At 29.6% G+C, this 57,671-nt stretch carries 61 protein-coding genes, 1 tRNA gene and 2 pseudogenes (2 of these 64 running past the window's edge); 20 read left to right on the top strand and 44 right to left on the bottom strand.

What is annotated here, in order from left to right; translation table 11 throughout:
- The 3 genes in view from yidD to rpmH are tightly spaced (each overlapping or abutting the next) and all read right to left on the bottom strand, a layout consistent with a single transcriptional unit that may run on beyond the window.
- Window positions 1-23, bottom strand: partial view of a membrane protein insertion efficiency factor YidD gene (gene yidD / locus AJN70_RS02645; protein ID WP_002861708.1) — the beginning only. It extends 319 nt beyond the left edge of the window; 23 of the gene's 342 nt are visible here — the first part of the coding sequence; the start codon lies at window positions 21-23; the stop codon falls past the left edge of the window.
- The gene (gene rnpA / locus AJN70_RS02640) at window positions 20-346 is read right to left on the bottom strand and encodes a ribonuclease P protein component (protein WP_002853349.1); all 327 of its coding nucleotides are present in this window, start codon (window positions 344-346) and stop codon (window positions 20-22) included. The genes yidD and rnpA overlap by 4 nt, the downstream gene beginning before the upstream one ends.
- Entirely contained in the window at window positions 343-477 is a 135-nt protein-coding gene (rpmH, locus tag AJN70_RS02635) for a 50S ribosomal protein L34 (protein WP_002776864.1), read from the bottom strand. Before rpmH ends, rnpA begins: the two co-directional genes overlap by 4 nt.
- Window positions 478-607: 130 nt before the next feature.
- Here rpmH and AJN70_RS02630 point away from each other — a divergent pair, with 130 nt between their 5' ends.
- Genes AJN70_RS02630 through AJN70_RS02620 form a run of 3 tightly spaced genes read left to right on the top strand, consistent with a single transcriptional unit; the run spans window position 608 to window position 2,879 of the window.
- Window positions 608-1,087: a GNAT family N-acetyltransferase gene (locus AJN70_RS02630; protein ID WP_002853404.1), complete on the top strand. Its 480-nt coding sequence runs from the start codon at window positions 608-610 to the stop codon at window positions 1,085-1,087.
- Window positions 1,084-1,692, top strand: coding sequence for a uracil-DNA glycosylase family protein (locus AJN70_RS09585; RefSeq protein WP_002881669.1), 609 nt, complete (start codon window positions 1,084-1,086; stop codon window positions 1,690-1,692). The genes AJN70_RS02630 and AJN70_RS09585 overlap by 4 nt, the downstream gene beginning before the upstream one ends.
- On the top strand, window positions 1,689-2,879 hold the full coding sequence (locus AJN70_RS02620; RefSeq protein WP_002871462.1) for a hypothetical protein: 1,191 nt from the start codon (window positions 1,689-1,691) through the stop codon (window positions 2,877-2,879). The genes AJN70_RS09585 and AJN70_RS02620 overlap by 4 nt, the downstream gene beginning before the upstream one ends.
- Here the strand turns inward: AJN70_RS02620 and AJN70_RS02615 are convergent.
- Complete coding sequence (locus tag AJN70_RS02615) at window positions 2,871-3,245, bottom strand: YbgC/FadM family acyl-CoA thioesterase (protein WP_002871461.1); 375 nt, start codon at window positions 3,243-3,245, stop codon at window positions 2,871-2,873. The two genes, AJN70_RS02620 and AJN70_RS02615, sit on opposite strands and share 9 nt — an antisense overlap.
- 305 nt (window positions 3,246-3,550) lie before the next feature.
- Here AJN70_RS02615 and AJN70_RS09825 point away from each other — a divergent pair.
- From AJN70_RS09825 to AJN70_RS02595, 4 genes and pseudogenes are all read left to right on the top strand, one after another.
- Window positions 3,551-4,120, top strand: a pseudogene (locus tag AJN70_RS09825) (hypothetical protein); the annotation flags it as partial.
- 39 nt (window positions 4,121-4,159) lie between these two features.
- A pseudogene (locus tag AJN70_RS02605) lies at window positions 4,160-4,629 on the top strand (ShlB/FhaC/HecB family hemolysin secretion/activation protein); the annotation flags it as partial.
- A gap of 73 nt (window positions 4,630-4,702) precedes the next feature.
- Window positions 4,703-5,593 carry a tRNA 5-methoxyuridine(34)/uridine 5-oxyacetic acid(34) synthase CmoB gene (gene cmoB, locus AJN70_RS02600; protein WP_074470040.1) on the top strand — a complete coding sequence of 297 codons (891 nt, stop codon included), beginning with the start codon at window positions 4,703-4,705 and terminating at the stop codon, window positions 5,591-5,593.
- A gap of 72 nt (window positions 5,594-5,665) precedes the next feature.
- A complete protein-coding gene (locus AJN70_RS02595) occupies window positions 5,666-6,244 on the top strand; it encodes a hypothetical protein (RefSeq protein ID WP_002873190.1) in 579 nt (192 codons plus the stop codon).
- Here the strand turns inward: AJN70_RS02595 and AJN70_RS02590 are convergent, their stop codons facing one another.
- Entirely contained in the window at window positions 6,245-6,418 is a 174-nt protein-coding gene (locus tag AJN70_RS02590) for a hypothetical protein (protein WP_044779503.1), read from the bottom strand.
- A gap of 8 nt (window positions 6,419-6,426) precedes the next feature.
- The gene (locus AJN70_RS02585; protein ID WP_070233110.1) at window positions 6,427-6,954 is read right to left on the bottom strand and encodes a thermonuclease family protein; all 528 of its coding nucleotides are present in this window, start codon (window positions 6,952-6,954) and stop codon (window positions 6,427-6,429) included.
- A 67-nt stretch (window positions 6,955-7,021) separates the two neighbouring features.
- On the opposite strand from AJN70_RS02585, the gene AJN70_RS02580 reads away from it, so the two are divergent.
- The gene (locus AJN70_RS02580) at window positions 7,022-8,290 is read left to right on the top strand and encodes a M20/M25/M40 family metallo-hydrolase (protein ID WP_044779504.1); all 1,269 of its coding nucleotides are present in this window, start codon (window positions 7,022-7,024) and stop codon (window positions 8,288-8,290) included.
- On the opposite strand, the gene AJN70_RS02575 is transcribed toward AJN70_RS02580, so the two are convergent.
- Together AJN70_RS02575 and AJN70_RS02570 are read right to left on the bottom strand one after the other, a co-directional pair.
- The gene (locus AJN70_RS02575; protein ID WP_044779505.1) at window positions 8,273-9,520 is read right to left on the bottom strand and encodes an MFS transporter; all 1,248 of its coding nucleotides are present in this window, start codon (window positions 9,518-9,520) and stop codon (window positions 8,273-8,275) included. The two genes, AJN70_RS02580 and AJN70_RS02575, sit on opposite strands and share 18 nt — an antisense overlap.
- A gap of 39 nt (window positions 9,521-9,559) precedes the next feature.
- Window positions 9,560-10,399, bottom strand: a complete 840-nt coding sequence (locus tag AJN70_RS02570; RefSeq protein WP_070295462.1) for a cysteine ABC transporter substrate-binding protein — start codon at window positions 10,397-10,399, stop codon at window positions 9,560-9,562.
- A gap of 220 nt (window positions 10,400-10,619) precedes the next feature.
- Between AJN70_RS02570 and jlpA the strand changes: the two genes are divergently transcribed.
- Together jlpA and AJN70_RS02560 are read left to right on the top strand one after the other, a co-directional pair.
- On the top strand, window positions 10,620-11,738 hold the full coding sequence (gene jlpA / locus AJN70_RS02565) for a lipoprotein adhesin JlpA (RefSeq protein WP_070276548.1): 1,119 nt from the start codon (window positions 10,620-10,622) through the stop codon (window positions 11,736-11,738).
- Between the two features lie 91 nt (window positions 11,739-11,829).
- Window positions 11,830-12,570 carry a YaaA family protein gene (locus AJN70_RS02560; RefSeq protein WP_070233103.1) on the top strand — a complete coding sequence of 247 codons (741 nt, stop codon included), beginning with the start codon at window positions 11,830-11,832 and terminating at the stop codon, window positions 12,568-12,570.
- A gap of 3 nt (window positions 12,571-12,573) precedes the next feature.
- Here AJN70_RS02560 and AJN70_RS02555 read toward each other — a convergent pair whose 3' ends face one another.
- Both AJN70_RS02555 and AJN70_RS02550 read right to left on the bottom strand, forming a co-directional pair.
- On the bottom strand, window positions 12,574-13,725 hold the full coding sequence (locus tag AJN70_RS02555) for a M20 aminoacylase family protein (RefSeq protein ID WP_044779510.1): 1,152 nt from the start codon (window positions 13,723-13,725) through the stop codon (window positions 12,574-12,576).
- Between the two features lie 13 nt (window positions 13,726-13,738).
- Window positions 13,739-14,947: a CynX/NimT family MFS transporter gene (locus AJN70_RS02550; RefSeq protein ID WP_070233101.1), complete on the bottom strand. Its 1,209-nt coding sequence runs from the start codon at window positions 14,945-14,947 to the stop codon at window positions 13,739-13,741.
- 232 nt (window positions 14,948-15,179) lie between these two features.
- Here AJN70_RS02550 and AJN70_RS02540 point away from each other — a divergent pair, with 232 nt between their 5' ends.
- Window positions 15,180-15,386, top strand: coding sequence for a membrane protein (locus tag AJN70_RS02540; protein WP_002853356.1), 207 nt, complete (start codon window positions 15,180-15,182; stop codon window positions 15,384-15,386).
- Window positions 15,387-15,388: 2 nt separating this feature from the next.
- Here the strand turns inward: AJN70_RS02540 and AJN70_RS02535 are convergent, their stop codons facing one another.
- The 6 genes from AJN70_RS02535 to hemB are packed head-to-tail and all read right to left on the bottom strand — an operon-like array spanning window position 15,389 to window position 21,144.
- Complete coding sequence (locus AJN70_RS02535; protein ID WP_074470038.1) at window positions 15,389-16,150, bottom strand: DUF5416 family protein; 762 nt, start codon at window positions 16,148-16,150, stop codon at window positions 15,389-15,391.
- Window positions 16,147-17,412, bottom strand: coding sequence for a (Fe-S)-binding protein (locus AJN70_RS02530; protein WP_070233096.1), 1,266 nt, complete (start codon window positions 17,410-17,412; stop codon window positions 16,147-16,149). Before AJN70_RS02530 ends, AJN70_RS02535 begins: the two co-directional genes overlap by 4 nt.
- A 1-nt stretch (window position 17,413) precedes the next feature.
- Window positions 17,414-18,769, bottom strand: a complete 1,356-nt coding sequence (gene hemN, locus AJN70_RS02525; protein WP_002861729.1) for an oxygen-independent coproporphyrinogen III oxidase — start codon at window positions 18,767-18,769, stop codon at window positions 17,414-17,416.
- Window positions 18,756-19,247, bottom strand: a complete 492-nt coding sequence (locus AJN70_RS02520) for a DUF2603 domain-containing protein (protein WP_044779214.1) — start codon at window positions 19,245-19,247, stop codon at window positions 18,756-18,758. Before AJN70_RS02520 ends, hemN begins: the two co-directional genes overlap by 14 nt.
- On the bottom strand, window positions 19,244-20,164 hold the full coding sequence (argF, locus tag AJN70_RS02515; RefSeq protein WP_004305704.1) for an ornithine carbamoyltransferase: 921 nt from the start codon (window positions 20,162-20,164) through the stop codon (window positions 19,244-19,246). Before argF ends, AJN70_RS02520 begins: the two co-directional genes overlap by 4 nt.
- Window positions 20,161-21,144: a porphobilinogen synthase gene (gene hemB / locus AJN70_RS02510; protein ID WP_044779212.1), complete on the bottom strand. Its 984-nt coding sequence runs from the start codon at window positions 21,142-21,144 to the stop codon at window positions 20,161-20,163. Before hemB ends, argF begins: the two co-directional genes overlap by 4 nt.
- 57 nt (window positions 21,145-21,201) lie before the next feature.
- On the opposite strand from hemB, the gene ribA reads away from it, so the two are divergent.
- The gene (ribA, locus tag AJN70_RS02505) at window positions 21,202-21,762 is read left to right on the top strand and encodes a GTP cyclohydrolase II (RefSeq protein ID WP_053872889.1); all 561 of its coding nucleotides are present in this window, start codon (window positions 21,202-21,204) and stop codon (window positions 21,760-21,762) included.
- On the top strand, window positions 21,763-22,329 hold the full coding sequence (gene rsmG, locus AJN70_RS02500; protein ID WP_004305702.1) for a 16S rRNA (guanine(527)-N(7))-methyltransferase RsmG: 567 nt from the start codon (window positions 21,763-21,765) through the stop codon (window positions 22,327-22,329).
- A 15-nt stretch (window positions 22,330-22,344) separates the two neighbouring features.
- Here rsmG and AJN70_RS02495 read toward each other — a convergent pair whose 3' ends face one another.
- Window positions 22,345-22,917, bottom strand: a complete 573-nt coding sequence (locus tag AJN70_RS02495) for a hypothetical protein (RefSeq protein WP_002861734.1) — start codon at window positions 22,915-22,917, stop codon at window positions 22,345-22,347.
- A gap of 92 nt (window positions 22,918-23,009) precedes the next feature.
- Entirely contained in the window at window positions 23,010-24,107 is a 1,098-nt protein-coding gene (locus AJN70_RS02490) for a YeiH family protein (RefSeq protein ID WP_044779211.1), read from the bottom strand.
- A 112-nt stretch (window positions 24,108-24,219) separates the two neighbouring features.
- Here AJN70_RS02490 and AJN70_RS02485 point away from each other — a divergent pair, with 112 nt between their 5' ends.
- Complete coding sequence (locus tag AJN70_RS02485) at window positions 24,220-25,101, top strand: LysR family transcriptional regulator (protein ID WP_002932884.1); 882 nt, start codon at window positions 24,220-24,222, stop codon at window positions 25,099-25,101.
- Between the two features lie 79 nt (window positions 25,102-25,180).
- Window positions 25,181-27,049 (top strand): RNA polymerase sigma factor RpoD, encoded by a 1,869-nt coding sequence (gene rpoD / locus AJN70_RS02480; protein ID WP_004305698.1) that lies wholly within the window; start codon window positions 25,181-25,183, stop codon window positions 27,047-27,049.
- Between the two features lie 14 nt (window positions 27,050-27,063).
- Here the strand turns inward: rpoD and AJN70_RS02475 are convergent, their stop codons facing one another.
- Both AJN70_RS02475 and AJN70_RS02470 read right to left on the bottom strand, forming a co-directional pair.
- Window positions 27,064-27,576 (bottom strand): SixA phosphatase family protein, encoded by a 513-nt coding sequence (locus AJN70_RS02475; protein WP_002861738.1) that lies wholly within the window; start codon window positions 27,574-27,576, stop codon window positions 27,064-27,066.
- Window positions 27,573-28,091 carry a rhomboid family intramembrane serine protease gene (locus tag AJN70_RS02470; RefSeq protein ID WP_044779210.1) on the bottom strand — a complete coding sequence of 173 codons (519 nt, stop codon included), beginning with the start codon at window positions 28,089-28,091 and terminating at the stop codon, window positions 27,573-27,575. Before AJN70_RS02470 ends, AJN70_RS02475 begins: the two co-directional genes overlap by 4 nt.
- A 97-nt stretch (window positions 28,092-28,188) precedes the next feature.
- On the opposite strand from AJN70_RS02470, the gene AJN70_RS02465 reads away from it, so the two are divergent.
- Window positions 28,189-28,605, top strand: a complete 417-nt coding sequence (locus tag AJN70_RS02465) for a PepSY-like domain-containing protein (protein WP_004305692.1) — start codon at window positions 28,189-28,191, stop codon at window positions 28,603-28,605.
- A gap of 7 nt (window positions 28,606-28,612) precedes the next feature.
- Here the strand turns inward: AJN70_RS02465 and AJN70_RS02460 are convergent, their stop codons facing one another.
- From AJN70_RS02460 to AJN70_RS02440, 5 genes are read right to left on the bottom strand one after another with little or no spacing between them, the layout of a single operon-like run.
- The gene (locus AJN70_RS02460; protein WP_053872295.1) at window positions 28,613-30,223 is read right to left on the bottom strand and encodes an AAA family ATPase; all 1,611 of its coding nucleotides are present in this window, start codon (window positions 30,221-30,223) and stop codon (window positions 28,613-28,615) included.
- A 3-nt stretch (window positions 30,224-30,226) separates the two neighbouring features.
- Window positions 30,227-31,477 carry a tRNA (N(6)-L-threonylcarbamoyladenosine(37)-C(2))-methylthiotransferase MtaB gene (mtaB, locus tag AJN70_RS02455; protein ID WP_002861742.1) on the bottom strand — a complete coding sequence of 417 codons (1,251 nt, stop codon included), beginning with the start codon at window positions 31,475-31,477 and terminating at the stop codon, window positions 30,227-30,229.
- Window positions 31,474-33,045, bottom strand: coding sequence for a mechanosensitive ion channel family protein (locus AJN70_RS02450; protein WP_044793978.1), 1,572 nt, complete (start codon window positions 33,043-33,045; stop codon window positions 31,474-31,476). Before AJN70_RS02450 ends, mtaB begins: the two co-directional genes overlap by 4 nt.
- Window positions 33,042-34,097: a 3-dehydroquinate synthase gene (gene aroB, locus AJN70_RS02445; RefSeq protein ID WP_053872347.1), complete on the bottom strand. Its 1,056-nt coding sequence runs from the start codon at window positions 34,095-34,097 to the stop codon at window positions 33,042-33,044. The genes AJN70_RS02450 and aroB overlap by 4 nt, the downstream gene beginning before the upstream one ends.
- A 45-nt stretch (window positions 34,098-34,142) precedes the next feature.
- Window positions 34,143-35,543 (bottom strand): COG3400 family protein, encoded by a 1,401-nt coding sequence (locus tag AJN70_RS02440; protein WP_044779205.1) that lies wholly within the window; start codon window positions 35,541-35,543, stop codon window positions 34,143-34,145.
- 29 nt (window positions 35,544-35,572) lie between these two features.
- On the opposite strand from AJN70_RS02440, the gene tgt reads away from it, so the two are divergent.
- The 3 genes from tgt to AJN70_RS02425 all read left to right on the top strand — a co-directional run bounded on the left by tgt (window position 35,573) and on the right by AJN70_RS02425 (window position 37,592).
- The gene (tgt, locus tag AJN70_RS02435) at window positions 35,573-36,694 is read left to right on the top strand and encodes a tRNA guanosine(34) transglycosylase Tgt (protein WP_053872348.1); all 1,122 of its coding nucleotides are present in this window, start codon (window positions 35,573-35,575) and stop codon (window positions 36,692-36,694) included.
- Window position 36,695: 1 nt separating this feature from the next.
- A complete protein-coding gene (locus AJN70_RS02430) occupies window positions 36,696-37,463 on the top strand; it encodes a magnesium transporter CorA family protein (RefSeq protein WP_053872349.1) in 768 nt (255 codons plus the stop codon).
- Window positions 37,464-37,515: 52 nt separating this feature from the next.
- A tRNA-Arg gene (locus tag AJN70_RS02425) sits at window positions 37,516-37,592 on the top strand.
- Between the two features lie 2 nt (window positions 37,593-37,594).
- Here the strand turns inward: AJN70_RS02425 and AJN70_RS02420 are convergent.
- The 19 genes from AJN70_RS02420 to lepA form a co-directional block, all read right to left on the bottom strand.
- On the bottom strand, window positions 37,595-38,044 hold the full coding sequence (locus tag AJN70_RS02420) for a hypothetical protein (protein ID WP_083262308.1): 450 nt from the start codon (window positions 38,042-38,044) through the stop codon (window positions 37,595-37,597).
- A gap of 15 nt (window positions 38,045-38,059) precedes the next feature.
- Window positions 38,060-41,305 carry a cytochrome c biogenesis protein gene (gene ccsA, locus AJN70_RS02415; protein WP_070295458.1) on the bottom strand — a complete coding sequence of 1,082 codons (3,246 nt, stop codon included), beginning with the start codon at window positions 41,303-41,305 and terminating at the stop codon, window positions 38,060-38,062.
- Between the two features lie 17 nt (window positions 41,306-41,322).
- Entirely contained in the window at window positions 41,323-42,018 is a 696-nt protein-coding gene (locus tag AJN70_RS02410) for an ABC transporter ATP-binding protein (RefSeq protein WP_002881782.1), read from the bottom strand.
- Window positions 42,005-42,775, bottom strand: a complete 771-nt coding sequence (locus tag AJN70_RS02405; protein WP_044779200.1) for an ABC transporter ATP-binding protein — start codon at window positions 42,773-42,775, stop codon at window positions 42,005-42,007. The genes AJN70_RS02410 and AJN70_RS02405 overlap by 14 nt, the downstream gene beginning before the upstream one ends.
- Complete coding sequence (locus AJN70_RS02400) at window positions 42,772-43,824, bottom strand: branched-chain amino acid ABC transporter permease (RefSeq protein ID WP_044779199.1); 1,053 nt, start codon at window positions 43,822-43,824, stop codon at window positions 42,772-42,774. Before AJN70_RS02400 ends, AJN70_RS02405 begins: the two co-directional genes overlap by 4 nt.
- Window positions 43,824-44,720, bottom strand: coding sequence for a branched-chain amino acid ABC transporter permease (locus AJN70_RS02395; protein WP_002881774.1), 897 nt, complete (start codon window positions 44,718-44,720; stop codon window positions 43,824-43,826). Before AJN70_RS02395 ends, AJN70_RS02400 begins: the two co-directional genes overlap by 1 nt.
- A gap of 18 nt (window positions 44,721-44,738) precedes the next feature.
- Entirely contained in the window at window positions 44,739-45,848 is a 1,110-nt protein-coding gene (locus tag AJN70_RS02390) for an ABC transporter substrate-binding protein (RefSeq protein WP_070210231.1), read from the bottom strand.
- Window positions 45,849-45,869: 21 nt separating this feature from the next.
- Window positions 45,870-46,985 carry an ABC transporter substrate-binding protein gene (locus AJN70_RS02385; protein WP_070210232.1) on the bottom strand — a complete coding sequence of 372 codons (1,116 nt, stop codon included), beginning with the start codon at window positions 46,983-46,985 and terminating at the stop codon, window positions 45,870-45,872.
- Window positions 46,986-47,015: 30 nt separating this feature from the next.
- A complete protein-coding gene (locus AJN70_RS02380; protein ID WP_002853959.1) occupies window positions 47,016-47,450 on the bottom strand; it encodes a c-type cytochrome in 435 nt (144 codons plus the stop codon).
- A gap of 8 nt (window positions 47,451-47,458) precedes the next feature.
- Window positions 47,459-47,650 (bottom strand): mini-MOMP protein, encoded by a 192-nt coding sequence (locus tag AJN70_RS02375; RefSeq protein WP_002853004.1) that lies wholly within the window; start codon window positions 47,648-47,650, stop codon window positions 47,459-47,461.
- A 51-nt stretch (window positions 47,651-47,701) separates the two neighbouring features.
- On the bottom strand, window positions 47,702-48,208 hold the full coding sequence (locus tag AJN70_RS02370; protein WP_002852919.1) for a YqhA family protein: 507 nt from the start codon (window positions 48,206-48,208) through the stop codon (window positions 47,702-47,704).
- A gap of 8 nt (window positions 48,209-48,216) precedes the next feature.
- Window positions 48,217-49,248, bottom strand: coding sequence for an aspartate-semialdehyde dehydrogenase (locus tag AJN70_RS02365; protein ID WP_002880732.1), 1,032 nt, complete (start codon window positions 49,246-49,248; stop codon window positions 48,217-48,219).
- A complete protein-coding gene (gene flgR, locus AJN70_RS02360; RefSeq protein ID WP_002880734.1) occupies window positions 49,248-50,549 on the bottom strand; it encodes a fla regulon two-component system response regulator in 1,302 nt (433 codons plus the stop codon). Before flgR ends, AJN70_RS02365 begins: the two co-directional genes overlap by 1 nt.
- Before the next feature lie 56 nt (window positions 50,550-50,605).
- Window positions 50,606-51,055: a flagellar assembly protein FlgQ gene (flgQ, locus tag AJN70_RS02355; RefSeq protein ID WP_002880735.1), complete on the bottom strand. Its 450-nt coding sequence runs from the start codon at window positions 51,053-51,055 to the stop codon at window positions 50,606-50,608.
- Entirely contained in the window at window positions 51,031-51,546 is a 516-nt protein-coding gene (gene flgP, locus AJN70_RS02350) for a flagellar assembly lipoprotein FlgP (RefSeq protein ID WP_002852972.1), read from the bottom strand. The genes flgQ and flgP overlap by 25 nt, the downstream gene beginning before the upstream one ends.
- 66 nt (window positions 51,547-51,612) lie before the next feature.
- Window positions 51,613-54,201, bottom strand: coding sequence for a DNA topoisomerase (ATP-hydrolyzing) subunit A (gene gyrA / locus AJN70_RS02345; RefSeq protein ID WP_002880737.1), 2,589 nt, complete (start codon window positions 54,199-54,201; stop codon window positions 51,613-51,615).
- Window positions 54,202-54,241: 40 nt separating this feature from the next.
- The gene (locus AJN70_RS02340) at window positions 54,242-54,817 is read right to left on the bottom strand and encodes a ComF family protein (RefSeq protein WP_002880738.1); all 576 of its coding nucleotides are present in this window, start codon (window positions 54,815-54,817) and stop codon (window positions 54,242-54,244) included.
- Window positions 54,814-55,458 carry an outer membrane lipoprotein MapA gene (gene mapA / locus AJN70_RS02335; protein ID WP_070295456.1) on the bottom strand — a complete coding sequence of 215 codons (645 nt, stop codon included), beginning with the start codon at window positions 55,456-55,458 and terminating at the stop codon, window positions 54,814-54,816. The genes AJN70_RS02340 and mapA overlap by 4 nt, the downstream gene beginning before the upstream one ends.
- A gap of 76 nt (window positions 55,459-55,534) precedes the next feature.
- Window positions 55,535-57,331, bottom strand: a complete 1,797-nt coding sequence (gene lepA / locus AJN70_RS02330; protein WP_002880740.1) for a translation elongation factor 4 — start codon at window positions 57,329-57,331, stop codon at window positions 55,535-55,537.
- A 125-nt stretch (window positions 57,332-57,456) separates the two neighbouring features.
- Here lepA and cmeD point away from each other — a divergent pair, with 125 nt between their 5' ends.
- Window positions 57,457-57,671, top strand: partial view of a multidrug efflux RND transporter outer membrane subunit CmeD gene (cmeD, locus tag AJN70_RS02325; RefSeq protein WP_070233088.1) — the start only. It continues 1,060 nt past the right edge of the window; the window shows 215 of its 1,275 coding nt (coding positions 1-215); it begins with the start codon at window positions 57,457-57,459; the stop codon falls past the right edge of the window.

Below are 57,671 nucleotides of genomic sequence, written 5' to 3'. Positions count from 1 at the left end.
CGGAGTATTTTTAGGCATATCATTTGAAACATTCTAGTTTTTTCAATCCCCATTTTAGATTTTTTTCTAACCTAGAAAAAGAAAGTTCAGTGATTTCATTTTTAGCTACAAAAATATATTTGCCATCTTGAAGATATCTTTCAAACTTAGCAAACAAAGCCCTTAAAATTCGTTTTGAACGATTTCTAACCACTGCTTTTCCAACTTTTTTACTAGCAACAACTGCTATTTTTTTTTCATAACTATTCAGATAAAAAATGATCACACCTTCGCAATGCCATTTTTTACCTACTTTATATACAGATGAAAATTCCTCGTTTGTGCTAAATTTATCAAAATTTTTCACACAGCAAGTCTTTTTCTACCTTTAGCGCGTCTTGCATTGATCACCTTGCGACCATTTTTAGTTTTCATACGAACACGGAAACCATGAGTGCGTTTTCTTGGAGTGCCATGCGGCTGATAAGTTCTTTTCATTTGATTTTTCCTTAAAAAATTATAAAATAAACTTGTATTTTATCTTAATCTTACTTATAAATTGCTTTTGATTAAGAGTAATTTTTAAATTCTTTTGATAAATTTTGAAATTATTTTTAAAAGGTTAAAAATGTCAGAATTTAAAATTATTGATTTAAGACAAGAAGATTTAGATATTTTACAAGAAATGATCATAGAATTTGCAAAATACGAAGATATGTTAGATTTTCTTCAATGCACGAAAGAAAAACTAGAACATTCTTTGCTAAAAAATAAATTTGCTCGTGCTTTTTTGTTAAAAGAAAATGAAAAAACTATAGGCTATATGATTTATTTTTATACTTTTTCGTCTTTTTGGGGTAGCGGTGGAATTTATCTTGAAGATATTTATATACGAGAAGATTTTCGTAAAAAAGGTTATGGAAAAGCTGTTTTTAAATTTTTAGGAGAAATTTGCAAAAAAGAAAATTTAAAAAGACTCGACTGGGTTTGCTTAAATGATAATATTTTAGGTATTAATTTTTATGAAAGTTTAAACGCTAAACATCTTAAACAATGGAGAAATTATCGTCTAAGTGGAGAAAATTTAGAAAAATTGTGTGATTTATGATAAGAAGTCTTTATTATTTAAAAGCTATGGGATTTAACTTTGTTGATACACATACAAACCACTTTGAACAAGTACAAAATTTTCAAGAATTAAAACAACTTGTTTCATCTTGCACCTTATGCCAATTTTCCAAAACAAGAAAATTTAGTCTTATGGAGCCTAAGATAAAAAATGCCAAATTGCTAATTCTTGATGTTTTTGGGCAAAAGAGTGAAAATGAAAGCGGAATTTTACTTAATTCAAAAAAAGGTAAAAAATTAAAACACTATATTTATCAAATTTTAGGGCTTTGCGATGAAGATTTTTATTTTTCTTATTTATTTAAATGTTTTTGTAATGGAAAATTTGATGATTTTTCGCTACAATCTTGCTTACCATTTTTCTGGAACGAACTAAAACTGATTCAACCTGCTTTTTTGCTTTGTCTAGGAGAATACACATTTAAAAGCTTGGGATTTAAAGATTATCACATTTTAAAAGGTGAAGTTTTTGCTTATAAAAATTTTTTCATAATGCCAAGTTATGATTTAGATTTTATAGAAAAAAATCCAAGTTATGAAAAAAATTTCATACAAGATTTAAAAAAAATTAAAGGATTTTTATGAAAAAAATATTTTTAATATTTTTCTTATCTTGCTTTTTGCTTAATGCAAAAGAGCAAAAATTAGTCGATGTAAAACCTGTTGAAAATTTTTATCCTAAATTAAGCGTTCAAGAATGCAACACAAATTGTCTTTTTGATCTTTTAGAATCAAGATTGTATCTCAGTTTTTTAAGTGAATTTGCAGACCAAAACGATCAATTTTTATCTAATGTTTATGCAAAATTATTAAATTCCATTACTGATTTTGAAAAAAATGTTCAAAAAATTACTTCTGTTAAACTTGCGATAATTATCCCAGAAAAAACCATAAAAAGCTACTCAAATACTATAATAAATTCAAGCATAGCCTATCTTTTAAGACAAAGAGCTGAAATCAAAGTAAAAGTTTTTTTAACTGGCACAGAAGATAGTGATAAAATTCGAGCCGCGCTTGATGCAGCACAAGCTCAAGGATATCAGTATGCCATAGCTGGATTTACTCTAAAAGGTGCCAATGAGTTGAAAAATTACTCAGGAAATATGAAAATTTTTATACCGACCATCCATAAAAACAACATACAATTTTCAAATCAAAATATTATTTTTGGAAGTATTGACTATGATGCTCAAATTGCCACACTTTTAAGCAAATCAAATGCTAATATCGCAATATTTAGCGATGGCTCTGCCTTATCAAGCAATCTAAATTCAAGAATTCTTGCTCAAAATAATAATGCTAGAATATATACCATAGAAGGCGAGAAGCTTGATTTTAGCAGACTTTTAAGATCACAAGGCGGAGTTAATAATGCCTCAATATTTTTTAACACTCCATTGATCAAAACAGCTCTAGCAAGTTCTCAACTAAGAATTTATAACATTCATCCTTATGTGCTTTTATCCACTCAAATCAACTATAATCCAACATTTTTAAGTTTAACACAACAAGGAGATAGAGAAAATTTCATCATTGCTAATTCTATCAATAACCACGATGATAACTTAGTCTATCTTAATGAAATTTTTAATCAAAGTATAGATTATAACTGGATTGCTTATGCCACTAGTATAGGAGTTGATTACTTTTATACCGAATTCTTAAATAAAAAAAGTGAAAGTTTATTTGATGAGAAAATCAAAAATTCTCAAGTTGATTACAAAGTGCGTCTTATGCAAGGCAAACAAGCAAGCTTTGAAGAATTAAAATAATTCTTCAAAGAGCTTTTTTAACTGCATATCCATTCTAGCTGGTTTTTCGTTTTTAATAAAAGCTAAAGTTAATTCCATTTTAAAAAGCAAAATTTCATCTTTATAAATTTCTTGTGAAATTTCCACAGAAGCATTTTTGACTTCTAAAATTTTTGTTTTAATCTCTATTATATCTCCAAGTTTTGCAGGTTTTAAGAAATTGCAATTTGCTTTTGCAAGCAAAAAATGTCCCTTAGACGCATCAAAAATATCTACTTTTTTATTGAAAAAAATTTCACTTCTTGCTCTCTCACAAAATTTTAAATAATTACTATGATACACCACTCCACCCGCATCAGTATCTTCATAATACACACGCATTTTCATCGCTTTACCTTAAAAAATATTTTACATTTAAAAAACATTAGATTATACAACGGAAATTCTTTGATATCGCTTTTTAGCTTATATTAAAAATTCCGTCCAATATTAATTTAATAAAGCTTTTTAATAATATTAAATATATATTATAAAAAATAAAATTAAAAAATAACTTTTTTATTATTAATATTATTTAAATATTTTATTTATAATTAATATACTTAAGAATATTATAATTACGCTTTCTTTTGATAATATTTACAGATATTGTTAAATAGTTAAAATATAATAATCAATATTTAAGGATATCTATGCCAGCCATTAAGCTTTTTAACTTCACGGGGAGGGGTGTAGAGAAATTTTGTTTTAAACTTTCTATTGTTACCTTCTTAAGCATCAATGCTTTTAGTCACTCAAGCAAATACTACAGACAATCGAAATTTCAATATTCCAGAGTATTATTTTAATGATAACAAACTTTATGATAAAACCAATTCTACTTATAAAAACCCCAAGGTATAAATTATTATTCCAAGAGTTCTAAACATGATATTAACAATATTACTTTAATTTATAACAATACTAAAGTTAATATTATAAATATAAACGATTTAAATTTTAAACATTATTTACTTGCTTCTGATATGAGAGAAGATAAAGTTCTTTCTTTTAATAGTGTCAATACAGCTAATCATAGTAATAAAAACAGTTAGAGCACTTCCTTTTTTAATCATAGCAAAAACCGATTATGCTAATGCAAGTTATAATAAACTTATATTAGAACAAGGAGAACTTAGTTCAGTTTTTTATCTTAAACCTAAAGATACTCATATAAAAATCTTAGCAGTTCTAAAAGCAATCAACGCATGAATTTCTTAATGAGGTATAGAAACAAGCAAAGTAGATGGAGTAGAATTTGAAAATTTGCTAAACTTAATGTCAATCTTAACAATACTTATTTCTTTAATGATACCTTTACTCATCTTTTTAGCTTAAATTATCAACAAGTTATTAATGAATCTATTTATACTAGATAATAGTAAAACTATATCTTTAGTAGGTCCTTATGGAGTAAGGGTTTATAATAATGAAGATAGAGATAATGCTGTAGTAGCTAGCTTTGGACTTAGAATGACTACTCCTTTGAAAGATTTTTATATCACTCCTTTTTATGATATAGGTTATTCTTGGTGTGAGAATGTTTCTAAACTATATAGAGTAAGTGAAACAAACTATATGGATGCCTATGATTTGCAACTGCTTTATAATAAAACAGGAAATTTTTATGTTAAGCTTGATTTAGCTAAAGCTTTATAAAAATGATGATTATAGTTCTAAAGCTTATGTGAGTTTTGGGAAGTATTTTGAGTTTTTAAAAATTTATTTTTGATCAAATATTTAATACATATGAGATTTATATTGCCATAAAAGCTTTTAATGTTATAATTTAGCATTAAAAGCAAATGTCAAGGATAAAAATGCAAGAAAATTTACTCAAAAAACAATTTCTAAATCACCCTTTATACGCTAAAATTCAAGAACTTAAAGCTCTCAATCTTGCTTGTAATTTTTCTTTAGATGATAGTGTAAATTTATCTACAAATTCTCAAGCCAAAGATGAAATCCTAGCTATAACAAAAGAACTTAAACCATGGAGAAAAGGTCCTTTTAAAATAGACGATCTTTTCATCGATACAGAATGGCAAAGTTTTATTAAATTTAATATTTTAAAGCCTTTTATGAACGAAATTTCTCAAAAATGCGTTGCTGATATAGGCTGTAATAATGGTTATTATATGTTTAAAATGCTTGAATTTAATCCTGCAAAACTCATAGGTTTTGATCCTTCTATCAAATACCGTTTGCAATTTGAACTCATTAACGCTTTAGCTAAAACTCCTATAGAATACGAACTTTTAGGCGTAGAAGATCTTCCAAGCTATGGCTTGAAATTTGATGTGATTTTCTGTCTTGGGGTGATTTATCATAGAAGTGATCCTATAAAAATGCTAAAAGATTTAAAAGCAGGACTTAATAAAAATGGAGTTGTTTTTTTAGATACCATGTATATAGAAGATGAGAGAGAAATCGCTCTTGTGCCTAATAAAACTTATTCTAAAATTCCAAATATTTATTTTGTACCAAGCATTAGTGCATTAAAAAACTGGTGTGAAAGAGCAGGATTTAAAGAATTTGAAGTTTTGGCTACAAAAAAAACCGATGAAAACGAACAAAGAAAAACAGAATGGATAGACTCTTTTTCGCTGGAAAATTTCTTAGATCCAAAGGATAAAAATCTTACCATTGAAGGCTATGAAGCACCCAAAAGAGTTTATATACGCATTAAAATATAAATTCTTTTTATTTTTTGCCGATATTGAATTTTAGATATTTTGAAGTAGATAAGTAGAATTTAAAGGTTAGATATGGCAAAAAAAGATAATTTTGAAGAATATGCACAACTTGAAGAATACGCATCTGCAGAAGATATATCTCGTGTTAGAGCAGAATTACTCACTTGTCCTGAATTAAACACCTCGCTTGCTGGAACCATTATAGAAATTGATAAAAACTATGCCAAATCAATTTTAATAACCACAAGCGAAATGGTAGCAGATGATCAAGGATTGATTTTTGATGCCTTTATTTTCGCTGCAGCAAACTATGTAGCACAAGCCTCTATCAATAAAGAATTTTCAGTGATTATTGGATCAAAATGTTTTTTTTATGCTCCGCTTAAATTAGGCGATGTTTTAGAACTTGAAGCTCATGCACTTTTTGACGAAACCTCCAAAAAAAGAGATGTAAAAGTGGTCGGGCATGTTAAAGAAATTAAAATGTTTGAAGGAACGATACAAGTTGTTAGCACTGATGAGCATATATTTAAACTCAAGCGTCCGCCACTTAATACTGTTAAACCTACAGAAAATCAAGAACAAGGTGCCAAAATCAACAATCCAGAAGCCGTAGCAGCTGCATTAATGGCCTCTGTGGGTGGAAAATAATCAAGGAGTCATTTTAATATCCACCCAATTCTTTGGGCAATCCTTATGATAAGTTCCACTTCCATCATAATATTCTTTGCAATCATCATAAAAACGATTTGAAATTCCTCTTTCATTTACAAAACATCCAGAAATTCCTAAAACTAATAGTATCATTAAAGTATATTTTTTCATGTTTTTCCTTAGAATTTATTGTGTTTTCTCCATTTATAAGGCTCTATAGGATTACCCTCTTTCCAAAGACCTAAATGATTTTTCTTAGCATTTTCTTGTTCTTTAATATAAGCATTACTATAGTAAGTATCAGCCCAAGCATAGCCTTTGCTTACTAAAAATTGATTAATATCAACATTATTAAGCTTTACAATAGCAACAATTCTACCATAAGTATCTTTATTTTTATAAATAATTTCAACTTGTTTACCGCTTAAAATTCTACTTAAAGCTTCTTTTGATTGCTTTCCAAAACTTTGCTTAAGTTCTGGTGCATCTATACCAAAAAATCTTATTCTAGCGAGTTTGTTTTCATGATTAACTTCTATAGTATCTCCATCAATAATTCTAACTACTTTTCCTTCAAAACTAGAATTTTGGGCAATATAATTCTGGATAAAAACAACTACAAGAGTAAAAATTAATACAGAAAAAAGTTTTTTTGGATCACTTAGTAATTTTCTTAAATTAAATAATTTTTTATAATTTATTCTCATTTTTTAATCATTTTGCCTTTAAATTTTAAAAAATATGCCATAATTTTATCAAAACAAAGGAGATAAAATGCAAAATGTTATAGAAAATTTTAAACAATTATGTAAAATTCCTCATTGCAGTTATGAAACAGAACAAATGAAAGAATTTTTAAGCTCTTATGCTAAAGATAAAGGCTTTAAAGTGAGTGTAGATAAAGCAGGAAATATCCGTGCCATAAAAGGCAAACCAAAAATTTGCTTACAAAGCCATTATGATATGGTCTGTATGGGCGATGCACCAAACTTAGAAGTTTATGAAGAAAATGGCTTTTTAAGAGCCAAAAATTCAAGTCTTGGCGCGGATAATGGTATAGGTATAGCCATCATGATGAGCGCTATGGCTGAATTTGAAAATTTAGAGTGTCTTTTTACAAACGATGAAGAAGTAGGACTCATGGGAGTGAATTCACTCGAGCACACTTTAGAATCTAAAATGCTTTTAAATTTAGATCATGAAAGCGATGATGAGATCATGATAGGCTGTGCAGGTGGAGTAGATATAGAAGCTAGCTTGCCTTTTAATACCCTTAGAAAAAAGGGTAAAATTTATGAGCTTTGCGCGCAAAATTTTAAAGGTGGACACTCAGGCATAAATATCGTACGCAACGAAAAAAGCTCCATCAAAGAAATGGCTAAATTCATACAAGAAAATAAAGGAGAAATCATTTCTTTTGAAGGTGGAGAAAGAATCAATTCTATACCTAAACACGCCAAAGCTTTAGTGCATTTTAAAAATGAAGTAAAGAGCAATAACTGGATAAAATGCGATTTTAAAGAAGAAGGTGAATTTGAAATTTGCGATCAAAGTAACAAACTTTTAAGCCTTATAAATTCTTTTACTCATGGAGTTAGAGCTTATGATGAAAATCTAGGTATAATTCAAACAAGCATTAACCTAGCTACTTTAAGAATGCAAGATAAACAAATCAAATTCGCACTTTTTGCAAGATCTAATATACTTGATGGACTTAAGCAAGTAGAATTTGAAACTTTAGAATTTTTCAAGGCTTTTGATTTTAAAGTAAGAAGTTTTAATTTCTATCCACCTTGGGAAGGCAAACCAAACGCACTTAGCGACATGGTTTTTAAAGCGCTTAAAAAAGTATCGCCTAATGCCAAAGTTTCAGCTATCCATGCAGGGCTTGAGTGTGGCATTATAGAGAAAAAACAAGAGCTTTTATGCGCTTCTATAGGTCCAAATATCCATAATCCTCATTCAACTGATGAGCATTGCGAAATCGCTTCAGTTGAAAAAATATCTAAGGTTGTTTTTGAAGTTTTAAAAGACAATGCTTAATTCTTTAATCTTGCTTCTTGCAAAAACGCGTTTTAACAAAAACACACAAAGCAAGGAGCAAGATCCCACTATAGCAAGATAAATACCTAAATACTCTTTATAAAAAGCATTGACTATAAAAGGGGTTAAAAAACCTAAAATCGCATAAGAAATATTATAAGCAAAACTAAGCCCGCTAAATTTAAGTTCGCTTTTAAAAATTTGCGTCATAAAAACAGGCGCGAAAGTAATAATACCTTGTGCAAAACAAGCCAGTAAAAAATAAAATAAAAAATTCTCATCATAAAAACTAAAAAGCACACCAAAAATAATAAAAGCTATACTAAAAATAGAACAAATCCTATAGCTTCCCCATTTGCTTGCTAAAAAACCTTGAAATAAAGCTCCAAAAATCACCGCTAAAATAGCAAAATTTTGCACCCATAAAGCAGAAGTTTTACTCATAGCTAAAAGACTTTCAAAATACTTAGGCAAAATCATCAAAGTTGCCACACCGCTTGTTAAAACCATAGTCATTAAAAAACAAACAAGCATACTCATTTTATGAGTTTTTAAAGCTTCAAACAATGGAAAATTTAAAATTTTCTTTTCATTTTGAACTTTTATAAATTCTGGAGTTTCGCTGAGTTTATTTCTTAAAAACAAAGCTAAAATTCCAAAAAATCCTCCTATGATAAAAGGAATTCTCCAAGCATAGCTTTGAACTTCTTCTGGGGTAAAATAAGATCTTATGCCTAAAGTGGCAATATTTCCTAGCAATAAACCTATGGTTAAAGTCGCTGAAATAAAACCAAGAGCTAAAGGAATTTGGCACCCTTTGACAAATTCGCTCACATAAATCCAAGCTCCGCTCACCTCAGTTCCAACGGCTAAACCTTGCAAAATACGAATAGTGAATAAAATCAAAGTAGCAAATATACCTATACTTTCATAACTTGGCAAAAAAGCTAAAGCAAAACTAGGCAAAACCATCAAAAGCATAGAAATATAAAAAATATTCTTTCTTCCATATCTATCAGCAAAATGTGCCATCACAATAGAACCAAAAGGACGCGCTAAATAAGCAGCACCAAAGGCTATATAAGCATTTATCTGCATCCAAAAAGCATCATTTTGCGGAAAGAATACCTTAGCAAAAATATCCAAAAAAAAAGCAAAAAGCACAAAATCATAAAATTCTAAAATTCCACCCAAAGAAGCATAAATAATATTTTTGTATTTTTTTTGCATATTTTATCCTAAATCAACTAAAGGGCAAAAAGCCCTTTATTAAATTTTTCCACCTTCAATCACTACATCATCAGCCTTAACATCATCTCCAAAATGAACTTTTAAAGTTTCATCATAAGCCTTGTGAAAAAACTGCTCTTGGCCTAGTTTAATGATCAAATTATCGATAAATTCTTTAAGTTCTTTATTACCTTTTTTAACTGCTGGTGCGATAACATCTTTGTTACCTAACTCTTTGATACCCATTTTAAAATCAGGATGATCTTTCACCCAAGCAAAAAGCAAGGTATTATCATGACTTAAAGCATCGCCTCTTTTATCCATCAAAGCGGCAAAAGTTTCAGTATTTTGATCGTATTTTAAAGTTTTAATATTAGGATAATTTTGCGTAAAATACGCATCCGCTGTTGTGCCTTTGTTTAAAAGTAAAGTTTTATCTTTTAAATCTTCTACGCTAGTTATATTACTATCCTTTGGCACAGCTACGCCTAAAGCTACCTTCATATAAGGCAAGCAAAAATCAACCTGTTCAGATCTTTCTGGAGTTTGAGTAAAATTAGCCAAAATAATATCTACTTTATTTGATTTTAAAAACTCAACCCTATTTGCAGCTTCAACAAGAACAAATTGCACCTTATTTTCATCGCCAAAAAGTTCTTTTGCTATGCGTTTAGCTAAAGCTATATCATAGCCTTGATTGTTTCCTTTTTCATCCACATAACCAAAAGGTGGTTTATCGCCAAATACCCCAATCCTAATAACTCCATTTTGCTTGATCTTATCAAGAGAATTTAAAGTTTTAGAGTCAGAATTTCCTCCACAAGCAGCCAATACTACTGCAACAAAGGCCGTTAAAACACTTAGAAGTATTTTTTTCATACATTTCCTTTCTTTAAAAATAAGCTTAAAGCTATTGCAAAAATATATAATAATTGCAAAGTTAATTATACTTAAAATTATAAATAATGCATTTGAAACAAACTAAAAAGATTTTCCTATGTGTAAAAATGTAATTAATCTCACACTCTCTTTTAGCATTGTTTAAATTTTAAGTAAAAAAAGATATAATCTTTGTTTTAAAATTTTTAAGGAGAAAACTATGAAAAAAGGTATTTTTCTCTCTATTGGAATAGCTGTTTTGTTTTCAGCTTGCGGAAATTCCATAGATGAAAAAACAGTTAAAAAATATGAAAATCAACTAAATCAAACAGTTAAACAAGAAATTGCAAACCTTTCTCAGGATTCTGGAATAAAGATTGAATTTTCTGATTTTAAATGCAATGCAGATGGTGATTTTATAGCGTGTTTAAGTTCAAATTTCAAAACTCTTGCAAAAGATAACAACGATGAGTATCAAGAACTATTTCAAGCAAAAAATATCAAAATTCGCTCAAATGAAATTTACAAAGGCGAAGCAAATACATCAATTAACATTAAAGAATATTACAACGATCTTTTTAAAAACCAAAAAAGCATACAATCAAATTTGGTTTTTGAAGATTTTAAACTTGGAGAAAAAGTTGTTAGTGACATCAATGCAAGCTTATTTCAACAAGATCCAAAAATCAGCTCTTTTATCAATAAATTAAGCTCGGATTCTTATACTTTATCATTTGATAACTCCATAAACAAACAAGAAAACAATTATCTAGATAATCTTAATATAAAATTTTATAACGCAAAATTAAATTTCAATACAAATCTAAATATAAATCTAAAAGAAGATCTACTTAATTACCTTGATTCTAAGGGTATAAAATTTAACACTCAAACTTTAGCTATGGATGAACAAGCTATCAATGAACTTCTTAATATAGCAAACTACGAACAAGCTTCAGATTTTAGCAATACAATCCAAAAATACATCATCTTAAATAATTTTAAAATTGATTCAACTCTTAAAACCGAAGGCGTATTTAGTAGCTATATAGCAACTGCTAAGGAAAATTTACAAACCTTAAAAGCTCAAAGTCAAAATGAAGAACAAACATTAATCTTTGATAAAGCTTTAGCTATTTTAAACAATATCACTCAAAATGATGATTATAAACTCAATCTTGATTTAAAATTTAAAAACATCCCTGTTAGTGACTATAGCACACAAGGAATCGACAGCATAGAAAAACTAAGCATCAACAATCAAGACGCCACAGAAGCGTTAAAAATTATACTTCCATTTATCATGTTTTCTATGTTAATGGGCGGAGCGTCGTTTTAAATTTTAAAATGATAAAAACTTCAAAAACATTAAAAGCAAGATTAAATTCTTTGCTCTTAATGTTTCATAACATTAACAAAAAAAGGCTAAAATGAAAATTTTATTCTCCCCTAGTGAAAGCAAAAATGAAAATTGCGTAAAAAATCCTATCAATGAAAACTCATTCATATTTAAAGAATTATTTCCTTATAGAATAAAAGCTTTAAAGCATTATGAAGAATTTATCAAAAACGCAAGTTTACAGAATTTACAAGAACTTTTTGGCATTAAAAATGAAAATGAAATTGATAAATTTAAACACAATTTAAAACAAGCTCCCACTCAAGAAGCTATATTGCTTTATACTGGGGTAAGTTATGAATATCTTAATTTTAAAGCTTTAGATAAAAAAAGTCAAGCTTATATTTTAGAAAATACTCTTATATTTTCTAATCTTTTTGGCGTTGTAAGAGCTAATGATACCCTACCCTTTTATAAATTCAAGCAAGGGGCTAAAATAGGAAATTTTGCCATAGAGAAATTTTATAAAGAACATTTTAGTAAAGCCTTAGATGAATACTTGGAAAATGAAGAAATACTTGACCTTAGAGCAGGATTTTATGATAAATTCTATACCCCAAAAAAGAAATTTTATACCTATAAATTTGTAAAAAATGGTAAAGTCATCAGTCATTTTGCTAAAGCTTATAGGGGAATTTTACTCTCCATAAGTGCAAAAAACCAAGTAAAAAACAATAAAGAGCTTTTAGCAAACCTTCCTTCAAACCTAAAACTCAAAGAAATTCAAATCAAAGGTTTAAAGGAAGAAATTGTGCTTGAAATTCTAGATTAGTTTTTATTTTAAGTATTTTAAAGCTAGCTTCGCATAATAACTTGCAGCCCTAGCTAAAAGCTTATCATTAAAAACATAACTAGAATTATGTAAATAAATGTCGTTTTCATTTTCTAAAAAAGCATAGGCACATTTTTTCATTTCGCAAAAAAATCCAAAATCCTCACTTGCCATTAAAGGACGATGATTAAATTCACAATTTTTTTCGCCAAATAATTCTTTTGCAACCTCACTAGCAAAATCCACAGCTTCATCGTTGTTCATAGTCACTGGTGCAACAACATTTTTATTGATTTTAATCTCTATATCATTAGCCTGTGCAATACCTTTACAAATTTTATAAATTTTTTCTTCAGTTAGTTTTCTAGTTTCATTATCTAATGCTCTAACACTCATTTTAATCGTTGCAATATCTGGAATGATATTAAAAGCATGCCCTGCATTAAAAGCTCCTATGCTTATAACTGCTGAATTTTGAGGATCAACATTGCGAGATACTATACTTTGCAAAGCCACCACAAGTAAAGAAGCAGCATAAATAGGATCTTTTGCCTTTTCTGGAGCACTTCCATGACCACCTCTTCCAATAACTTCAATGCTATAACTATCCGAAGAAGCCATCATCGCACCTTTTTTAAGATAAAATTTCTTATCGCTACCAAAAGGCATATTGTGCCATCCAAAAACATAATCACTATCAAATTTTTCAAACAATCCATCTTCTATCATTGCCTTAGCACCACCCAAACCCTCTTCAGCAGGTTGAAAATAAAGATTTAGAGTGCCATTAAAATTCTGATTTGCTAAATACTTTGCAGCAAGCAATAAAGAAGTAGTATGTCCATCATGACCGCAAGCATGCATTACATTTTCTTTTTTGCTTTTATAAGGCAAATTTGTGCATTCTTGTAAAGGCAAAGCATCCATATCTGCACGAAGTCCTATTTTTTTATCGTTATTTCCCTTTTTTAAAACCCCCACAACACCTGTTTTTCCTATTTCTTCATAAACCTCATAACCAAATTCTTTTAATTTTTGCGCCACTAATTTTGCAGTACATAATTCATCAAAACCAAGCTCAGGATTTTCATGAATTTGATGACGAATTTTTTCAAATTCGCCTTGTAAGTCTAGTATTTCTGGAATTAAATTCATTCTATTTTTCTCCTTATATAAAATTTTCTCTTCTAGGTAAAACAAATTGTGCTAAGATCGCTGAAATAAAAATCAAAGCAAAAATATAAACAAAACCCAAAGTAAAACTATGGGTTTTATCAACACTCCAAGATACTACCCATAGGTTAAATGATAGTATAACAAAGGTAATACTCCAAAAAGCACTCATAATATAAGCAGTTTGATTTGGATTAGAATTTTTTAATTCTGAAGGTAGATTAAAGAAAAATGGAAACCACATAGAATAAAAAATGCCTGATAACACAGCAAAAATCTGTATCAATACTAAATTTTGTAAAAACAACATACAAAATCCGCATATAAAAATACACGCTCCTCCAGACAATAGCATTATTTTAAAAGAAATATTTTTTCTTTTAAAAAATAATCCAAGATAAGGACCAAAAATAATAGCAAAATTAGCCAAGGCTGGAATTTCTTTTTTAGCAAAATCAGCTAATTCTTTACTAAAACCCGCATATTGCGCATAAAAAGTTGGTAAAAAAGTAAAAAGAGAATTTAAAAATAAAATAGGCCCTATGTAAAAAATAATCATACCCCAAGTAACACGAGATTTTAGAGCATAAATAAGATCTTTTGCATTATTCTTTTTTTCTTCTTTTTTATTCTCATCTTTACCTACAAAAAGCCACAAAATCAATAAAATCAAATTAATCCAAGCATAAAATGATAAAGAATCTCTCCAATTTCCAAAATAATTTGAGATACTTTCAGCTAAAACAAGTCCTAGGGTAATGCCTACCAAATTTGAAGTCATATTAAAACTAATTACAAAATGTAAAGCTTTTTTTTCAAACCATTGTTGTGCAATAGGCACTAAACAAACTAAAGCACAAGCTGAACCAAGCCCTGTTAAAAATCTTATAATCAAAATACCACTATAACTATCTACAAAACTTAAAAAGATACCCGAACTCATTAAAATACAGCCTAAAAAATATCCCTTTTTTAATCCGAATTTATAAACCAAAAAAGCAGTAAATGAAGCACCAAAAATTTTCGCAACTACTATCATACTAGTGATTAAAGTAGCTTGCTGAGTATTTAGAGCAAGATCATTTGAAATCAAGGGCATTAAAGACCCTGTTGCTGCCCAAGAGATACTAAAAACAGCATAAACACTAAAAATAATAAATTCAACCCCAATGCGTCTAAAATGAAATAAAAGTGATTTTTCCATATTAAAATCCTTTTTGGATATTTATTAAAATATAACATAAAAAAATGAGATATTTATTATCTTTGATTATTTTTTTAATTTAATTATTTTTTTATATATTTTTTTGTTACTTTTTGAAAATTTATATATAAGTTTAAAGATAAAAAAACTAAAATACAAAATAAAAACCCATAAAAGTTTTTTGAAGTATTTAAATGATATATTTCAAAATCTAGTTTTAAAAAGGAAAAATATGGAATTTTTAGCATTTATTTTTTTGATTATTATATTTTTATTTGTAGTCTTTATCATCGTTACTCGCTATGAAAAAAAGATAAAATTACTCAACCAAAACATACAAAACATGAAAGAAGATATAGCCGATCTTAAAGAAACAACTCAAAAAAATCGCTCTTTAATTGAAAAAAATCGCTCTAATATAGAAAATATAATAAAATAAAACTAAGAAAGATTTGCGATAAGTTTATAGTGCTTTTTCTGATTTATCATTAAAGTAAAAATTTTTTCACTTGAATTTTCGCTTTTATTTTTATAAATCATGCTTTTTAAAAACGGAAAAAGCATCGTACTAGAAGTTTTACCTTGTAAAATAATATGCATAGAACCTTTTAAAATTCCATACTTATAGCTCATACCGCTTGGAAATATATCAAGATTAAAACTTAAACTATCTTCATTACTATCATAATTTAAAATTTCAATTTTAACAAAGCTAATTTCTTGATCTTCTTGAGATAAATTTTTAAAAATTTCAAGTTTTTCATGTTTTTTGATAACAACAACTTCTTGCTTGCTTTCTTTAAAATCAGAAAGAAAATTTTCATTTTTAAAAATTCTTGAAAAAAATTTTAAATTTTTAAATTGCATACTTATTTGTTTTGTGTTTTCATGTATTATTTTTTCAGATTTTAAGATGTCATGTTTTATATTATCTTCTTGGTTTTGATTATCTTTGTTTGATTTCATGTCAAAATCTTCAACGATAATCATATCTTCACTATTACAAATATTAAAATGTTTTACAATTTCTTCAAAAGTAAAACTGTCATCACTAAATTCCAAAAGCTCTATATTTGAAGTGATAAAATCAACACCATCTCGTTCTTCAATCTTATCTTTAATCACAAAAGCATCAACACAAAAGCACGATCTTTGAATTTCATATTCAGAACTTTTGCCTTTAAATACTATCTTCATCATCACAAAGCTTTTGCTATAAGCTCTAAAGAACTAGCAAAAACAACCTTACTTGAATTTTGTTCTAATGCATTTGAAATTTGCATTCTACAAGCTGAACACTCGGCACTTACCACACTAGCCTTACTTTCATCGATCATTTGTGCTTTTTTAAGCCCTACACTTAAGGCTTTATCATAATAATCCGTTTGCATACTCACCCCGCCAAAACCGCAACAAGTATTAGAATTACTCATTTCCACAAAATGATAATTTGTTTTTAAAAGTTCTCTTGGCTCTTTAAAAACCCCTTGCATTTTTCTTGCATGGCAAGGATCGTGATAAGTAATGCTATAATTAAATTTATTTTTTGTTTTTAAAATTTCTTCCAAAGAAGTAAATTTATAAAAATACTCGCTAGCCATATATATCTTAGATGACACACATTTTGCGCGTTTTGCCCAGTCTAAATCATTTTGCATTATAAAAAAATGTTCATAATCTATCTTTAACATAGCCGAACAAGTGGCCTCAGGAACTATAATAGCATCTAATTTTTCTAATTTTTTTTCAAAATACTCAATATTTTTTTTAGCCAAAACTTCAACACTTTTAAAATCACCCGTAAAAAATTGCGGCGCTCCACAACACACTTGTTCTTTCATCAAATCCACATTGATTTTTAATTCCCTAGTGATTTTAAGCACTGCATTAGCCGTATCTATGTAAAAATAATTCGCCAAACAACCTACAAAAAAACCTATTGTTTTTTCTCCATCATTATTGATAAATTTTGGATTAGAATTTAAGAAACTTTTTTTATTAAAACTTGTAAGTAATCTTCCCTTTTTAACAAAAGGCATGGAAAATCTTGCCTTCATACCTGTATTTTCATTCTCATTTTGAATTTTAAACGCACAACTTTGAAACACATAGCCAAGCTTAGCTACCAAATCTAAAATTGTGCGTCTTCTTAAAAAGAAAAAAATAAGTTTTTTATACCAAGCTATACCAAATTTTTTAGCTATGTCATAACGAACTTCTTCTATGGCATTATCTACTCTTAATTTACTTGGACACACTTCAACACAATTGGTACATAAAAAACAAGATTCAAAAACTTTCTTAGCTTCTTTATCAAGTTCTAGAATTCCCTCTTTATAAGCAGATAAAAGATCTAAAAATCCTCTTGGACTGGTAATTTCATCGCGATTTTCTTCATGTATAGTACAAACAGGTATACATTTGCCACATTTAACACAAGCATCACTTATTTGACTAAATTTCATCTTACACCGTTTTTGAGAATACTTTTTTATCTTCACTAATGTTTTTCATATAAGCATCAAAACACATAGCAATATTTCTTATAAGCAAAACACCTGTTTCATTGACTTTGATAAAATTTTCATCAAAATTAATAAAATCTTTGTATTCTTCTAAAGCTTTTAAATCCTCTTTAAAATACTCCTGAAAATCAATGCAAAATTCTTTTTCTATTGACTTGATATCAAGCTTAAAATTTGCCATTAACTCCATAATCACTGCTTTTCTAAGCTCATCATCATCGCTTAAAGCTACGCCTCTTTCAAAAGGCAAAACTCCTCTATCTAATGCAGCCTCATAACTTGACATATCTTTAAAATTTTGCGCATAATGTCTTTGTCCTTCGCCTATACTTGTAAGCCCAACACCGACTAAATCAGCACCACCTTTAGTAGTATAACCTTGGAAATTTCTATGTAAAGTTCCATTTTCTAAAGCTTTAAAAAGCTCATCATTTTCTTTTGCAAAATGATCCATACCTATCATTTTATAGCCGTTTTTACTCAAAAAATTCTCACAAAATTCTAAAATTTCAAGTTTAACATCAGGACTTGGCAAGGTATTTTCATCAAATTTTCTCATATTTTTCTTAAGCCAAGGCACATGAGCGTAATTAAAAATCGCCAAACGATCAGGATTTAAAAGCATAACTTTTTCTAAAGTTTGTGTAAAGCTTTGTAAATTTTGATAAGGCAAACCATAAATTAAATCCATATTTACAGACTTTATGCCTTTACTTCTTACAAGATTTAAAGCATTTTGTGTTAATTCAAAAGGCTGGATGCGATGAATTTCTTTTTGAACTTTTTCATCAAAATCCTGCACTCCAAAGCTGATACGATTAAAGCCATTTTGTGTTAAAACTGTGGCTTGTTCGTCATTTAAAAAACGCGGATCGATCTCACAGCTAATCTCTGCATCTTTAGAAAAATTTCTAAAAATAGATCTGATTTTTAAAATCAAATTTTGAAGTTGTTTAGCACTAAAAAAAGTTGGAGTTCCGCCCCCAAAGTGCATTTGCACCACTTCTCTTTTAGTATCTAAAATAGTACTTAAAATATCAAGCTCTTTAAAAATATAAGTTAAATATCTTTCTTTACTCTCTTCTTTGGCTGTATAAATAACATTGCAACCACAAAAATAACAGGCACTCCTACAAAATGGTAAATGAAAATAAAGCGATAAAGATCTATCTTGCTTTTTTAAAATTTCTATATATTCTTCGTATTTGAAATTTGCATTAAACTCTACTGCTGTAGGATAAGAAGTGTAGCGTGGTCCTGCTTTAGAGTATTTTACAAAAGCTTTATAATCTCTCATTTTGGTTTACCCTTTCTATCATCGCTTGCATATCTACAAATAAATTTGGATGCTTTTGTTTGATTTTAGAAATTAATTTTTCAAGATCAATACTAACTTCCATGGTGCCATTTTGCGCCTTTTGCTTGATCTCATCCATAGCAACCGTCCAAACATCGTTAAAATCTACAGGAATTTGTTGATAAATCGCCTTTTCTAAACGCAATTCAAAATTCTCTTTTTGACTTTGTTTTAAACTTTCAAGTATATTCTTAAGACTTTGTAAAGAAAGCAAAGTGTGAATTTCATCGTTTTCATCAATCACAAACCAAGGCTCAGGAGAATCAAAACTTCCATTTTCAAGAACTAAACATTTTTCGTTTTCATTCTCGCTTTGCTTCATTTTAAAAATCGTTCTATCTTTTTTCTTTATTCCTAGATTTTGACTAAATTCATCAATGCGTTTTAAGCAAATGCTATACTTTTCTAGCTCTTTCATTCTCTTCCTCTCTGATTATCCAAAAAGCAAAGCAAGGCTTTTACCACATAAAGGCGATTTCTTGCTTCTTCAAAAATCACATCTGCATGTTTTTCAAAAATTTCTTCACTCACTTCATAACCCCTATAAGCAGGCAAACAATGAAGCAATATCGCGTCTTTATTGGCAACGCTCATAGCCTTCTCATCGATTATAAATCCTTCAAATTCTTTAATCTTGCGTTCTTTTTCATTCTCTTCACCCATAGAAACCCAAGTATCGGTGATGACTACATCTTTATCCTTTAAGGCTTCAAATTTATCATGACTTAAGGAAATTTTGGCTCCTGAAATCAAAGCCTGTTTCATAGCAAATTCCCAAATTTCAGGGCTAATTTTATAGTTTTTTGGTATAGCTATACTAAATTCAAAGCCCAAAATCGCAGCCGCAATAAGCCAAGAATTGCACATATTGTTACTATCTCCGATAAAAGCAACTTTTGCTATACCATTTTGCATCTTATTCCATTCTTTGATAGTAAGCAAATCTCCTAAAACCTGAGTAGGGTGATAAAGCTCGCTTAAAGCATTGATCACAGGGGCTTTAGAATATCTTGCAAATTCGAGTAAAGTTTCATGTTTATTGACTCTCATCATCACAAAATCAACCATCGCCCCTATCACCCTAGCTGTATCCTTTACAGGCTCGCCACGACTAAGTTGTAAATCATTGCTATTTAAAAATAAAGCCTTTCCGCCAAGCTCTGTTATGGCTAATTCAAAAGCCATTCTTGTTCTTGTAGAATTTTTCTCAAAAATCATTGCTAAAGTTTTATCTTGTAAAAGTTTTTTAGGCTCTTTTTTAAGCTCGCTAGCATGATTTACAAGGCTTAAAATTTCCTCCTTAGAAAAATCTCTTAAAGTTAAAAAATGTTTCATTTTTCTCCTTTTAACATTTTAGCTAATTCTTTGGCATGATAAGTGATGATAAGCTTTGCCCCTGCTCTTTTAAAAGCTATCATAGTTTCATATAAGATTTTTTCATAATCAATCACTCCCGCATTTTTAGCTGCCTTTAGCATAGCATATTCTCCGCTTACATTATAAACACACAAAGGCAAGTTAGAATAAAGGGATATTTCTTTAATTACATCAAGATAAGCAAGAGCGGGTTTTACCATTAAAATATCAGCTCCTTGTGCTTCATCTTCTAAGCTTTCTTCTAAAGCTTCTTTACCATTAGCAAAATCCATTTGATAGCTTTTTCTATCTCCATAACTTGGAGCTGACTCTGCTACATCTCGAAATGGCCCATAATAACTTGATGCAAATTTAGTAGAATACGCCATTATAGGCAAATTTTCAAAACCTTCCTTATCTAAAGCTTTACGCAAAGTAGTGATAATACCATCCATCATTCCACTAGGTGCTATCATATCTACCCCTGCTCTTGCGTGAACTAAGGCTTGTTTGGCTGAAATTTCTAAAGTGGCATCATTATCCACGCTTTTTGTTTTTGGATCGATAATCCCACAATGCCCGTGATCTGTATACTCACAAAAACAAAGATCGCTAATTACAAAAAGATCTGGAAAATTTTTCTTAATCTCTCTTATGCTTCTTGCAACAAGCCCTTCATCATCTAAAGCATCGCTTCCGCAACTATCTTTTTTCTCATTTTCTAAAACGCCAAAAAGTATAATAGCTTTAATACCTAAGTTGACTACATTTTGACACTCTTTTAAAATTTCATCTAAACTCATTTGAAACACATCGGGCATAGAAGAAATTTCTTTTTTTATCCCCGTTCCACTAACCACAAAAAGCGGATAAATCAAATCATTCACGCTTAAAGAATTTTCCCTTACCATAGATCTTAAGTTTTCATTAAGCCTTAATCTTCTAAATCTTTTAAACATTTTTTTGTCCTTTTTTTGCTAAAATCTTAACATAAATTTGATTATAGAGAGTAGTAAATGAAAATAAAAATTTCAGAAATTGCGAATTTACCTAGCAAATGGGGAAATTTCCAAATACAAAGTTTTAAAGAAAATGATAAAGAACATTTATGTATATTTAAAAATACTCCAAAAGACACACTCAATCTAAGAATTCATTCAGAGTGCTTAACAGGAGATGCTTTAGGAAGTTTAAAATGTGATTGTGGAGAACAGCTTGAATTTTCGTTAAAATATATAGACAAAAATGGCGGAATGGTGATTTATCTTAGACAAGAAGGAAGAGGTATAGGACTTTTTAACAAGGTTAATGCTTATGCTTTACAAGATAAAGGTTTTGATACGATTAAAGCAAATCATCAGCTTGGCTTTAAAGCCGATGAGAGAACTTATGAAATTGTAGAATTTATACTCAAACACTATGAAATTTCTAAGGTTAATTTACTCACAAATAATCCCGAGAAACTAGAGTCCATTAAGGAAAAAATCATCACACGCATACCGATTTTAATAGAACCTAACCGTTTTAATGTAGAATATTTAAACATAAAACAAACTCAAATGGGACATCTTAAATAAATGATTTTTAAAGATTATGATTTTTTACAACACTACGATTTAAAAAACTTTAAAGAAAAGGTAAAAATTTATAAAGAATTATTATCTAAATTTAACCGCATTCACAATCTTACTCATTTAAAAAATATAGATGAAAATATCTTTGATAGTATTAAAATTTTAGATTTTTATGATTTTTCTAAAGCAAAAAATATTGCCGATATAGGAAGTGGTGCAGGATTTCCAGCTGTATTTTTAGCCTTTTTACTGCAAAGCAATTTTCATCTTTTCGAACCCAATCCCAAAAAAGCTGCCTTTTTGCGGACACTAAAAATAGAATGCGAACTTTCAAATTTACATATTTACAAAGAAAAAGTTCAAGAGTGTAAAAATACCTTTAAAGCCGATATCATCACTTCAAGAGCCTTAATGGATGTCAAGCCTTTGCTTGAAATTTGCAAAAATCTAAAAGATGAAAATACAATTTTTATTTTATGGAAAGGCAGTGAAATTTATCAAGAACTTGAAAATATAAAAAATTATGAAATTTTTGAAAATAATTTAAGAAAATACTGTATTTTAAAGTAGCCCTAAGGCTACTTTTTATTCTGCTAAATCAGCATTAAAACTGATATCAACCAAAGGCCAAGAGATTCCACCATGTCCTGGAGCAGCATCACTTAATGCTTTTAATGCTTTAGAACCATTTTTAAAAGTATGCAAATCAAGCTGCCCTTTAGCTTCAAATTTATTATCTTTGATAGTATAAGTTAAAGGTACAATAGTACTTTTTTTATCCATGGTAATTTTTGCTGAAATAACGCCTTTGTTTTCACCTACAATCACATCTTGGAAAACAACTTTAATATCTGCATTTCCCAATAAAGCAGGAAAAAACACTTTTGTGATATTATTGGTTATAACATCATTGCCTTCACCCATAAAAGCATTACTTGGCTTTATAGTAGCTTTAGCTCCTTTAAGATAACTTGCAAAATCCTTTGTATTTTTAGAAAATTTATATTCTACATTCTTAAATTCACCTTCTACTCCTACCATATCCTTAGTTTTATACCCTTCAAAAGATATTTTTAAACTATCTTCTTTAAAAGATACGGCACTTAAAGCAGATGCTAATAAACAAGAACTTAAAATACTTAAAACAATTTTTTTCATTTTAACTCCTTCAAAATGAGATTTTATTAAACAAAAACAATTATATTATCACTTGATTAATAAAAATAAATTTTTTCAAAAAATAATTGTTATTACCAAAGTATATCTTTAAAAGTTAAAGTTAAAAAATATCCTCCAAAAATCAAAACAAGCCCTAAAACAAAAGCCAAACCAAATACTCTAGAGCCACTCTTTAAAAATTTTTTAAAGTCAATTTGTAAACCTAAAGCTGCCATAGCAAAAACAATACATAAAGTACAAAGTGTTTTACCTAAAGAAATAATATCACTCGTAGCAATACCTAAAATATTTTCTTTACTTGCTAGATAAGTATTTAAAACTATCATACCTAAAAATGCAAAAGCAAAATAAGGGATAGTGATACTTTTTGCAGTTTTTCCACTGCTTGAATGCTGATTTTTAGCAAAAAAATAAGTCACTATAAGCAAAAAAGGCACAAGTAAAATCACTCTCATCATTTTTATAATCACTGCAACATTAGAAGCACCTTGCTCAAATCCTGCCATATCTTTTGCCATTTCAGCGGCACCTGCAACATTTGCCACTTCATGCAAAGTAGCCCCCATAAAAACCCCCATAGCATTTTGATCAAAAAAAGGAAAAAGATTTAAAGAAAAAGCTATAGGATACAAAAACATAAACACAAGTCCAAAAATCACCACCGTACCTACAGCTAAAATTCCTTTAAAAGGATCACTTTTTAAACTTGACTCCAACGCTAAAACTGCTGCCGCACCGCAAATCGCACTTCCGGCTCCAACAAGCATAGAAGTTTCTTTATCGAGTTTAAAAATTTTCATCCCTACAAATAAAGCAATAATAAAAACAAAAAATATCACTATAGCAGAAAGTAAAAACCCTTTCAACCCTACACTTAAAAGCTCAGTTAAAGTAATATTAAAACCATATAAAACAATACCGAGTCTTAAAAGCTTTTTTGCACTAAAATGCACTCCAGCTTGAAAATGATGTTGGTATTTAAAAAACCAAGGAGAGAGCAACACTCCTATGATGATAGCAAAAGCAGTCGCTGCCAAATGAGTAGTATCTTTGATACTTTGAACACTAGAAAAATACATAGCAAAAATCACTATACAAGCAGTAAAAAGCAAACCCTTAAAATTTGAACGCACTATAGCCATGCTATGTGCTAAAAAACTTGTTTTCATTTATTTTCCTTTTTCTAAATTTTGTGTTATTATATTTTTTTTATTAAAATTATAAAAATATATTATTTTAATTTTTATAATAATTTTTTTTTATTAAATAAAGGAATCACTCATGAAAATCAAAGATATGGAAATATTTTTAGATCTTTTAAACACTCAAAGTCCAACTCATACAGCCAACAATTTTTCCATAACTCAACCTAATGTTTCAATAGTAATTAAAAATTTAGAAAATAAATTTGATGGCATTTTATTTGAAAGACTTGGAAAAAAACTCTTACCTACACCAAAAGCTTTAGAACTAGGAAAAAATTGGTTAAAAATTATACAAGCCTACTACCAAAGCTTAGAAAAATTAAACGACGAAAGCATGCTCTTAGGGGAAATAAAAATAGCCTCAACTCAAAGCATTTCTGAACATTTTTTAGCTCCTATTTTATTTGATTTTAAAGCAGAATTTAAAAACATAGAAATTCACTCTCAAACGCAGAATTCAAAAGAATGTTTAAATTTGCTAAAAAACGGAAATATAGAATTTGCAATCATTGAAGCAGAACTTGATCCAGCTTTAGTGGAGTATGAAAATTTAGAAATAAATTTTTGGCAAGATGATGAACTTATAGTAGCCACAAGTGATAAAAAACTCAATGAAAAAGAATTTTATATCGATGAACTTTTAGAACAAAAGTGGATTTTAAGAGAAGTAGGCTCAGGCTTAAGGGATAAATTTTTAAATGAAATTGGTGCAAGCTCAAAAAAGCTTAATATTTTTCTTGAGCTTGATAGAATGGCTGCGATTAAAGAACTTGTTTTACAAAAAAAAGCAATCTCTATTTTTTCCAAAAAAAGCATAGAAAAAGAATTAAAAAATTCAACACTTTATGAAATCAAGTTAAAAAATATCAACCTAAAGCGTAAATTTTATACCTTAAAAAGAAAAAATTATAATTTTAACAGAGCTTTAGAAAAATTTGAAAAAATATTTAAATCATAAGCATAATAACCGATTTATATAGAAAGTTAAGCAATTTTTAGATAAAATCTAAAGCTTATATAAATTTCAAGGATAATCAATGAACGCCAAAACTCAAGAAGCTGAATTAGAAGAATTATTTCAAGAAAATGCAAAAGATTATATCACATATGAAAAATTGGTAAAATATCTTACAAAACAACCAAGTGCATCAACCGCTAAAAAAGTGCAAGCATTAGTGAAAAAACACAAAGTGCAACTTTTTTCAGCAGCTGAAATTGCACAAATGAAAAACATAGAAGATGCAAAAAGACTTCAAGAAGAAAAACAAAAACTCCAAGATACAAGCCTTGAGAACGAATTTGATTTAGCCAATGAAAACGATTTATTAGAATGGAGCAGATCAGACTCTCCTGTTCGTATGTATTTAAGAGAAATGGGACAAATTGCTTTATTAAACAAAGATGAAGAAATTGAAATTTCTAAAAAAATAGAACTTGGTGAAGATATTATCATTGATGCTTTTTGTTCTGTACCTTATTTGATAGATTTTATTTTAGATTATAAAGAACCTTTAATAAACAGAGAAAGAAGAGTAAAAGAATTATTTAAAAGCTTTGACGATGAAGAAAAAAATGATGATAAACTTGATGAACTTGATATAGACGAAGATGAAGAAAACGAAACAGAATTAGAAACAGATGAAGAAAATACTAAAAAAAACAGCAAAAAAGAAGATGAAAGAACTTTAAAAGTTATAGAAAAATTTAAAGCTCTAGAAAAAGCTAAAAAAGATTGGCTAAAAACATCCAAAGACAAGGAAAGTGGAGATGAGCTTTTAGATAAATTAAGCATTGCATTCAAAAAAAATATTTTAAAAGAAAAATTAATGGATCTAGGCCCTACTTCAAAACTTATTAGTGAAATCGTAAAATCAATGGAAACTGCACTAAAAAGTGATGAAGAATTTGACAAAGAACTTAAGCGTTTAGAATACCGCTTACCTATGTTTTCTGATGAACTTAAAAAACGCCATGCAGATATTTTAAAAGATATTACAAAATTGAGCAAAGAAGAAATCACAGAGCGAGCTTTAGAAACAACCATGGTAAGCACTTATATGGAAATTAAAAAACTATTTCAAACTAAAGAAGCTAGTGAAAAAAGCTTTGATCTTGAAAAATCACGTTTAAAAGAAATTTTAGAGCAAATTAAACGCGGTAAAAAAATCTCTGATGAAGCAAAAGGAAGAATGGCAAAATCAAACTTGCGTCTTGTTGTAAGCATAGCTAAACGCTACACAAATCGTGGTCTACCTTTCTTAGATCTTATTCAAGAAGGAAATATAGGTTTAATGAAAGCTGTGGATAAGTTTGAATACAAAAGGGGTTATAAATTTTCCACTTATGCAACTTGGTGGATCAGACAAGCTATTTCAAGGGCTATAGCTGACCAAGCAAGAACCATAAGAATTCCAATCCACATGATAGAAACCATCAATCAAATTAACAAAATTATCCGCGAACATCTGCAAAAAGATGGAAAAGAACCTGATGTCAGTGTTATAGCTAAAGAAGTAGGTTTAAGCGTAGATAAGGTTAAACAAGTCATTAAAATCACAAAAGAACCAATTTCCCTTGAAGCTCCAATAGGAAATGAAGATGATGGTAAATTTGGAGATTTTGTTGAAGATAGAAATTCACTTTCTCCAATGGATCATATCTTAAAGGATGATTTAAAAGAACAAATTGATGAAGTTTTAGATCAATTAAACGATAGGGAAAAAGCGGTAATTCGAATGCGCTTTGGCTTAATGGATGATGAAAGCGATAGAACCTTAGAAGAAATTGGGAAAGAGCTTAATGTCACTCGAGAAAGAGTGAGACAAATAGAAAGCTCAGCTATAAAAAAACTCAAACACCCTAAAGTAGGAAGAAAACTAAAAAATTATATAGAAGGTTGGAAGTAAGAGTCAATCTCTTACTAAAAACCCAAATCTTTTTCTTCTTTTAACTTGCGCACATGTTCAAAAAAAACTAATTTTCCGCTATGTTTTTTTAAATTTTTAAATTCCTTAATATCAAATTCTAAACACAAGATAGAAGAAGTTGGAAAAGAAGCTAAACATAGCGAGCTTAATAACTCTCCAAGCTCCATTAAACCAGGATTATGACCCACTAAAAACACTTCATTAAACTCATCATCAATATCTTGCAAAATTTTTAGCAAATTTTCAACATTGCAAAGATACAATCTTTCATCAAAACAAATTTTATTTTTATCAAAATTATAAAATTTGGCTATTTTTTTCGCTGTTTTAGCGGTTCTAACAGCAGGACTTGATAACACTAAATCAGGATGAATTTCATGCAAGGCAAGATTTTTAAAAAGTTTTTTTAAATCTTCCTTTCCACTCTTAGTAAGCTTTCTTTCAAAATCATCGATATCTCCTCTCTTACTTGCTTTTGCATGTCTTATAATATAAATTTTTTTCATTTTACCTCTTTTATTTTAGCTAAAATATAACCACATATAAACCCGAAAATATGACCATACCAAGCAACATTTACCCCCATAAGCAATGGCGCAAAACTCATAAGTAAAATTGCCACTATAAGTCCTTTTGTGCTATTTTTATCAAGAACAGCATAAAAACCCATTAAAACACAAATTGCACCACTAGCACCTATGACATTTATATTTTCTCCAAAATATTTAAAATCAAAATACACATAAAAAACACTTAAAAGTGAACATAACAACCCGCCAATAAAATAAATAAAAATAAAACGCAAAGCACCCAAATAAGTTTCTAATATACGCCCAAATTGAAGTAAAACTATCATATTTAATATAAGATGAGTTAAATTTCCATGTAAAAATATTGAACTTAAAAGTTGCCAATAAGCTCCATTAAAAAATAAAATATTCAAACCAAGGATATTGTAATAATCATAAGAAATCAAAAAATAACATAAAATATTTAAAAAAATTAAAAAAATTGTAAGCAAAGTATAAAACCTTTATTTTTTATAATATTGTCTTAAAATTCACATAAAATTCACATAAATTCTTTACAATTTTACTAAAAAATAATTAGGAAAAATATTGAAAATTAAATTTTTAAGTATTATTACTATTTTAAGTTTATCTTTAAACGCTGATATAATAATTTCTGCTGATAATTTGCCAAGTGTTTCTAAAGAATTTTTACAACATAATTTCAAAGCACCTATAGGGATTGTACAAAAAGACAAAAATTCCTATGAAGTCTATCTTAGCGATGGGACAGAACTTGAATTTGACATAGATGGAGCTTGGAAAGAAATTGAAAATAAAGCCTTTCCTTTTGAACTAGATTTTTTACCTCAAAATTTAGCTAATATCATTAAAAACGAATTTCCAAATACAAAAGCTAGAGAAATCGAAAGAAAAATCAACCATTACAAGATTAAATTTGATAACGATGTAAAAATTCTTATAGATTTTAATGGAACTATCTTGCACAAAGAAATTGATGATTAAAATATAATCAAATCTGCATTATATTTTTAACATCATCATGTTCTATCTTTTCTTTTTCAAGCAAAAGCTCTGATAATTTTAAAATTTTATCCTTCATAGAATTTAAAAATTCATCCATTTCTTTTTTTTGTTCATTTAAATTTGACTCTTCTAACATATCAAAACTCAACATATAATCAAGCAATTCTTTAATCTTTAAAAAATCATCTTGCGAGTTGGTATAACTTTCATTGTAAATTAATTTCATAGCTCTAGAACCAGCCAAATAAACTTTTATACGATTAATAAGCTCTGATTTTGATCTTATATTATGCTCATATTCTTTAAAACGATCTTCAATGAGAGTAATTTTTTCAAATCCTATGTCAAAATAATACGCACTCAAAGCTTTTGCAGCTTGATAAGTGGCTTGAATTTTCTTCTCTTCATCATTAAAACTTAAAATCTTTTTCTTGCCTAAAAGAACTTTATTTAATACAGCATAAAAATCACTTTCCTCAACTAAAGCACTATTTCTTCTTAAAGCATTAATTGCCGCTTCATTGACCAAAGTTTCAAGTCCTGCTCCACTAAAACCTACGCTTGCTTTGGCGATTTTATTTAAATTAACATTATTATTTTTATCCTTCATATAAATTTCTAAAATTTTAAGTCTGTCTTTAAAATCAGGTAAAGATAAAAAAATTCTCCTATCAAAACGCCCTGAACGCAATAAAGCAGAATCCATAAGTTCGATTTTATTTGTCGCAGCTATAACTATAACCCCGCTATTGTCCTCAAAACCATCCATTTGGGTTAAAAGTTGATTTAAAGTACTATCTCTTTCAACATTTGACATTTCTCCCCTTGCTTTACCTACAGCATCTATTTCATCGATAAAAACTATACTAGGAGCCATCATTTTAGCTTTTGAAAAAAGCTCTCTAACTCTTTTTGCACCCATACCTACATAAATTTCAACAAAACTTGAACCACTTTGATAAAAAAATGGCACCCCTGCTTCTCCTGCAACTGCTTTTGCTATCAATGTTTTTCCTACACCTGGTGGGCCTACCATTAAAACACCTTTTGGCATTTTTACACCAAATTCTTTATATTTTTTAGGATTTTGTAAAAAATCTACAAGTTCGCTTAGTTCCATTTTAACTTCATCAACACCTGCTACATCATTAAAAGTAATATCTGAAATCACAGGTTTTATATGAGAACTTTCTAAATTAATATTTGAATTTTGAGCTTGAATGTGATTCTTATTTGATATAGGATATTTAGCCAATTCTTTTTTACGGGCAAAATAACCAAGACTTATAAAAAGTGCGATAATAAAAACAAGTAAAATAAAAAACACCCAAAGCGTGTTATCTTTTTTAACCTCTATAGGAACTTTTGCTAAAAGTGTTTTTATATCTATGCCATCTTTTATAATTACGTAATTTTCACCTTCTGCCTTAAGCCAAATTTCGTCTTTATCAATCACAGCTTTTTGGATTAAATTTTGGCTTAATAGACTTTGATAAAGATTTTCATCTATATATTTAGGTTCATTTTTAAAATATAAAATTCCCAAAAGCATACATAAAACCATAAAAGATGCTAAAATTATCTTTTTATTTTTCATTATCTAGCCTTTTAAAATTGCAAAGTTAGACTTTTCTTGCACTTCATATTCAGATATAACAATCCATTCTTTAGCTATATCTTTATCACTTTTAATTTTGATCTTGTTAAAAAACTGATCATAACCCTCAAAAAAACCATCTTTTTGATTTTCTATCAAAACTTCAAGTGAAACTTGATTTTTTTTCCTAAATTCATAATTATTTTTTTCTACTATGGATTTTAAAGTGTTTAGCCTTTCTTTAGCTAAAGTTCCATTTATCACATCCTTCATGGTAGCAGAATGCGTGTTGTTTCTAGGACTAAAAATAAAAGCATGAATATGAGTGAGTGGAAATTCTTTAAATTTTTTCAAAGCTTCTTGCCATAGCTCTTCACTCTCACCTGGATGAGCTACTATAAAATCCGTCCCTAAAGCATATCCTTTGCTTGCTATAGTATTAAAAAGCTTTAAATCATTATCCGTATGCGATCTTCTTCGCATTATACGAAGCATTTTTTCACTTGTATGCTGCAATGCAATATGTAAATGCCTTTCAAGCCAAGTTTCATCTAAAATTTCTAAAAAACTCTCATCAATTTGTGCGGGTTCTAAACTACCTAACCTTATGCGTTTTATACCTGAAATTTGTCCCATTTTCCGCAAAAGCTTGCCTAAACTTGTGCCATTTTTAAGCCCATATGAACCTATATTAGTCCCTGTTAAAACAATTTCACTATAACCATTAGCTCCCAAAATTTCAACCTGTTTTAAAAGAGCTTTTTCATCCACACTTCTTGATTTTCCCCTCACGCTAGGGATAATACAATAAGAACAAGCAAAATCACAACCTTCTTGAATTTTCACAAAAGCTTTGGTATGATTTTCATATTCACAAACTATATCTTTATCAATAAAATTTAAATTTCCAAGTTCATAAAAACTTGTCTTTGCTCCTAAAAATTCATTGATTTTATCTTTATTTGACGCTCCAAGCACTCCAAAAACTTGCTTTTTATCTAAAAGCTCCTTACCTTTGCTTACAGCACCACAACCTGTAAGTATAACTTTAATGCCTTTTTTTTGCATGGTATTTACATAAGACTTTATCCCGCTATCAGCTCCATTTGTAACCGTGCAAGAATTTACAACGATAATTTGTGCCTTATTCTCATCATTTATAATCTCATAATCTTTCACATAACTTTTTAAAAGCTCTGTATCATAAATATTTGTGCGACACCCAAAGGTTTTAAAAAAAACTTTTTCTTTCAATCTTTATTCCTTGCATGAAAATGCATATTTTCATGATGTTGTTCAAAATGATTTTGATTTAAATTTCCCAAATATAAATTTTGCGATGGATAAGCAATTTTTATATCTTTATGCTTATTAAATTCTTTTATAATCTCTTTGCTAATCGTACTTCTTAATACCAAAGCCGCATAAGCATTGGTCATATACCATGCAGAAATTCGCATTCCCCAATGTTCAAAAAACATAAAAAACCTTGGCTCCACTTTAGGATTTTTAATACTATATTCATGTTGTAAACGAGCTATATTTTTTCTAGCAAGCTCAGTATAACCTTTGGCATGGCGTGTAACAATATTTTCCACAATTTCTTGCGCCTTATCAAGATTACTATCAAAAGTAACACTTATATCAATGCCATCAAGCACGGTTTTCATACCATGATGAGTATAATTAGCAAGCAAATTTGTAAAAACATAGTTGTTAGGAATAAATATAATACGTCCGCTGCGACGATGTTTACTATAAGTTTCAAGCGTAAGCTCTTCATAAAGAGTAATGCGTAAAAAAGAAATATCTATAATATCTCCTATATAGGTAGTATCATTTTGAAAAACCTTTACACGATCTCCTACTCTAAAACTTCCACCAAAAATAATCACACACCATCCAAGCATAGACATAAACATATCTTTCATAGCAATAGCTAAGCCTGCAGAAGCAAAACCAAGTATAGTTACAAGATAAGTAATATTTTCTATATAAGCAAAGAGCAAAATAAGAAAAATAATATTTATATTAATAAAATTAATAATCTTCGTAGCGGTATAATATCTTTCACTATCTTTAATATATTTTTTAGCAATAAATTTCAACATAAAAGCTATAGCTATAACAATAACAATAGCAACAAGTATATTTACAGCCCTTAAGCTTTGAATTTTAATCTCAGCACTTACTCGAGAAAGCTCTTCATCAATTTTTTTCTCATAAACAGAATAAGAAACACTAGCAAAATTTAAAGCTTGCTCAAATTCTTCTAATTTTTTATCCGAAGCTTTTAAAGCTTCTATATTCTCAACACTTGGTTTAAGCTCAACCAATTCTTTAAGTTCTGAGTTTTTTTCTCTAATTTTATCTACTAAATTTTTAAAATCATTAAATTTAAATATATATTCTTCCTTTTCTCCTTTTAATTTCTTAATATGAGAAAAAGCTCCTATAATAGCCAAAGGATTAGTAAGCTTAGATAAAGTTTCTATATTATCAGGGGCGCTAAGACTTTGTGCAAAATTTAAATCTTTGTATTCTTTAAGCAAGCTCAATTGCTCTTCTAAATTTGCTATCTTGCGTTTAAGTTCTTCTTGTTGGTGAATATCGGAAGTCTTTTTTAAATTAAGATTTAAAATGATTAATTCATCATTTATATCTTGATATTTTATAAAATTTTCATAACGTATATTCCAAATACTAGCACTGATTACAGTATTTAAAGTATTAATTTTCTCATTTATATTATTAATAATAGTCCGATTTACATCACCAAAAGCAAAAACAACAAAAAAGGTTAAAATAATAATTTTTTTCATTGGAATTCTCTTAAAGTTGCAATTATATCTTCTTTAGAAATATCACCTTTTATCAAACCCTTACCCAAAGGACTAGCAAGGACAAAATTGATTTTTTTATTAGAGCTTTTTTTATCCATGAAAAAAGCTTCATAAAATTCATCTACATTGTTGATTTTATATGATATTGGTAAACTGAATTTAAGTAAAATATCTTTTATTTTTTGACTTTGCATTTTATCCAAAAGCCTTAAATTTAAAGCCAATTGATTTGCCATAACCATACCTATAGCCACCGCTTCTCCGTGTAAATAAAGCTTATAATCTGTAAAATTTTCTATAACATGAGCAAAAGTATGACCATAATTTAAAAGCATTCTAAGCCCTGATTCTTTTTCATCTTGTTCAACAACCCTTGATTTAAGTTCTATGCTTCTTGCTATAATTTGAGTAAAAATTTCATTCTCACAAGTAGCATTTAAGAAACTTTTTTCATCAATTTTTTCTATAAAATCAAGTATACTATCATCAAACATTGTTGCCATTTTAATAAATTCAGCCATGCCTGCAGCAAGTTCTCTAGAACTCAAAGTCTTTAAAAAAGAACTCTCACAATATACAGCTTTAGGTTGATAAAAAGTGCCAATAAGATTTTTACCAAAATTATTATTAACACCTGTTTTTCCACCTACTGCTGCATCAACGCAAGCTAAAAGTGTAGTAGGAATATTTATAAAATCAATACCTCTTTGATAAATACTAGCAGCAAATCCGCCCATATCACTAATCACGCCACCACCAAAACTTATAAGCACGCTTTTTCTATCCAATTTAGAATTAAACATTTGGTTTAAAATTTCTTCTATGGTGCTTAAATTTTTATATTCTTCACCATCTTTTACAGTAGCAATAAAAATTTCTTTTGCCTTAATTTTAGAAAGTAATGTTTTCAAATGAAGACCTGAAATCTTAGGATTTGAAAGTATAAAAACCTTACTATCAAATTCTAATTCTTCAAGTTCATCAATATAAACCTTATAAGCATTTTCTTTTAACTTAACTTCTACTTGCATTGAACTACTCTTTTTGTATTTATTCTATCACATTTAATTAATTATTTATTCTACTGGTATGAAAAGTTGATAATTTTGTCTCATTTTATAATAATGCCTATTTAAATTTGTACTTAAATTTCTGCCAAAATCTCTATTTAGTAATTCTTTTTGAAAACTCACAAATTGTAACAAATCTTCGCGATATTGTAAATTTAAAAGAGGGTTTTCATCATTTTTATTAATAATTTGTATATTTTTATCATAAAGCTTAGATAAACTTCTAAAATACTCCTCCATATCTGTAGTATTTTGAGAATTTGGATTATAATAATATAAAATAACTCCAAAATCAAGCTGTTTACTTAAATCAGTAATGACATTTGCATTGTTTTCAAGTTCACTCTCATCGGCACTTAAAATAATCGCTTCTTTAAGCTCATCAAAAGAAGCTTCACCCACCTTCATAATAGGAATTTTTAAATCAAAAAAAGCTTGTTTTTCTTTCTCAAAATTTTTTATATCAGTTACAACTAATCCTATATCATTATTTTGCAACCATGTGGAAATTTGTTTAAAATCCGTGTTGAAATAATCAAAAAACACACCTTCTTTATCCTCAGAAAGTTTTTTTAATTTTTCATACATTACCCCTAATTTAGGATTGATAACATGTATAAAAAATCTTTTTGCATTGCTTTTTTGAGTTAATTTTAAAGTAGTATCAAGCACTCTTTCTTGCATATTTTGATTCATATTTTTCATATCAATTAAAGCAAAAACATTACTTCCAAAAGGTATAGGAAATTGTCCTGCTTTGCCTCTTATATTATGAAAAATACTTTGTAAAACAACAGGATCTCCAACGATCAAAATGCTATCATTTGGCTCTAAAACAAAAGATGGTTTTACAAAATAAATCTTAGAATTTCTATAAACAAGGACTATACGCCACCTTTTTTGTTGTATTGAACTTATGTGCCTATAAGCAAAAATAGACCCTGCTGGAATTTTTACTTCCATAATCTCTCCAACCCCAAGTCCTATATATTGAGCTGTTAAAGCAATATCTGGTAAAAAATCCATAAATCTACGGCTTAAAGTCATTCTAGCATCAGCTAAATTTACATGAGTATCATTAACACTTAACCCCCAAAAATCCATTATTTCTATTTCTAAATTTGGATTTAAAGAACGCAAAGCCTCATAACTTTTTTTAGTTTCAAATTCATCTTGCATATAAATAAAAGCCTGTTTAAAATCTTTGCTCATAATATTTTCAAGACGCGCTGTGCTTGTAGGATCAAAATAATGCAAGTCAATATACTCACTAGAAATATTTAAGTTATTTTTTTCACTATTTTGACACACTACTGTAAAAAAGTAACCTAAGCCTTTTTCAAAACAAAGCCTTTCTAAGAAATGCTTTGCTAAAATACCGTCTATTATAATTAAAATATTATTCATTTTAAACTCCAAAAAGGAAATTATAACAAATGGAATTTAAATTAAAGCATAAAGATGGAATGGCAAGGGTTTGTGAAATCACTACCGCACACAGCACTTTTTTAACCCCTGTTTTTATGCCTGTTGGCACAGTAGGAGCGGTTAAAAGTCTTGATGCTAATGATATAAAAAACGAGCTTGATGCAAAAATTATTTTAGCAAATACCTACCACATGTACTTGCGTCCAACTTCCAAAGTGGTAAAAGATTTTGGAGGTTTGCATGGTTTTACGAAATTTGATAGAAGTTTTTTAACCGATAGTGGTGGTTTTCAAGCTTTTTCTTTAAGTAAAAATTCCAAACATTTTAATGAAGGCATAGAATTTAAAAGTCACATCGATGGGAGTCGTCATCTTTTTACTCCAAAAAGTGTTTTAAATACTCAATATGATTTTAACTCTGATATTATGATGATTTTAGATGATTTAGTAGCTCTACCCGCAACCAAAGAAAGGGTTAAAATTTCTGTTGATCGTACTATATTTTGGGCAAAAGAGGCTATTGCTTATCATAAAAGTATGCAAAATAAAGGTATAGGTATAGGGCAAAATATTTTTGGTATTATCCAAGGTGGTACAAATTATGAAGAAAGAAAGCGTTGTGCTTTAAGTTTAAACGAAATGCCATTTGATGGTTTAGCTATAGGTGGGCTTAGCGTGGGCGAAGAAAACGCCTTGATGTATGAAACAGTACAAAACTTAAACCCTTATCTAGATGAAAATCGTCCAAGATATTTAATGGGTGTAGGAACGCCTGAAGATTTAGTAGAAAATGTTGAGCGAGGAGTAGATATGTTTGACTGCGTGATGCCAACTAGAAATGCAAGAAATGGAACATTTTTCACAAGTTTTGGAAAATTTAATATTAAAAAAGCAGAATTTATCAACGATCATGAAGCTATAGATCCTATTTGCTCATGTTATACTTGTCGTAATTTTTCAAGGGGTTATTTGAACCATCTTTTTAAAGCTAAAGAACTTACTTTTTTTCGCTTGGCAAGTTTGCACAATCTACATTATTATCTTGAACTTGCAAGAAAGATGCGTGAAGCAATTTTGAATAATTCTTTTACGCAATTTAAAAGAAATTTTTATCACTTAAGAGGCAAATAAAATGCTAGAACTACATGAAAATCTAAAAAAAATCCTGCAAGCAAAGAATTTAGAAACTTTCTATAGTGAAATTTATGGACAAAAAATTTTTGTTTACGTGGGATTAAATTTGGAAACTTGGCTTTTTAATGATGAAAAAATTTATAAACTTCAAGATGAAAAATTTAAGCTTTCTAGCATAGAAGAATTTTCAAATTTTATTAAATCCATTTTAGAAGATTTTAAAGTACAAAATACTCATTTTCAAAACCTTTTAGAACACAAAGAAGGTATTATCTTAAAAGGTGGTTTTGTTAAAAATTTTTACAAAAAATCCTTTGTGTTAAGACAAAAAATCAACAAAAATCTAAAGCAAATTAATCTTCTAAGCGAAGCTTTCAATCTTTTGCTTAGTGAACAAGCACAATACAAAAAACATTTAAAAATTTTAAATTTATCCATCAGCATCTTAAGTAAAAACACCAAAGAACATCTAACAAGAGTTGATACTCTTTATACATTAACAAGTGCAATTAAAAATGAAAAAATGAATAAAAGTATTTATCTTTTAAGTATACTTTCTTCTATTTTCTTACCTTTAAATTTGATCGTAGGATTTTTTGGAATGAATACTAATAATCTTTTTTTTAAAGATAGCCCTTATGGTACACTTTATATTTTTTCTTTGATTTGCTGTATTTTGATTGTGGGTTTTATATTTTATCATTCAAAAAAGACTAAAGAATTTGATTTAGATGAAGGTAAAAAAGCCAAAAAACAAACAAAATAAGCAAAATTTTGCTTATTTTAAGAATATTTATATATAATTTTAACTTATTTTTGCGCTCATAGCTCAGCTGGATAGAGCATTTGATTGCGGTTCAAAAGGCCAGAGGTTCGAATCCTCTTGAGCGCACCATATTATTTATCTTCTTTAATTTTTCTTTTAGCTAATCCCATATGCTCGTAAGCATCAATTTCTTTTTTGTAAGATCCAGAAATTTTCTTAAGTTCTTTATTTAAGTAACTGACTGTTTGTGCACTTGCATTAATATTTGCAGCCAAAGCAGAAACAAATTCTAGTTTCTTTTTTGTTGCTTCATCTAATTCTTTAGAAGTTTTTGAACCAAGTTTATGTGTCTGCACATAAAGTTTGGCAAGTTCTTTTAATTCAACATCTGTTAGCTTAACATCGGAAGCAGCAATTATCATTTTATCTAAGTCTGTATCAAATTTTTTAGTCTTTTCAGCTACATGCTGCTTTTGGCTAGTTTTTTGCTTTTTAACTGTTTTTTTGCCATCACTTGTAATAAGATAAGCAATTATGCCTAAAAACAATAAAAGCACTAAAGCAGCACAAAAAATAACCAAAAAAATATGGACCATTTAAAGTTTGCCCACAAAATTTCGCTTCCTTCTCGCAAAAAGAGCTAAAACCACCATCAACGCAAATCCCCAATAAACATAATTAGGAATTTGAGCTGCTTCGCCTGCGGCATAAGAATGAAGTCCTGTTAAAAAGTAATTTACTCCAAAATAAGTCATAATAATAACCCAATAAGCAAACATACTCCATAAAGCAAACACAAATTGATTACAATATTTTGGAATCATTCTAAGATGCAAAATTGCTGCATAAACCAAAATACTAACTAAAGCCCAAGTTTCCTTAGAATCCCAACTCCAATATCTCCCCCAACTTTCATTTGCCCAAATTGCACCTAAAAAATTTCCTACAGTAAGCAAACAAAGTCCAAAAATCATTGCCATTTCATTAATTCTTGTAGCCTCTGTAATATTTCTCAAAATATTAAGATTATATTTTCCATCTTTCTTAAGAAAACACATTAAGAATAATGTAAAGATACCAAGTAAGGCACAAAGTCCTAAAAATCCATAACTAGCAGTAATAACAGATACATGAATACTAAGCCAATAAGAATTAAGCACAGGAACAAGATTTGTAATTTGCGGATTCATTTCACTTAAATGTGCAACCATTAATACAACACCGGATAAAATAGAAGTTAATGACAAGGCTATAGGACTTTTTCTAGAGAAAAATATACCCGACAAAGACAATGCCCAAGCTATATACACCATGCTTTCATAGCCATTACTCCATGGAGCATGACCTGATAAATAAGCACGGAGTCCAAGACCTACTGTATGAATTACAAAAGCTAAAACATTTAAAACATATACCACTTTAAATATAAAAGAGATTTTTAAATTCGGTACGACCATTTTAGAAAAAACAAGAATCAAAAGTAAAAAACCCGCAATCAAATATACAGGAGCGAGTTTAACGAAAATTTCAGCCTTATTAGAAAAAATTTCCATTTCAACCTTGGTTTTACTAGGCATGACTTTATATCCTATTTTTTCTTGATATTCTTTGATAAATTTCAAACCTTCATCAGCTCTAGTCCAATTACCATCTTTAAAAGCATTTTCCACGGCACTAAAATAATTCTGTATTAAAACCAAAACAATATACCCTTCATCCCCCTTAAGAGTAGTTACAGCAGAAAAAGGTGCAAGCCAAACATTATTTGGATTATTTTGAACAGGAATAAATTTAAATAATTCACCGCTAAAAACTAAATTTACAACATTGGCTCTTTCATCTAGTTTTATAATTTCCTTATCAAAAACTCCTCTTGCATTTGGGTTTTTACGATTTGCATTTTCAACATATTTTTGAAGTTTATATCGGTTATTCTCATCAAAGAAATCTTTATAAGAAATATATTTAGCGCTAGGAATTTCTAAAATATTTGCAATAGCATCACGAACTGCTTGATTTTGTGGCATTAAAATAAAAGGTTCTATTTGCCATTTATCTACATCAACAAGCATGGAAAGCATAACAGCGTTAGAATTTTGACCCTTATAGCTATCACTTTGATGAATTTTTTCTAAAATTTCTCTTGATAGCGTATCAAAAGGCACCATTCTTCCATCTGCTGATTTTTGAACTATTAAAGTAGCAAGAGCTTTAGCATGATTAGTATTTACCACAGGTAAGGTTGAATTTAAATCTTGAGCAAAAGTCTTTTCAGAACCAAAAGATAGCAATAAAATAAAAATAATCACACTTGCATGTTTTAAAGTGTCTTTATTAATTAATCTTGCCAAAGTTCTAAATCTAGAATGTGGATTTAAAAAATTCATAAACATTCCAAGACAAAGTAAAAAATAACCTATATAAGTTGGTATTTTACCTGGATCTTTATTTACAGATAAAACAGTCCCTTTTTCATCTTGATCATAAGAACTTTGATAAAATCTATAGCCATCATAATCTAAAACATTATTCATAAAAATTCTATAATCAAAATTTTCATTATTATTTTTTACGGTAATTTCACTTGCATAAGAAGCTGGAGACATAGAGCCTGGATAACGATCTAATACAAAATCTCTCAAATAAATATCAAAAGGCAATTGTTCATAAGAAAGCGCCCAAGAAATAAAGAATTTTTGACCCGCAAGTTCTATCATAATAGGTTTATTATATTCAAAAATATAAAATTCTTTACTTTCATTTTTATAGCTTAATTCTAATTTTAAAGCATTAGAGCCAGTTAATTCTAAGTTTTTATTCTCATTGCTTAAGGCAAAATCTTTAAAATGCAACAATAAAGAATTTTTCCAATTTTGAGGCTCGCCAAAAGTAGAAATCAACATAGTTCTACCCACTTCCAACCAAGCAGATTTAAACCATAACCAAAAACTTTCATCTTGAGGTCTATTGGAGCCTTCTAAAGCTTCTTGCGCATGCAAAGAAGCAGCTTTAACTACAAAACTAATATCATTAATTTCATAAAGCCTTCTTTCCTTAGCATTTGCCTTTTCTCCAATTTTAAGGTCTAAATTTTGTCCATCTAACATACTTAGAAAATGTAAGTTTTCACTTGAACTTAAAGTTAAATTTTCGTCAATTTTTACAAAAGGTGCTTTAACATTATCATTCATAAAAGCAAAGTTAACCCCTTCTATATTCTTAACTTCACCTTTTTCAAATTTAACATCAACACCTTGAGATCCTTTTTGAGAAAGCATTAAAACCAATAAAGGATCAGAATTATTATTTTCTTTATAAGTATAATGAGCATTTAAGATTAAATCTTTATATTTTAATACAGCTTGATCATCACCTAAATTAAGTTTTAGTTTAAAAGAATTAGCAAAAGGCAAATTTCCTATATAACGATCATTAACCGCACTATAGCGTTCTCCATCTTTTATAGCAGAAATGCGCAAAGAAGTCTTAGAACTTTCTATAAGTGAATTTTGAGTATGCTCTCTAATAGGTAAAATACCTTCAAAACCAGCATATCTTGTCATTGCCGAACCCACTAAAATAAATAAAAAAGAAATATGAAAAATCATTAAAGGCAATTTTTTAAGCCCAAACATTTTATAACGAAACATCCCGCATAGTAAATTAATACCAAGTAAAAGTTGTATATATTCAAACCAAAAAGTATCATAAACCATTGCCCAAGCCGTAGGAGTTCCATAAGCACTTTCAATAAAAGTTGCCAAAGCACAAAAAAGCGCAAAAAGCAAAAACAATACAACCGAAACTTTTAAATCCCCTATGCTTTTTATTATATTTTTCATTCTTTTTCCTTTAAATTTTAAAGCCCTAAATATTTCTTTCTAATCTCATCATCACCTATTAAATTTTTAGCCTCGTTTTCCATTACAATGCGACCATTTTCCAAAACATAAGCGTAATCACTTATTTTTAATGCAGAATAAGCATTTTGCTCTACCAAAAGAATAGTTATACCCTCTTCTTTTAAACGCACAATAATATCAAAAACTTCACCCACAATCTTTGGAGCAAGTCCCAAAGAAGGCTCATCCAACATCAAAAGTTTTGGTTCACTCATTAAAGCCCTTGAAATCGCAAGCATTTGCGCTTCCCCTCCACTCAATGTTCCAGCTAAAGCATGCTTTTTGCTTGCAAGTCTTGGAAAAAGTTTATACATTTGCTCTCTTAAATGCTCATAATTTTCAGCATTATTAAAAGCACCTATTTTTAAATTTTCCTCTACGCTTAAATTGATAAAAACACGTCTTCCTTCAGGAACTAAAGCTATACCTTTTTGAACTAAAGTATGAGTTAAATGCCTTTTAGTATCATAACCTAAGAAATTAACCCCACCAGTTCTTTTAACTGAGTTTAAAAGCGCATTTAAAGTTGAAGTTTTACCTGCTCCATTTGAACCTATAAGAGAAACAATATGACCTGTTTCCACTTTAAAATCAATCCCTTTAACAGCTTCAATTAATCCATAATAAACATGCAAATCTTTAACTATTAGCATCAAAATCCCCTAAATACGCAGCAATTACTTCTTTATGATTTACAGCATCGCAAAGTTTACCTTCAAAAATTGTTTTTCCATAATCAAGCACCAATACGCGATCACACAATTTATTTACAAATTTCATGTCATGCTCTATAAGCAAAACGCTAATTTTATAATCTTTTCGTAATTTAAAAATGAGCTCAGCAAGTTCATCGCTCTCGGAGCTATTCATCCCAGCGGCTGGCTCATCAAGCAATAACAATCTTGGCTGAGTAGCCATTGCTCTTGCAATCTCAACTTTTCTTTGTTGCCCATAACTTAAGCTAGTAGCCTTTTCATGAGCAAATTCTGCAATACCAAGTTCTTCTAATATTGCATAAGCCTTCTCTTTAAATACTTGTTCTATTTTTCCAAAACGCCCTAAATGCAAAAAGGCTTCAAAAATATTATATTTCATTTGTTTATTAAAACCAATAAGAACATTTTCAAGCACATTCATACTTGAAAAAAGTCTAATATTTTGAAATGTTCTAGCTATTCCTAAATGCACAATCTTATGAGGTTTTAAGTGATCAATTCTTTCTCCTAGAAATTCAACCGAACCTGAAGTAGGTTTATAGTTACCCGTGATAATATTAAAAAGAGTTGTTTTACCAGCCCCATTAGGTCCAATTAAAGCAAAAATTTCACCCTCATTGATTTTAAAAGAAGTTTTATTAATAGCCTTAACACTACCAAAACTTTTTGAAATTTGTTTTAATTCCAAAATCATTTTTCACTCCTTTTAAAACGCTTTTTAATCCCTCTAATCACATCACTCAACTCGTAATAACCCATTATGCCTTTTCTTGCAAAAAGCATTACTAAAATCAGAACAATAGAAAAAACAACCATTCTAAGTCCTGGTGTTGATTGGATATCAAGATTTAAAGAATCTATTTTTATATTTAACTCATCTAAAAATCTAAGCCACTCGCTTCCACCAATAACCAATATCGCACCTATGATAGCACCTGTAGTAGAACCAAGTCCACCCAAAACAATAATAATCAAAAGTTGGAAAGTAAGTAAAAAATCAAATTGAGTTGGAGATACGGTAGTCAACAGACAAGCTAAAAGTCCACCACCTACGCCTTCTAAAAATGCTGAAGTGCCAAAAGCTAAAGTTTTTATCCAAAAAGTATTTATTCCCATAGCACTTGCAGCATCTTCATCATCTCTTATAGCCTTCATTGCACGACCATATTTAGAATAAACTATATTTAAAATTAAAATAACCGCTACAATAGCAATACCACCTGTCCAATAGATCGTGGAAAATTGTGGAATATCTACCAGTCCTCTTGAGCCATTAGTAATAGAAGGAAAATTAATAGCAGCTATTTTAATAATTATTCCAAAGCCTAAAGTTACAATAGCTAAATAATCCCCTCTCACGCGAAATACAGCAAAAGCTAAAATCAGGGCAAGCAAAGATGAACAAATTCCAGCTACAATTAAAGCTAGAATAAAGGAATTTGAATGGATAGCTAAAATAAAAGAACTAGGACCATCTAAAAAAAACTGATCATTTTTTGCATCAGCACTTAAAAGAACTAAAGCAGCTGCATAAGCTCCAATTGCAACAAATCCATTGGGTTCTAGTGAAAATTGTCCAGTTACACCATTAATAAGGTTATAACTCACAGCCAAAATAATAAAAATAGCAATTTGATTAACAATATTTAATCCATAGTCCCCAAAAATATAAGGAGAAATGAAAATAAAAATAATTGAAGCAATTAAAAAGATTAAATGTGAAACCTTAATTTTAACCATCATTAAAACCTACTCTTTTCAAAATTTATACCTAAAATTCCCGTAGGCCTAAATAACAATATAAACACCAAAAAAATAAAAGCAAATGCATCTTTAAAGCCTGATAAATCTGGGAAAAAAGCCACAACAACAACTTCAGTAAATCCTATAATAAGTCCACCCAAAACTGCACCTACTACAGAACCTATACCTCCTAAAACGGCAGCAGCAAAAGCTTTCAAACCTATTAAAGTTCCCATAGTAGGTTCAACAGAGTAATAATTTGCAGCCCAAAAAACACCTCCAACTGCTGCCAAAGCTGAACCTAGGGCAAAAACTATAGCAATAATACGATTTGCATCTATACCCATTAAATTTACTGTTTGTATATCAAATGCTAAAGCACGAATAGCTATACCATATTTGCTTTTATACAAAATCCATAACACTGCTATTAAAATAACAAATGTAAGAGCAGGAACCATTAAAGAACCATAAGTTGTTATCACTCCACCAAAATTAACACTTTCCTCAAAATAACTTGGCGGTGTAAAAGTTCTAGGTGTTGAAGTAAAAAGCATATTAAAAAGATTTTGCAAGAAAAAACTAATACCAATTGCTGTAATCAACAATGAAATTCTAGGAGCCTGTCTTAAAGGTTTATAAGCAATTCTATCTGTAGCCATTCCAACACAGGCAGCAAAAATCATTGCTAAAGATAAAGCTCCTAGAAAAGGAACATTTAGGTTAGTCATGCAAAAAAGAGCTGCATAAGCACCAACCATCATAATATCGCCGTGAGCAAAATTAATAAGTCTTAACACACCATAAACCATAGTATAGCCAACAGCAATAAGAGCATACATACTACCCAAACTAAGCCCATTAACAAGTTGTTGTAAAAATAAAGTAGAATCCATAATCTTTCTATTTTTCCTTTAAGGATTGATAATATCTTTATAATTTTGCTTTTGATTTTTAATTTCTTTAACCACTACAGAACGAGTTGCATTTCCTGTTTGATCAATGCTAATAACACCAGAAACACCTTGATAATTTTTAGTTTGGTGAATTTTTTCATTGACGCACTTACTAGTAAGATTATCAACGCAAGCATTCATAGCATTTAGCATTACAAAATACGCATCAGCACCCATAGCCGAAAAATTTGGAACTTCTTTTGTTCCTTTAGCCTTTTCATAAACACTGATAAATTCTTTGCTTAATTTTGTAGTTGGATTATTAGCATCAAAACTATCTGTGAAAATATAACCCTCGCTTGCATCTCCAGCTAAACTAATAAAAGTTTGATCAGCAACTCCATCTGCAGAGCCCATAGGAATATTTAAACCTGCGAGTTTTGATTGTCTTGCAAATAAAGAAGCTTCACTATAATAAAGCGGTAAAAAAATAAATTCTGGATTTAAACTTTTAACTTGAGCTACAATAGCTCTAAAATCTTTATCACCTGAATTAACTCTTAAAATTCTAAGAATTTGACCGCCATTAGACTTGTACTGTTTTTCAAAAGCTTTTGCTAAACCTAAGGAATAGTCAGTGCTTTGATCTACTACAATAACAGCACTTTTGTAATTAAGTTTTGAAAAAACATATTTTGCTAAAGATGAACCTTGAAAACTGTCCATAAAACATACTCGAGAAGAATATATTTTTTTATCAAGCAATCTATCACCAGTTGCAGCAGGAGCGATCAATGGAATTTTATTATCTTCTGCTACGCGCATAACTTGCAATGTATTAGCAGTAACCATTTCCCCTATAAGACCTATAACTTTATCTTGAGAAATTAAACGATTTGCTCCACTCGAAGATTCTAATTTATCACCCTTAGTATCAATAATAGCAAGAGAAACCTTATTTCCATTACTTAAAGTTGATTGCATTGAATTTGCAAGTTTAATCCCTTCTAGTGCACTTTGTCCATATGCTGCAGTAGCTCCGCTAAGCGGTAAAACAACTCCTATTTTGACTTCCGCAGCACTTAAACTTAAACTTAGAATACTTGCTAAAATTAAACTTTTTTTCATTCTCTACCTTTATTTTAATAATTATGGATTTATAATTGTTTTATAATTTTGTTTTTGATTTTGAATTTCTTTAATCACAACAGAACGAATAGCATTACCGCTTTCATCTATGCTAATCACACCACCAACAGCTTGAAAATCTTTAGTTTGATGAATTTTGCTATTAATACATTCACTGCTAAGATTATCAACGCAAGCATTCATAGCATTCAACATTACAAAATACGCATCAGCACCCATAGCCGAAAATGCTGGAAGTTCTTTTGTTCCTTTAACTTTCTCATAAGCTGCAACAAAATCTTTTCCTAATTGTGTAGATGGATTGTTATAATCAAAACTATCAGTGAAAATTACTCCATTAACAGCACTTCCGCCAAGATCTATAAAAGTTTGATTATTAACACCATCTCCTGCTGCTAAAAGTTTATCAAAACCAATTTGTCTTGCTTGTCTCGCAATTAAAGCAGCTTCAGGATGATAAATAGGCATATAAACAAAATCAGGATTTAAACTCTTAAGTTGCGAAACCACAGCTCTAAAATCTTTATCTCCTGAATTAATAACAAGTTTTTTTATAATTTTCCCACCATTATTCTTAAAAGAATTTTCAAAAGCTCTTGCCAAACCTAAAGAATAAACATTGCTTTGATCTATGATGATAACAGCATTTTTAAGCCCTAAATCCTTAGATACATAAGTAGCAAATTTATCTCCTTGAAAACTGTCTTTAAAACAAACTCTACTTGCATATTTCTTTTTATCTAGCAATTTATCTCCAGATGCCACTGGAGCTATTAGAGGAATTTTTTTCTCTTCTGCTATAGAAATAGCTTGAATGGTATTTGGAGTTGTAGCTTCACCAATAATCCCAAGGACTTTATCTGTTGCTATTAAACGATTAACTCCGTTTGAAGTTTCAAGTTTATCTCCTTTTGTATCTATTGTGATAAGTTTAATAACATCTCCATTTGAAAGTTTTGGTTGTAGCTTATTAGCCAGTTCAATTCCGTTAAAAACATCTTGCCCATAAGCTGCCACAGTTCCAGTTAAAGGTAAAACTACTCCTATATTAATATCCTTAGCATATAAGCAATTTACCATAGTTAAAACACTTAAAGTTAAAATTAGTTTTTTCATAGCATTCCTTTTAATTATAGTTTTTACATTTTATTTTAGAAATATATTATGTTTTGTTTTTTGCGCAGGTTCTTCTTCAAGAAGGTCTTTTACTTGCAAATCAAGCGCAAAATTTCCACCTTTAATATAAGCAATAATATTATCTATATCCTCGTGGCTTAAATTTCTAGCATAAAAAGCCATTTGAGAAGCTGTTGTAGAGCTACTACTATCAAGAGTATAACCTATCAAAGCTCCTTTAATATCCTCAGGAGACATATCTTTTAAAATTCTAGATCCTATAACACTCTTTTCAGCATTATCTCCATGGCAAGTATTGCATTTATTTTGAAAATACAAAGCCTTCGCTTTTTCCATATCATATTGCTTATTTGCATCAAAGGTATAAGTAAAAAATGATTTCAAGTTAATACCAAAAAGCGCAACAACAAATATTGAACTAATAAACAACCATCGTATAATCATGATTTTCCTTATTTTATTGTAATTTCCGTTTGTGTTTTATTTTGATATCTATGTGTTTTTTTATTGTATTTTTTTTCTTTTTTAATATCATAGCGATAACGAACAGTCCCTGAAACTTCTATATCTTTAAAGACTTCATCTAACGGAGCTGCAAAAACAAAATGATTTAAAATCATACCAATTAAAAATATTTTTTTCATTTTTATTCTTTAAACACAAAAAACGATTATATCAAAAAAAGATAATCCTTGTTAATGACCACCTTTATGTAAAAAATAAAGTCCTACACAAAGAGCTAAAATCGATCCAGCAAGAAAAGCCATATCCACAGGAGTAGCAAATTTCATCTGCAAAACCCTTTGAAAGAAATTTACCACTAAGACCATAATGATAACTTTTGCAAGCTTGTCTTTTAATTGATCTAAGCTATGCACCTCTAAAACCTTGCTTTGTTTTGTTTGTTTAAATTCTTCTATTTCGCTGATAAAAAGCTCATAAACTCCAAAAGAAAAAATAAACAAAACTAAAGCCATAAGATAAAGATCAACAGCTCCTATAATTAAAGCCACCACATCCTCATGCAAATCCACATTAGAACCTGCATCAAAAAAATAATTATAAGTATAAAATATAACTTTTAAAACATCATAACTTGCAATAAAAAACAATACAAAAGCTCCAATTAAACCAAAAATTACGGGTAAAATTGTAACAATACGACTTCTAACAAGTAAAGATTCAAATATTTTCTCTAACATTTTTTTCCTTATTTATTTTTTAATTCTAACCATTTTTGCGCAATACGCACAGCATTTGTTGCAGCACCTACACGAATTTGATCTGCCACACACCAAAGATGGAGTATTTTTTTATCATACACATCAGCGCGAATTCTTCCTACATAAGTTTCATTAGTATCACTTGTCATTAAAGGCATAGGGTATTTTTTATTTTTAGGATCATCTATGACAACAACACTTGGTGCTTTTTCTAAAATTTCTTTAGCTTTTTTTACATCTATTTCTTTTTCAAAATGCATAGTAATGGCTTCGCTATGACTTCTTAAAACAGGTACTCTTACACAAGTTGCTGAAACTTCTAAATTTTTATGTAAAATTTTTTGAGTTTCATTGACCATTTTAAGTTCTTCTTTGGTGTAATCATTATCCATAAAAACATCAATTTGTGGAATAAGATTAAGTGCTAAAGTATAAGGAAAAGTTTGAGATTTAAACTCATCAAGTTTAAAAGCAAAAAAACTTTGCATGGCTTCGACCAATTCTTGCATTCCTTCTTTTCCTGCTCCACTTGCAGCCTGATAGGTACTTACATCAACACGCTTTAAATTAAATGCATCATTTAAAGGTTTTAAAACTTGCACCATTTGTATGGTAGAACAATTTGGATTAGCAATAATCCCTGTTTTTTTCCAATCTTTAATATCCTCAGGATTGCATTCAGGAACCACCAAAGGAACATCTTTTTCCATTCTAAAATGACTTGTATTATCAATAACAACAGCACCAGATTCTGCTGCAAATTTAGCATATTTTTCACTCACACTTCCACCTGCGCTAAAAAAAGCAATATCAATAGGATTTTCTTTAAATACATTTTCAGTAAGTTCTTTGACTTTATAAGCTTTGCCTTTAAATTCTACTTCACTACCTACACTTTTTGCACTTGCTAAAGGTAAAATACTTTCCACTGGGAAATCAAGTTCATCTAAAACATTTAAAAGCTCTTCCCCAACCGCACCAGTAGCACCCACAATGGCTATTTTTTGTTTTTTTGACATTACTTATCCTTTATTTGATATTTTTTAATTTTTTCATTTAAAATTTTTATATCCATACCTAAAATTTGAGAAGCTTGATCCTTGTCATAATCTACACTTAAAAGAACTTCACAAATCAATTCTTTTTCTAAATTCTTTACATCTTTTTTTATACTTCTAGCTTCTAAGAACAAATCTTCACTTGAAATTTCATCATTTTCACTTAAAATACAAGCTCTTTGTACAACAGATATTAATTCTCTAATATTACCAGGAAAATCATATTCAAGTAAAGCATTTTTAGCTTCTTGGCTGAGCTGTTTTTCCTTAAAATCATATTCTTTACAAGTATCTTCTAAAACCTTTTGAGCTATACCCAAAACTTCTTCTTTACGCTCTCTTAAAGGCGGAATATTAATAGGAACAGTGTTTAAACGATAATATAAATCTGAACGAAATTCGCCATTTTTTATTTTTTCATCTAAATTTGCATTAGTTGCACTGATAATTCTTACATCTATTTTGATGTTTTTCGTACTTCCAAGTCGTGTGATTTCTTTTTCTTGCAAAGCTCTTAAAAGTTTGGCTTGAATTTCATAAGGCATTTCGCCAATTTCATCTAAAAACAAAGTACCCTCATTAGCCATTTCAAAAAGCCCTATTTTAGTTGCATTGGCATCAGTAAAAGCACCTTTTTCAAAACCAAAAAGCTCACTTTCAATCAAATTTGCAGGAATGGCTGCCATATTAATAGCAACAAAAGGCTTATTAGAGCGTTTAGAATGAGTGTGAATATAACGAGAAAATACCTCTTTTCCTACTCCACTCTCTCCAAAAAACATTACAGAGGCATCAGTTTTAGCCGCTTTTTGACTTAAATTTAATGTTTTTTCTAAATTAGGAGAAGTTGAAAAAAAATCTTTATTTTCTTCTTTTTTTTCATTTTTTTTGCTTTTTTTATCGGCTGTTTTTTCTCTTATGATTTTAGCACGCTTAATAGCCTCGACTAAAGTATCAACATCAAAAGGCTTGGTTAGAAAATCTTTTACTCCCAAACGAACCGCTTCTATAGCACGGTTTAAAGTAGCATTTCCTGTCATAATAATAAAATCATATTTATTTTCACAGGCTTTAACAAATTCTATGCCATCAATTCCTGGCATATTAATATCTGTAATAATCAAATCTGTATTCTCATCTATTTTTTTTAAAGCCTCAGTGGCAGATTTATAAGATTTAATATTAAATTCTTCATACTCTGCTAATGCAATTTCTAAGGATTTACGCATATTAATATCATCTTCTACTATGACTAAATTCATCCTAAACCTTTTAAAAAATTTCTGCTATAGTATCCAATTTGCGCTTAATTTTGAATTTACTTTTTTTTAAGATAATAAATTATCGCATTTTGTTCGCCAAATTCCACGGTAAAACGCAAGGGTAAAATTTTAACATAGGTTTCACTTTGAGCACGTAATAAGTCAGTATTAACAATATCCTTAACACTGATTTTAGCTCCTATAAAGCAATCACTTAACTCATCTTTATGAGAATTTAAAAAATTAAATTTAATTGTTTTTGGCATATTATCATCAATCAATCCTAAAGAAGTTCGAGGTAAAACTTTTAAATCTTGATCACTATAAGAAATTTCACATACCCATTGTTCTTCAACATTTTCACTTTGCGTCATTGCTAAGGATAAATTTCGATTTTGATGAAAGAGAATGAAATTTTTACTAGAAAGCTCTGCCCAAAAAATAAATTCATCTTGGGCAAAAAGCTTAAAGCTAAGAAAGATTAATAAGCAAACAATTCTTTCCACTTGTCTGCATCGATTTTAAGTTCTAAGTTTACTCTATAAAGCCCTTGATTAAAATTCTCATCAATAATACTTGCATTTTTAATCAAACCATTTACTTGCGCAGTAATAGTTGAACTTCTAAGCATTGCATCTTTTACAGTATCCTTACCATTCACTTTCACACCATAAAGCTTACTTGCAAGCTGTCTGTAAGCATCTGTAATCGCTGCTCTTTTTGCTAAAGCTAGGGCTTGAGCAGTAGAAACTGTATTCATCGGAGCAATCCCTTCACCAACTGCTGTAAAACTAAGTTCCGTTTCGCTAGCATCTGGAGCCAACATTTTTTCTTCTCTGATAATATCACGCACATCATCTTTATCGACTTTTTGCACGATAACATCTTGAGATGGAGCAGTGCTATTTGCACTTGAATTTTTAGTTGCACTGTTTGCACTTGGTACACAACCAGCGAAAATTCCTGCTATTGCTAGCATAAAATAAATTTTTTTCATTTTTACACCTTCAAAATATTGTAATTAGTAAAATAAAAAGCAATAAGCGTTCCAACTTTAAACTTATTACAAATCTAAACCAAAGTTTTCATCGCTTAACTCATCCTCATCATTTTCCTCTTTAGGACACTTAGCGATGCTAACCACCTCGTCATTTTCCACGTTAACAACGATGACGCCACTTGTGTTACGCCCTGCTTTTCTAATACTTTGCATATCAACACGTATCATCTTGCCTGAACTTGTAAGAGCCATCAAATCCATAGTTTCATCTACTATAACTACGCTAATAAGATCTTTAGTTTTTTCTGTAAGTTTCATGCAAATTACACCCTTACCACCTCTGCTTTGTAATCTATATTCTCCAGCATTGGTGCGTTTTCCTATACCTTTTGCGCTTATGCTTAAAATTTCTTGCTCATCATTTTCTACAACAACTGCACCTACTAATTCGTCATTTTTCTCTTTAAACTTAATAGCCGTCACCCCACGACTTACACGGCCGATTTCACGCACTTTGGCAAGTGGGAATTTGATACACATACCTTTTTTGGTTACTGCAAAGAGCATTTTACCTTGTGTGTTTATACTTTCTTCATTTTCAAAATTTTCATCATCTAAATTTTCAATTTCTTGATTTTCTAAATTTTCTTCACCACCACTGGTAAAAATTTCATTTTCATCTCTTTGAACAATAATAGCAGTTACCAACTCATCATTTTCATCCAAGTTGATCGCTCTAACTCCTACACTTCTGATATTTTGATATTCACTCAAATTTGTACGCTTTACAATACCATTTTTAGTAAAGAAACATAAAGATTTACTCTCATCAAAATCCGTGGTTGGAATAATAGCCATGATTTTTTCTTCAGCTTGTAAATTGATAAGATTTACCACTGCTTTTCCTTTAGCCGTTCTTGAGCCTTCAGGAATTTTATAAACTTTAAGCCAATAAAGCTGTCCACGATCTGTTACAAACATAAGCGTATCATGTGTATTTGCCGTAAAGAAACTTTCTATAAAATCATCATCATAAGTCGTAACTGCTAATTTTCCTTTTCCGCCTCGTTTTTGCTTTTCATATTGTTTACTAGGCACACGCTTAATATAACCGCGATGCGTAATAGTTACAACCATATTTTCATTAGGAATCAAATCTTCAATATCAATATCATCATAATCATCTTCAATTTGAGTAATACGTGGCACATCAAATTTACTTCTAATTTCTTTTAATTCATCGCGAATTAAATTTTCAAGCAAGGTTTCACTTTTTAAAATTTCTTCAAGTCTTGCAATTTCTTTCATTAATTCTGCAAGTTCATTTTCGATTTTTTCTCTTTCAAGTCCTGTTAAACGACCCAGTTTCATATCTAAAATAGCATTGGCTTGAAGCTCACTAAGACCAAATTTAGCTACCAAAGAATCTCTTGCGGTATTATTATCAGAACTGTTTTTAATTAAAGCAATCACTTCATCTATATTATCAAGTGCAATTTTAAGACCTTCTAAAATATGAGCTCTTGCTCTTGCCTTTTGAAGTTCAAAAATCGTTCTTCTAATAATAACTGTTTTTCTATGGGTTAAGAAAAGATTTAAAAGTTCTAACAAAGAGAAAATTTTAGGTTCTTTATTGTGAATTGCCAACATAATCACACCAAAAGTACTTTCCATAGTGGTAGATTTAAATAGATTATTTAAAACAATTTCACTCATAGCCTCACGTTTAAGCTCTATAACAACGCGGATTCCTTCTTTATTACTCTCATCTCTTACTTCAGATATTCCTTCAATTTGCTTTTCTTTAACAAGCTCTGCAATCTGCTCTATAAGTCTAGCTTTATTGGTTTGATAAGGAAGCTCATCTATAACAATAACATCTTTATTTGTCTTTTTTTCAATATGAGTTTTAGCGCGCACTTTCACGCGACCACGCCCTGTGCGATAAGCTTCTATAATACCTTTTTTACCATAAATTATTCCACCTGTTGGAAAATCTGGACCTTTGATAAACTGCATAATCTCTTCTAAGCTTGCATCTTTATTATCAAGCAAATATAAAATTCCATCTATCAACTCATTTAAACTATGAGGTGGGATGTTTGTCGCCATACCTACAGCTATACCACTTGAACCATTTAGTAATAAATTTGGAACCCTAGAAGGTAAAACATCAGGTTCACTTTCTGAACCATCATAATTTGGAACAAAATCGACCGTATCTTTATCTATATCTTTTAAAAGTTCATGAGAAAGTTTGCTCATTTTTGCTTCAGTATAACGCATCGCAGCAGCGCTATCGCCATCTATAGATCCAAAGTTGCCTTGTCCTGTAATACTTGGATATCTCATAGAAAAATCTTGAGCCATTCTAACCAAAGCATCATAAACTGCTGTATCTCCATGTGGGTGATAACGACCTATAACAGCACCCACTATACGGGCTGATTTGACAAAATCTGTCCTACTTTTTGCCTCGTCATTTTGCATAGCATATAAAATTCTTCTATGAACAGGCTTTAAACCATCTCTTGCGTCAGGCAAAGCACGACCTATAATAACACTCATAGAATAGTCTAAATAACTACTTTTTATAGAATTTTCTATATCTACAAGTTCAATATCAGAATCTTTGCTAAAAATATTCTCCATAAAAATCCTTCTATTAGTTCAAAGTTTTGATTATAGCATATTAAACTTTTGCATCAGCTAAAACAAGAGCAAAAAGTACAGAAATTTTATTTTCTTCTAAAACTTTTTTAGCTTCCAAAAGGCTAGAACCAGTCGTTACAATATCATCTACTAAAATTACAGGTTCGTGAATGGTTTTTAAGAGTTTGTAATTTCTTTTATGTTTTTGACGAAATTCTAAACTTTTTCCAGAATATTTAATATGATTTTGTGCTTTTAAAATATTAAAAACAGGTTTTACAAATTTTGTTTTAAGATATCTAGCTAAAATAGCAGAATGTGAATAAAGCATATCTTCAACCTTATCATCTAAAGCTATAACATTAATTGTCATTCTAGGATCAAAAAAATCTTTAAATTTTGCAAAACTTAATTTAGCAAGCATTTTATAAACGAAATAACCATAAAAATAATGTTTAGAGTGAAGCAAGTGTTGTATCTCATGGTATTTATAAAAAGAATAGACTTTGAAATTATTATCAAGCTTTCTTACATTTAAGGAAAATTCAGAAAGCTCTAGCTCACATAAATCACAAAAGCAAAGCAGAGCAAAAGCTCCGCAATTTATACACCTCAAAGTTCAGAGATTAAACTAGCTGCTTTATTTGCCATTTGTTTTATTAACAAATGAGTATAAAAAGTTGTTTCTTTTAGATCATCGAAACCTTGTACATCTTGCTTGGTGCGGATTGTAAATTTCTTATTTTTGTTTATATCGCTAACTTGTAAAACTCCTACTAGTTTTGAATGTAATCCTGTAGCATCTTGAGTTGCTCCATAAGATATAAATTCTAAATCAATCTTACTCACATAAGGTGAATTTTGATCGTTATTGTCAAGCACAACTATTCCTCTAGCTTCAAGTTCTTGTTTTAAATAAGTATAAAATACCGCATTAAAATTCACATCAACAAATAACTTTTTCCCTTTAGCATTTAAAACTTTTTGTCCTTCTTTTAAATCATAAAATCTATGCAAATAAACCTTTTTTAAAGCAATACCAGTGTCTAAAGTGCGTTTATTGGCACAACATTGAATTCCAACATCGCTAATGTATAAAAGTCCTTTAATCTTTGCTTCAAAGCCATCAGGACTTTCGCAAGAACTGCATTGAGAATTTCTAGAAATTTGATTAACTTGAGCAAAAGTATCTTGTTTAGTTGCACAAGCACTCAAAAATAAAATAGGCGCTATAAAAATCAAAAATTTTTTAAACATTTTTTCTCCTTAGAAAATTATTTTAAAATTGTATTAAAAATACAAGCAAATTTCAAGCCAAGTTTTAAATTTATCATCAATCTATCTTTAAAACACTCAAAAAAGCTTCTTGAGGTAAATTTACCTTACCTATAGCTTTCATTCTTTTTTTACCTTCTTTTTGCTTTTCTAAAAGCTTTCTTTTTCTAGTAATATCCCCACCATAGCATTTTGCTGTCACATTTTTACCCATGGATTTAACAGTCTCCCTTGCGATGATTTTATTTCCAATACTTGCTTGAATGGCCACTTCAAAAAGCTGTCTAGGAACTATTTCTTTCATAGCGCTAACAAGCTCTCTTCCTTTACCTTGTGCTTTCTCATTAGGCACGATAATGCTTAGCGCATCAACATTTTCACCCGCCACTTTAATATCAAGTTTTACCAAATCCCCTACTCTAAATTCTATAGGTTCATAATCAAAACTCGCATAGCCTTTTGTTAAGGACTTTAATTTATCATAAAAATCCATCACAATCTCATTTAAAGGTACATCATATTCTAGCAAAACACGCTCAGGTGTGATATAGTCCATTTTAACCTGCACTCCTCTTTTGCGATTTAAAAGAGTGATTAAATTCCCTAAAAATTCACTTGGAGTAATGATAGTGGCTTTAACATAAGGCTCTTTTATATGATCGATTTTATTAACAGGAGGAAGCTCGCTAGGATTTTGAATTTTAACAAGTTCTCCATCGGTTTGATAAATTTCATAAGTCACAGTTGGAGCTGTAGCAATTAAATCAAGATTAAATTCTCTTTCAAGTCTTTCTTTGATCACTTCCATGTGTAAAAGTCCTAAAAACCCTACCCTAAAACCAAAGCCTAAAGCCAAAGAAGTTTCAGGCTCATAGGTAATAGAACTATCGTTAAGTTTTAGCTTATCTAAAGCATCTCTTAAATCTTCAAATTTATCCGTTTCTATAGGATAAAGTCCTGCAAAGACAAAAGCTTTAGCCTTTTCAAAACCGCCTATGGCTTCTTTAGCCTTGTTTTTTACTAAAGTAATAGTATCGCCTACTTGTACATCACCTACAGTTTTAAGCCCTAAAACCACCACGCCTACTTCACCTGATTGTAAAGATTGAGTTTTAATTGGGCTTAAAGGATGAGGATAAAAAAGATCTTGAACTATATGTTTTTTATCCGTACTCATGACTAAAACTTCATCATTTTTAGCAATACTTCCTTCATAAATCCTAACTAAAGCCAAAGCACCCAAATAATTATCAAACCAAGAATCATAAATTAAAGCCTTAGTAGGAGCTTCATCATCTGTTTTTGGTGCAGGGATTTTAGTAATAATTGTTTCTATAAGCTCTTTTATACCCACTCCTGTTTTTGCACTCACGCAAATGGCGTCTTTACAATCTATACCTATAATATGCTCGATTTCATGCTTGACTTTTTCAATATCAGCATTAGGCAAATCGATTTTATTAATCACAGGAATGATTTCAAGATTATTTTCAAGCGCTATATAAACATTAGCTATAGTCTGTGCTTCAACACCTTGAGAAGCATCTACTACAAGTAAAGCCCCTTCACAACTTGCCAAAGAACGACTCACTTCATAAGAAAAATCCACATGGCCAGGAGTATCAATAAGATTTAAAACAAAATTTTCGTTATTAAATTTATAATTTAAACGCACCGATTGTGCTTTTATAGTGATACCACGCTCTTTTTCTATATCCATAGTATCCATAACTTGTGAACTCATCTGCCTATCACTAATAGCACCACACTCGCTAATAATCCTATCTGCAAGAGTAGATTTTCCATGATCTATATGAGCTATAATAGAAAAATTTCTAATATTTTTTACCGACAAAATTTCATCCTAAATATAAAATTTTAAAGCTAGGATTTTAACAAAATTTATGTTTAAAACAAATAAATTTTATTTTATATAAAAAACTTCAATTGAAATTTATATAAAGCATACTAAAATATCAAATGTTTGAAAAATATTTAAAATCAGCTATGTTTTTAGCTCTTTATCCCTTAGCAATGTTAGCTTCTAATTTGCACGAATTTATAGCACTAAGTCAAAATAACGAATCCTATCTCATTAAACAAATGCAAAGCGAACAAGCAAATTTGGACAAAGAACAAGCTTTTAGAAATTACCTACCCTCTCTTGGTCTAAACTCAGCTTATGTAGCCAACAA

Origin of the sequence: Campylobacter sp. BCW_4341 (assembly GCF_001764255.1) — a bacterium.
In the GTDB taxonomy this organism is placed as follows: Bacteria; Campylobacterota; Campylobacteria; order Campylobacterales; family Campylobacteraceae; genus Campylobacter_D; species Campylobacter_D jejuni.
Note: the sequence above shows the minus strand (reverse complement) of the source record. Positions and strands in the feature narration are given on the sequence as shown.

Excerpts from the sequence above, each read along its gene's own strand:
- rpmH (WP_002776864.1), bottom strand. The coding sequence starts at position 477 with ATGAAAAGAACTTATCAGCCGCATGGCACTCCAAGAAAACGCACTCAT.
- AJN70_RS02630 (WP_002853404.1), top strand. The coding sequence starts at position 608 with ATGTCAGAATTTAAAATTATTGATTTAAGACAAGAAGATTTAGATATT.
- AJN70_RS09585 (WP_002881669.1), top strand. The coding sequence starts at position 1,084 with ATGATAAGAAGTCTTTATTATTTAAAAGCTATGGGATTTAACTTTGTT.
- AJN70_RS02620 (WP_002871462.1), top strand. The coding sequence starts at position 1,689 with ATGAAAAAAATATTTTTAATATTTTTCTTATCTTGCTTTTTGCTTAAT.
- AJN70_RS02615 (WP_002871461.1), bottom strand. The coding sequence starts at position 3,245 with ATGAAAATGCGTGTGTATTATGAAGATACTGATGCGGGTGGAGTGGTG.
- cmoB (WP_074470040.1), top strand. The coding sequence starts at position 4,703 with ATGTCAAGGATAAAAATGCAAGAAAATTTACTCAAAAAACAATTTCTA.
- AJN70_RS02595 (WP_002873190.1), top strand. The coding sequence starts at position 5,666 with ATGGCAAAAAAAGATAATTTTGAAGAATATGCACAACTTGAAGAATAC.
- AJN70_RS02590 (WP_044779503.1), bottom strand. The coding sequence starts at position 6,418 with ATGAAAAAATATACTTTAATGATACTATTAGTTTTAGGAATTTCTGGA.
- AJN70_RS02585 (WP_070233110.1), bottom strand. The coding sequence starts at position 6,954 with ATGAGAATAAATTATAAAAAATTATTTAATTTAAGAAAATTACTAAGT.
- AJN70_RS02580 (WP_044779504.1), top strand. The coding sequence starts at position 7,022 with ATGCAAAATGTTATAGAAAATTTTAAACAATTATGTAAAATTCCTCAT.
- AJN70_RS02575 (WP_044779505.1), bottom strand. The coding sequence starts at position 9,520 with ATGCAAAAAAAATACAAAAATATTATTTATGCTTCTTTGGGTGGAATT.
- AJN70_RS02570 (WP_070295462.1), bottom strand. The coding sequence starts at position 10,399 with ATGAAAAAAATACTTCTAAGTGTTTTAACGGCCTTTGTTGCAGTAGTA.
- jlpA (WP_070276548.1), top strand. The coding sequence starts at position 10,620 with ATGAAAAAAGGTATTTTTCTCTCTATTGGAATAGCTGTTTTGTTTTCA.
- AJN70_RS02560 (WP_070233103.1), top strand. The coding sequence starts at position 11,830 with ATGAAAATTTTATTCTCCCCTAGTGAAAGCAAAAATGAAAATTGCGTA.
- AJN70_RS02555 (WP_044779510.1), bottom strand. The coding sequence starts at position 13,725 with ATGAATTTAATTCCAGAAATACTAGACTTACAAGGCGAATTTGAAAAA.
- AJN70_RS02550 (WP_070233101.1), bottom strand. The coding sequence starts at position 14,947 with ATGGAAAAATCACTTTTATTTCATTTTAGACGCATTGGGGTTGAATTT.
- AJN70_RS02540 (WP_002853356.1), top strand. The coding sequence starts at position 15,180 with ATGGAATTTTTAGCATTTATTTTTTTGATTATTATATTTTTATTTGTA.
- AJN70_RS02530 (WP_070233096.1), bottom strand. The coding sequence starts at position 17,412 with ATGAAATTTAGTCAAATAAGTGATGCTTGTGTTAAATGTGGCAAATGT.
- hemN (WP_002861729.1), bottom strand. The coding sequence starts at position 18,769 with ATGAGAGATTATAAAGCTTTTGTAAAATACTCTAAAGCAGGACCACGC.
- AJN70_RS02520 (WP_044779214.1), bottom strand. The coding sequence starts at position 19,247 with ATGAAAGAGCTAGAAAAGTATAGCATTTGCTTAAAACGCATTGATGAA.
- argF (WP_004305704.1), bottom strand. The coding sequence starts at position 20,164 with ATGAAACATTTTTTAACTTTAAGAGATTTTTCTAAGGAGGAAATTTTA.
- hemB (WP_044779212.1), bottom strand. The coding sequence starts at position 21,144 with ATGTTTAAAAGATTTAGAAGATTAAGGCTTAATGAAAACTTAAGATCT.
- ribA (WP_053872889.1), top strand. The coding sequence starts at position 21,202 with ATGAAAATAAAAATTTCAGAAATTGCGAATTTACCTAGCAAATGGGGA.
- rsmG (WP_004305702.1), top strand. The coding sequence starts at position 21,763 with ATGATTTTTAAAGATTATGATTTTTTACAACACTACGATTTAAAAAAC.
- AJN70_RS02495 (WP_002861734.1), bottom strand. The coding sequence starts at position 22,917 with ATGAAAAAAATTGTTTTAAGTATTTTAAGTTCTTGTTTATTAGCATCT.
- AJN70_RS02490 (WP_044779211.1), bottom strand. The coding sequence starts at position 24,107 with ATGAAAACAAGTTTTTTAGCACATAGCATGGCTATAGTGCGTTCAAAT.
- AJN70_RS02485 (WP_002932884.1), top strand. The coding sequence starts at position 24,220 with ATGAAAATCAAAGATATGGAAATATTTTTAGATCTTTTAAACACTCAA.
- rpoD (WP_004305698.1), top strand. The coding sequence starts at position 25,181 with ATGAACGCCAAAACTCAAGAAGCTGAATTAGAAGAATTATTTCAAGAA.
- AJN70_RS02475 (WP_002861738.1), bottom strand. The coding sequence starts at position 27,576 with ATGAAAAAAATTTATATTATAAGACATGCAAAAGCAAGTAAGAGAGGA.
- AJN70_RS02460 (WP_053872295.1), bottom strand. The coding sequence starts at position 30,223 with ATGAAAAATAAAAAGATAATTTTAGCATCTTTTATGGTTTTATGTATG.
- AJN70_RS02450 (WP_044793978.1), bottom strand. The coding sequence starts at position 33,045 with ATGAAAAAAATTATTATTTTAACCTTTTTTGTTGTTTTTGCTTTTGGT.
- aroB (WP_053872347.1), bottom strand. The coding sequence starts at position 34,097 with ATGCAAGTAGAAGTTAAGTTAAAAGAAAATGCTTATAAGGTTTATATT.
- AJN70_RS02440 (WP_044779205.1), bottom strand. The coding sequence starts at position 35,543 with ATGAATAATATTTTAATTATAATAGACGGTATTTTAGCAAAGCATTTC.
- tgt (WP_053872348.1), top strand. The coding sequence starts at position 35,573 with ATGGAATTTAAATTAAAGCATAAAGATGGAATGGCAAGGGTTTGTGAA.
- AJN70_RS02430 (WP_053872349.1), top strand. The coding sequence starts at position 36,696 with ATGCTAGAACTACATGAAAATCTAAAAAAAATCCTGCAAGCAAAGAAT.
- ccsA (WP_070295458.1), bottom strand. The coding sequence starts at position 41,305 with ATGAAAAATATAATAAAAAGCATAGGGGATTTAAAAGTTTCGGTTGTA.
- AJN70_RS02410 (WP_002881782.1), bottom strand. The coding sequence starts at position 42,018 with ATGCTAATAGTTAAAGATTTGCATGTTTATTATGGATTAATTGAAGCT.
- AJN70_RS02405 (WP_044779200.1), bottom strand. The coding sequence starts at position 42,775 with ATGATTTTGGAATTAAAACAAATTTCAAAAAGTTTTGGTAGTGTTAAG.
- AJN70_RS02400 (WP_044779199.1), bottom strand. The coding sequence starts at position 43,824 with ATGATGGTTAAAATTAAGGTTTCACATTTAATCTTTTTAATTGCTTCA.
- AJN70_RS02395 (WP_002881774.1), bottom strand. The coding sequence starts at position 44,720 with ATGGATTCTACTTTATTTTTACAACAACTTGTTAATGGGCTTAGTTTG.
- AJN70_RS02390 (WP_070210231.1), bottom strand. The coding sequence starts at position 45,848 with ATGAAAAAAAGTTTAATTTTAGCAAGTATTCTAAGTTTAAGTTTAAGT.
- AJN70_RS02385 (WP_070210232.1), bottom strand. The coding sequence starts at position 46,985 with ATGAAAAAACTAATTTTAACTTTAAGTGTTTTAACTATGGTAAATTGC.
- AJN70_RS02380 (WP_002853959.1), bottom strand. The coding sequence starts at position 47,450 with ATGATTATACGATGGTTGTTTATTAGTTCAATATTTGTTGTTGCGCTT.
- AJN70_RS02375 (WP_002853004.1), bottom strand. The coding sequence starts at position 47,650 with ATGAAAAAAATATTTTTAATTGGTATGATTTTAAATCATTTTGTTTTT.
- AJN70_RS02370 (WP_002852919.1), bottom strand. The coding sequence starts at position 48,208 with ATGTTAGAGAAAATATTTGAATCTTTACTTGTTAGAAGTCGTATTGTT.
- AJN70_RS02365 (WP_002880732.1), bottom strand. The coding sequence starts at position 49,248 with ATGTCAAAAAAACAAAAAATAGCCATTGTGGGTGCTACTGGTGCGGTT.
- flgR (WP_002880734.1), bottom strand. The coding sequence starts at position 50,549 with ATGAATTTAGTCATAGTAGAAGATGATATTAATATGCGTAAATCCTTA.
- flgP (WP_002852972.1), bottom strand. The coding sequence starts at position 51,546 with ATGAAAAAAATTTATTTTATGCTAGCAATAGCAGGAATTTTCGCTGGT.
- gyrA (WP_002880737.1), bottom strand. The coding sequence starts at position 54,201 with ATGGAGAATATTTTTAGCAAAGATTCTGATATTGAACTTGTAGATATA.
- mapA (WP_070295456.1), bottom strand. The coding sequence starts at position 55,458 with ATGTTTAAAAAATTTTTGATTTTTATAGCGCCTATTTTATTTTTGAGT.